Source organism: Ochrovirga pacifica (genome assembly GCF_000220525.1).
Classification (GTDB): Bacteria; Bacteroidota; Bacteroidia; order Flavobacteriales; family Flavobacteriaceae; genus Ochrovirga; species Ochrovirga pacifica.
Window position 1 is genome coordinate 1 of the sequence record NZ_AFPK01000070.1, and the last position, 57,671, is coordinate 57,671.

The following is a 57,671-nucleotide window of genomic DNA, read 5'->3' on the forward strand; positions in this document are numbered from 1 at the left end:
AATCCAGATGGCTTTTTTTTAGTATATCTTTTCCTAGAAGAATTACTTGCTAGTAACAATTTTTTCTTGTTTGTTAATTGACTCTTGGTGAATAGCTTTATAAACTGTTTTAATAAACTCTTCGCTCAATCCAGCTTCTGCACCAATCTTAGCCATGTTTTCTAAAATCTCTCCCCAACGAGCATCTTGCAATACTGATACATTTTGAGATTTTTTTACAGCTCCAATTTGCTCAGCAACATTCATACGTTCTGCTAAGGTCTGAATTAAGTGATTGTCAATAACATCGATTTCTGCACGCAATCCTTTTAATTGATCTAATGCCTCTCCTTCTGCTTTAGGTTTGCGAACTCTTAAATCTCTCATAATCTCTACCAAACGAGCTGGAGTAATTTGTTGTTTCGCATCAGACCAAGCATTGTCAGGATCAATATGAGTTTCAATCATCAATCCTTCAAAGTTTAAATCTAAAGCAATTTGAGAAATATCTTGAATTCCTTCTCTATTTCCACAAATATGAGATGGGTCGTTAATAATTGGTAAATCTGGGTAACGACGTTTCAACTCGATAGGTAACTGCCATTGTGGTACGTTTCTAAACTTTGTTTTTTTGTAAGAAGAGAAACCTCTGTGAATTACTCCTAGATTTTTAATGTTAGATTTATACAAACGTTCTACACCTCCTAACCACAAAGCTAAGTCTGGGTTAATTGGGTTTTTAATCAATACTATTTTATCTGTTCCTGCCAATGCATCAGCAACTTCTTGCACTGCAAATGGGTTTACTGCAGTTCTTGCTCCTAACCATAACACGTCTACATCTGCTTCTAAAGCTAGTTTTACGTGTGCTACATTAGCAACCTCTACTGCAATTTTTAATCCTGTTTCTTTTCTTACTTTTTGCAACCAAGGCAAAGCCAAAGCACCTACACCTTCAAAACCACCTGGTCTTGTTCTTGGCTTCCAAACTCCTGCTCTAAAAACAGTAACGTCTGTATCTTTTAATTCGTGAGCAATTTTTAATACTTGCTCTTCAGTCTCGGCACTACAAGGTCCTGCAATTACCAATGGATGATCTAATTTCATGTCATCCAACCACGTTCTAAATTCTTTTGTATTTTCCATCTTAGTAATTATATTCTATTTTTTAATTCCGTTTAATACTTCTTTTATATGGTTTGTCGCTTTCATTGTTTGCTTCAAACCTGTGCTATTCTCTTGCTCTATTAATGCTCTAAACTCAATTAAATTGTCTATATATTCATTTAACGAACTTAGAATATTCTCTTTATTTTCTATAAAAATAGGCGACCACATATGGGGTGAACTCTTTGCCAAACGAACAGTAGATTCAAAACCGGAACCTGCCATATCAAAGATATTCTTTTCGTCCTTTTCTATTTCCAATACCGTTTTCCCTAGCATAAATGAACTGATATGAGATAGGTGCGATACATAGGCAATGTGCTTGTCATGTTCTTTGCTATTCATAAAAATGGTTCTCATCTTTAAGGTATTAAATATTTCTACTACTGTTGCTACAGCATACGGACTGCTTCGTTCCTTGTCACAAATGATGTTTACCTTGTCATCAAATAGATGATAGATAGCAGCCTCTGGTCCAGAATATTCAGTACCGGCTATGGGATGAACGGCGACAAAATTAGTCCTTTTTTCGTGATATTCAACAGTTTTACACAGTTTCTCTTTGGTTGAACCCATATCAAACACAATGGCTTCTTCTTTTACCAAATCTAACACTTGTACAGCTAGTTGCGGTAGGTAATTTACGGGTACCGCGAGTACTACCACATCACTTGTAGTAATTTTATCTAGTGTTATTACCGTATCTACAATGCCTAGCTCTAGTGCTTTTTGGGCATGTTGTGGGTTGTTGTCTATACCTTGCACAGTATAATTTAACCTTTTCTTAAGCTCTAGGGCAAAAGACCCCCCTATCAATCCTAATCCTATGACGGTTACTACCATGTTTTTTTACTCCTTATTTCTTCCTGTTTTGATACACTATCCATACTTTATCCATACACTATCTATGCTTTATCTGTATGTGGGTATCGGGATGATTTTATTGTACTCTTGCCAATACTTTTTTTAATTCGGTTTGCGAAACACACAACGATAGTCTGATGTATCCTTCTCCATTGCTTCCAAAAACGGTTCCTGGAGTTACAAATACATTTTTGTTGTACAGCAAATTATCTGTCATTTGTTCCGAGGTTGTGTTTTCTGGAATTTTAGCCCATACAAACATTCCCACGTGTGTTGGATTGTAGCTGCAATTTAAGGCTTCTACAATTTGATAGACCAATGCTCTTCGTTCTTGGTACTCTTTGTTAATGCTATCAAACCAATTGCTAGTAGCTTGTAAGGCTTCTACCGCTCCTTTTTGAATGCCGTAAAACATTCCTGAATCCATATTGCTTTTTACTTTTAAAATTTCTTTTAAATAGGCTTGTCCTCCTACAAACATTCCCACTCTCCATCCTGCCATGTTAAAACTTTTGCTCAACGAATTCAATTCTAAGGCTACTTCTTTTGCCCCCTTGTAATTTAAAATACTTGCTGGCTGATTGTTGAGAATAAAACTGTAAGGATTGTCGTTTACCAACAATATCTGGTGCTTTTTTGCAAATGCAATCAACGCAGGGTATAATGTCTCTGATGCCAAAGCTCCTGTGGGCATGTGCGGGTAATTGATCCACATGATTTTTACTTTGGACATTTCTTGTTTTTCTAACGCTTGTAAATTGGGTAACCAATCGTTGTCTGCAACTAAATCATAGTATTTTGGAACAGCTCCTACCAACTTGGTTACCGATGCATACGTAGGATATCCTGGATTAGGAATCAATACCTCATCACCCGGATTTAAAAAGGCCATGGATACGTGCATGATCCCCTCTTTAGATCCCATTAAAGGCAGAATTTCGGTATGAGGATCTAGGTTTACCTGAAAGTGATTTTGATAAAACTCTCCCATGGCTTTTCTCAGTTCGGGAATTCCCTGATAACCTTTGTAAGCATGAGCCATCGGTTCTTCCATGGCTTGTGTTAGCGTTTGTTTTACCTTTGCCGGAGGGACCAAATCTGGGCTTCCAATTCCCAAACTGATGATTGGTTTTCCTTGTGCTTTTAGGCTGGCTACTTCTCTTAATTTTTTTGAAAAGTAGTATTCTTTTACTTCTGATAACCTATTGGCTGTTGCAACAATCATTACTTTTTATCTTTATATTCTCCTAATATTTTTAAACTCGACACTTTGCTATTTATGTCTTGCAAAGCGTTTTTGTATTCTTGATAATCGTCAAAGACTAAGTCGGCAAAAAATGCATATTCCCAAGGCCTGTCTATAATAGGTAAAGATTGAATTTTGGACAGGTTTACTTGGTGTTTTGCCAATAAGACCAATACTTCACCTAAGGATCCGCTTTGGTGTTTTAACACAAACTTTAACGATGCTTTGGTGGCCGTAAGATTGCTATGACCTTCTTTTTTTTGTACAATTACAAAACGGGTGAAATTCTTCTTAATGGTCTGTATTTCGGTAGCCAATACTTCTAGTTCATAAATTTCTGCTGCCTTTGCACTGGCAATAGCTCCTGTCTTTTTTAGTCCTTGTTCATGTATTCTTTTGGCAACCTCGGCAGTATCTGCATCCTCTATCAGTTTGATGTGTGGGTAATCTTTAAAAAAACTACGACACTGCAATAAGGCCATTGGGTGCGAGTATACTTTTTTAATTTGACTAATGTCTTGCCCTGGCCATGCCATCAAGTTGTGATTGATCCCCAAATAATATTCTCCTACAATTTTTAACTCCGATTCGTCTATCAATGCATAGTTGGGCAATATGGCTCCTGCAATAGAGTTTTCTATGGCCATTACCGCATAGTCTGCCTTGTTTTGCACCACCAACTCTGGCATTTCTGTAAACGTCATGCACTCTATAAGGTCAATTTCTGAGTGGAAATAACTTTCTGCTACTTGATGGTGATAGGATCCTTTGATTCCTTGAATTGCTATCTTCATTTGATTCTGATGCAAAAAAAAAGTCTCGATACAATCGAGACTTTTTTATGCTTTTTTTATTTGGTATTAACACATTAAAAGTCCCTCCTTCTTGCTAAAGAAGAAAAAGAAGAAATAAAATCCAAATGCGTTAATTGTTTTCATATTCTGTGTTCTGGTGACAAATGTATGAAATCTATTTGTTTGTACAAATTTTTTTTTTAGATCGATGGTCGGTTTTCGATGTTCGATTGTCGATGATCGGTGATCGATTGTCGATGTTCGATGTTCGATTGTCGATGTTCGGGGGACGATGTTCGGTGATCGGTAATCGATGATCGGTGATCGATTGTCGATGTTCGATGTTCGATTGTCGATGTTCGGGGGACGATGTTCGGTGATCGGTAATCGATGATCGGTGGTCGATTTTCGGGGGACGATATTCGATGTTCGATTGTCGATGTTCGGGGGACGATATTCGATGTTCGAGATTCGATATTCGATGGTCGATGTTCGGTGATCGATGGTCGATGGGCGGTGATCGATGGTCGGTGATCGATGTTCGATGGTCGATGGTCGGTTTTTGAAGTTTAAGAATATTGAAAATTAAATCTCCTCCATTAACTATCTATACACAGGATACATGTAGGCTTGATCAACGTTATGTGTCTGATACTTTTTTATTGAATCTATAACATAAAAAAACTCCTTGATTTCTCAAGGAGTTTTGAGCCGATAATAGGACTCGAACCTACGACCTGCTGATTACAAATCAGCTGCTCTAGCCAGCTGAGCTATATCGGCATAGCGGGTGCAAATATAGTTTCTTTTTGTAATCTGACAATGTTTTTTTTATTTTTTTATTCGATGTTCGATGTTCGATGTTCGATGGTCGATGGTCGATGGTCGAGGGTCGGTTTTCGGTTTTCGATTTTCGATTTTCAATGTTCGATGTTCGATGGTCGGATGGTCGATGGTCGAGGGTCGGTTTTCGGTTTTCGATGTTCGATTTTCAATGTTCGAGGGTCGATGTTCGGGGGTCGATGGTCGATGGTCGATGGTCGAGGGTCGGTTTTCGGTTTTCGATGTTCGATTTTCAATGTTCGAGGGTCGATGTTCGGGGGTCGATGTTCGGGGGACGGTGATTGTTAAATGTTTTTAAAGGTATACATGGCAAATAAAAAAAGACTGCTTGAAGGCAGTCTTTTTTTATTTAACGCTTTAGGAAGTGATACCACTTTTTCTTCTTCTTTTCGTCGTCAAAGGTGTATCCGTAAGTATATCCGTATTCGTATTTATAACCGTAGCCATATCCATAGCCTTTTCTGGCTTCTACTCCATTTACCACATATCCTACATTGTTTAGTTTTTTCTCATCGATTAGCCTTTTAGAATACTCTACAATATTCTTTTCTGTATGATTAGCTCTCGTTACATAAATCGTAGTATCAGCTAATCTACCAAATATCAAGGTATCACTTACCAACAGCGTTGGTGCTGTGTCGATTACAATATAGTCATAGTGCTTTTTTAAGTAGCTTAGCAACTCTTCAAAGCGCTGATTTGACAACAAACTTGTAGGATTTGGAGGTATAGCCCCCGCGAACAAAATATCTAAATTCGTCCTCTCCTCATCTTGATATATATCTAAATCCGTAAATTCTAATTGAGGCCTGTGCAAATAACTAGACAATCCTGTTTTTACATTTTCAACTCCTTGATTTTTGTGTAGTTGAGGGTTTCTTAAATCAGCTCCAACCAAAATCACTTTGTTGTTATAGTTTGCCAATTCTAATGCTAAATTATAGGACACTAAGGTTTTTCCCTCCCCTTTTATAGAAGAAGTTACCAGTAAGGTTTTGGCTTTTCCTTCTTGTTTGTTAGGCGTGATAAAGTTTAAATTGGTTAATAAGGTTCTAAACGCCTCTCTTAGCATACTTCTATCATCCGTACTTTTCGATTGGTTTTTTTGCAAATCTCGTACATAAGGAATGCTACTTAGAATAGGTACTCCTTTTGAGATTCGTTCTATATCTGACGAACTACTGATTTTAGTATCTAATAAAAATTTAACATATAAAGCTATTATCGGAATTATGATCCCAGCAAAGAAAGCCATCAAATATGTTTTCATTTTATTTGGAGCAATAGGTCCGCTTATGATCGCATAATCAATTACTTTTACTTTTGATACTGTCACCGCAAAATTAATAGCAGATTCTTCACGCTTTTGTAATAATAGCAGATACAAACTTTCTTTTAAATTTTGTTGTCTTTCTATGTTTCTTAATACTTTCTCTTTTTCAGGTATGTTCTGAAAATAATTATTTGCTAACCCTTGAGAATTTTTAGCTCTTACTAAGCGTAATTCTAGCTGCTCTACATAGGCATTAATCGACAGCGTAATATTGTTTCTAATATCCTCTAGGTTTTTTGCCAGTACGTTTAAGTATGGGTTGTTTTCTCCTGCACTTAACTTTAATTTATCGTATTCTAACAAACTTGTGTTGTATTCGTTTATTAGTTGATTTACAGTCTCACTATCTAAGCCTATATTGGAAGGGAGTAGTTGAAACGTTTTTTGGTTTTGTAAAGATTCTTTTAACATCCTTCCCAATTCTAGCTGTGTTTCCAACTGAAATAACTCTTCCTGTTTTACGGCATTTTTTTGCACTGCCAAACCTGCATCCGCCTCAAACATACTTAAACTATTCTCTTGCTTGTAGTCTTTCTTCTCTTTTTCAATCTCTTCCAATTCAGATACCAAATACTTAAAGCGGTCGTCTACAAATTCTATTGTACGTTTGAATACTTTTTGTCTGTCTATGATTCCATCTTTTTCATAAACATCTACTAGGGTATTGATAATTCTTTTTGATTGCTCTCCATTTTGAGTTTGAACACTCAAATTTAACAAGTCACTGTCTTTACCCGCAGGAGCTATGTTTAGTTTGTTGATATAGTTTTTTGTTGCAGCACTTAAGGACTGAACAGATACTGTATAGGTTACATTAGAAAAATCCTTATCCTCTAGAATCTCTTGATTTTTTATAATTATAGGAAAATCAGGATGACTTGCATGGTAATTGTATCCATGAGTTTGATATGTTTTCTCTGAATTCAGCTCTGTTAACAAATATCCTTTGCTATTTATTTCTAAACTGAAACGAATTCCTTTTGTAATACTATCTAGAGGTAAGCTGTGTTTTACATGAAAAGGTGGCTTAAATACTTGACGCGTCACTAAATTCCCCTTTGCATAATAAGATACGTTTAAACTAAGTTTTCTTACCACCTGTTCCACAACACGGTACGACTTGATTACAGCAATTTCATTGTCTAAGTTTACCTTTGACTTTCCTAGCAATCCTTTTAAATCTAGACTAAAACTAGGCGTTTCTTTATTATCCAGTATTTGAATCTTGGATGTTGCTTGGTATAAATTATTTTTTGATTTTAAATATGCAAAAGCCAAAGCCAACGTACATATTACCATTAAAATAAATAATGGCCAATATCTTAGGTACCTATAGACAAGCCCTTTGATGTCTACTTTTTCCTCTTGGAAGTCCATTTCAAAAAAATCCTTTTCTGTCATCTCAATTTTCTTAACGTGTTAACAATACGGCTGTACTAATCAATAAAGAGATCACTCCTACCAAACTCGACACATTTCCTAAATAACCTGCAGATTTCACTTTGGCACTGTTAGGATTTACGACCAACACATCGTTGGGTTGTATGTAATAAGTCTCTTTGTTGATCCAATTGGTTTTTGTTAAATCTATAGCATATACTTTGCGTTCTCCTTGTACTTCACGTATTAGCACTATGTCTTTACGTTTCCCATTAATGGTTAAATCCCCTGCATAACCTAGGGCTTGAGGAATTGATAACGTTTGTTCTGTAAAGGTATAAGTACCTGGTTGACTTACCTCTCCTAATACTGTAAACTTTGCATTTAGTAAACGAATGTCTACCGAGGGCTCTACCAAATGTTTTTCCTCTTCCAAAAGATTGATTAGGTACTTTTCAAGTTCATGTATTGATTTATCTTTTGTTGCTACTTTACCTAAAACAGGCAAACGTATCTCTCCATTATTATCAACTAAATATCCTTGTATTTTTAGTAGCTCTATACTTCCTTGTTGCCCTGTTCCGTTTTGCCCTGGTTTTTGTTTATTGTATGCTATAGCTGACTCTGGCACTAAAGCAGAGATTGTTATTGACAAAATATCATTGGGTTGGATTAGTATCGTTGGGCGTTCAACCTCTTCTTGCTTTAATTTATCTATCTTTTGGAAATATAATATATCTTTTTTATATGTACAGCTTTGTAATAATCCTAAAAAAATCACTATACACACAGATATTTTTTTACCTAACTTTATTAATTTCATATTCTATTTTATTATTCAATGCCTTTTCTTTAATTCAAACCAAATGCCCTTGTACTTAAAACACCTTTTATTTAATCCTTTGTTTTCTTAGATTTTTCTTTCGCTTTCGAATACGCAAGCCCATTTTTAAAAGAACAAATCCAAAAAAGGGTCCATAATAAACGTATCTCCTCCACATACGCTTAGGCTCTTTTACCAAACGAATGAACCACTCTAAACCTAATTTGATCCAAAACGGTGATGGTCTTTCAACAGTTCCCGCATAAAAATCAAACACAGCCCCAATAGCACACACCGTACCTACCTGTAATTCCTTAAAATGCTCTTTGGCCCATTTTTCTTGTTTGGGAGCTGTCATTCCTACAAATAGTACGTAAGGCTTGTGTGTATTTACTGCTGCAATCATTGCCTGATTGTCTTCTTTGCTAAATTCTGGTTTGTACGGAGGTGAATAGGTCGCTACTTTTATATTTGGATATTCTTTTGCTAATCGTTCCCTGATCTTCTTAAGGGTTATTTCGCTTGCCCCCATGTACATACACGTACCATGATCTTTGTTAAGCTGCTCTAACAAATACTGATGAATGTCCGCCCCTGCAATTTTTTGTATGGTTTGTTTTTTTAACAACTTGGCCGCAATCACAATACCTATTCCATCTGGTAACAAAATGTCCGACTTTTGTAACGCTTTTTTAAACTTGTAATCATTGTCTGCAATACAATATGAATATTGATTGATCGTGTTGATCAATTGTTTGTTTCTGTAGTCTATATCTGTTAAGTTACCAGTAAACACTTTATATTCTAACAAGGGAAGCGTTTTGTATTTCTTTTTCGTCATATCCTTAGCTTTAACAGAATTACAAATATCTGTATTAATAAGTTAATCAACACTTTTTTAACATTAACTTATTGTCATTATCTTTTTATATTCACTAACCACTTGGTTAACTTTACATTCCCAAGAAAGTTCTGACTGCCTTTTCTGACAGTTCATAGCCATTTTCTCTAATACACTTCTGTTTTGGTACAATTTTTTAATAATTTCTGAAAATTCAGAAACTGATTTTTCAGGATTAGTCAATGATATTTTTATTCCAACATTATTGTCTACAGAATCTCCATGTCCGCATGTATCAAAGCAAAGGATAGGCAAATTATTCCCAATAGCTTCCAATACAACATGAGGCGTTCCTTCAGCAACACTTGTAAAAAAGAACAAGTCCGAAATTTGCATCATTTTCTGTACCTCTTTGTGAGGTATTAAACCATAAAATTTACATTGTTTTTCGACACCTAATTCTTTAGCCAAACTTTTGTATAGTTGGTCATCTCCTCCTCCAACAATGTGCAATTGTACGTTTTTATTAGCAACCTTTGCAACTGATTGAATCGCCAAAGACAATTGTTTTCTAAAATCTAATTTCCCCACCCACAACAAATCCAGTGTATTTTTAGTTGATTTGTCTAGCAACTCATGCGTTTGTTCATAACAGCCAGTCTCATTTAATAGAGGCGTTTGGATACCAAAATATTTATAAAAGGTACGCTGTGAATTTGAAGAAGCAGCAAGTACTAAGGACGCTTTTTCTACAGCAGTATTCACACGTTTTGAATTTTTCAATTGCCAAACAGTAATCTTATTTTTCAGTTTGATGAAGATTTTGGTTTTTTGAGTAGCTCCATGTAAATAAGCTTCGGGAAAGCTTTCTTTGGCATCCACTGGTCCCCATACAAAGGAAGTATCCTTTAATTTCCATAAAAAACCTGGCTCTCTAAAACCAATCATATTCAACTGATGCACAATCTTAATACCTTCCTTTTTAACAATAGTTTCAGCTAATAGGTATGTTTTGTATTGCCATCTTTTGTAATGCTTGTAAAATCGCCAATCGCCTTGATTCCAGCACATTTTGCGAACTTCTTCAGATAAGGGATTGTAATAGAAGTGCATGTTTTTTCCCTCTGGTAAGGTAGATAAAACCTCCTCTATGTTATCTCTAAATTCTCCTTCTGTAATGATATGAAGCTCACAATGAGTGGCTAAGTTGACACACCAATTCCAAGCCATTCCTGGCTCACTTCCCATTCCAGGCGAACAGGCATAGGCATTGATTAAAACCTTTATCATCTAATTTATCTTTTAGTCTGAAATTAAAAACTATCTTCTTGCCTTTTTTAAAAACATAAGATGTTCATTTTTCATATCTTCATTAAAACGATCCCTAATTTTTTTTGCTGGAACCCCTCCCCATATTTCACATGGTGGTATGTCTTTATTTACTAGTGAACCAGCTGCTACAATAGCCCCTTTACCAATAGTAACTCCCGCTATAATATTACATCCATGACCTATCCAAACATCATCCTCCACAACTGTTATTCCATCTTCACCTCTTTCACCGTCCCAAATATATTTACCCGGAACATCAAACATGTGATCATTTTTACCAACAAAACAAACACGTCCTGCCATTAACACATGATTCCCAAAATGTACATCCGAGGCAATATTACAATACTGACCAAATTGAACTCTATGACCTATTTTTATATCTCTTTTGGCAAAACTTGTCTGCTTCATCACTCGTACAAAGCCACCGTAAGACACCCAGGGATACTTAATATTAAATGTGTACCATGACCTAGCTATATTTAAATAATAAGAAATAGTGAATTTTACTTTACTAGTTCCTTTTGGCATGTTACTATAACCTATCTTAACCATAATATCTAACTGTTATAAACTGAATAAAATACTTTAACATACTGTTCAAAAGAAACTGGCATTAAATTTTCTTTTTTATCCTCATTTTTATCGTGCGAATTGGAATACATGTAATTTAAGGACTCCACAAATTCTTCGCTTTCTAAAGGATCAAATATTTTCCCATTCTGATCTGTAATGAAATCTAGTGCTCCTATATATTTACTTCCTAAAACAGGACATCCAAAAACCAAAGCTTCATTCACAACTGCACCAAAAGGTTCGTATCGACTTGGTAAGACATAAAAGTCTGCTATGTGGTACCAAGCATACAAATCTTTCCCTGAATAAAACCCCGCAAATATTACTTTATCCTTAATATGTAAAGAAGCACATTGATTTTCTAAAGCATCTTTATCATGACCTGTACCGACCAATACTAACTTATAGTTTTCGTTTTCTGATTTGGCAAACGCTTCTAATAAGAGATCCAATCCCTTTATATGCTGTTTCAGTCGCCCCGTGTACAAGACAATTTTTTGATCTTTTAGGTTAAATCTTTCTTTATAACCTTCTACAGTTTCTTGGAATGACCTCTTATAATTTAAAAGACTTTGAGGGCTTTGGATATTAGGACAAATACCTACTTCTAGCTTAGGAAAAGTTTGTTCATAAAATTTTTTCACAGCTTCACTATACACGATGACAGACCCTGCTATACTTAAAACATATCTCCTAAATAGCCCCTTTACACCTTTTACACCTCTTGCTATCGCTAAATTATCAGAAGTTGTTATCACATATTGATAATTCAATAATTTTAATTTCTTAATCATTGCCACAGCAATACTCGTTGGAGAATATTCATGAGAAAACACGATATCGGGTTTTACAGAATTTATAATTTTGTAAAGTCCAAATCGTATTGGGCGCTTCCCAATTTTAAACCCGTTGTTTAGAAAGATATTGGTGATACTATTATCCAATCTTCCTAATAAATCTTCTCGATCGTATTGAAAACCCTCAACCTCAGCATTCGTATAAACAATAGTCAATTGGTAATACTTTGCCATTTCATTAAACACATCTATTCGCCAAGGCGGTAGGTATTGAAAGAAAACTAATGCTTTTGGTTTGTTAACACACATCATATCTATTCTATTGGTATAAAACTGTTTCTAATTAATAAATAGATTACTAATTTCTTTTTTTATATTTATATAATAACTGTTTTTTAGCACCTTGAAATGTTTTAATAATACCAATCATTTTAATTGAAAACAAAACAGGATTATTTTTACGTGTAGTATACTTTTTTAACTTCTTTACATCCATGTTTATGACTACATTTAAAGCAGACTTTAAAAAAGGAATTCCATGGTGTTTCGTATTAAATAATAGTGCATTTAATGTGTTTACCTCACGGACATGATTATACTGTTCTGAATCCCACGTTGATTTTGCAGAACCAAAATAATAAATATCCATTTCTTTATTTATAAATGGTTTTATATCATAATATCTCGATCTTGGTAGACTTCTATATCGAAATACGTAGGGATCTGTTTTACTGTCACTTGAATCTAATAAAGATACTAACTCAAATTGACCATTGAAACTAATTGCTTTTTTAGCACCAATTAAAGATCCATATAACACAGCTGCATATCCTCCAGCAGAACTTCCTAAAGTTATTACTGACAAACCTTGAGTTTGCTCCTTTAAAAAATCCTTTAATTTTTCTGGTGAATTAACCTCTTTGTTTATCCCTGAAAGATACCATTGCTTGTGAACATCTCTTAGTAAAATGTGTTTGTATACGTTTTCAATCCTAGTTCCGTACCACTCAAAAAAATTCTTCTCTACAATTCTTTCAGTAAATACTTCTTTACTATTGGGATAGTAAATATCATTGCTACTAAAATAAATAGCACAGGTAGAACGGTCAGTAGCTTTTTCATTGTATGAAACCAAGAAGTTATCTTTAGCATTGTAAATATTTTTTACTAGTTCAGAATCTACTTGAAATACATAAGGTTCATTGCTTTCTTTTATTTCCATAAATGAGGTATTAGTGCTCTTAGGTTAATTGTAATAAAATGTTTTATCGCCACTCCCAACCCAAAATGTCTTTTTTCGTAAACAAAAAATGGAACAGGCTCAGCATAGCCAAGAGGAGAATATAATAACTTAAATCGTTTTCTTATAGGTGTCTCCTTCAGACACCATTTAGGTAGTGTTGGATTCTTTTCGCAAGTACCTATATAATTTGCAGCCAAATAGTTTTTAAAACCTGCTTTTATCGCTCTCAAGCTGTAATCATGATCACCAATCGCATGAACAAAAGTCCAGTCTAAATTACCTAATTTATCATAAACTTGCTTAGGAACAAGAACACAGTTCCCATTCATAATAGCACACTCTTGTATACTACCATTGGGCTCAAGCAAACCATCATTACCTTTCGATGTAGCACCATAAGTTACTTTACCATCTTTCGAAGAGCAAGTTGGTCCGCAGACAATGGAATTAAAGCAACTTTCTTCAGCTCCACTTATCATGGTGATCAAAGCATTTTTATACAAATTTGTGTCATCATTCAGCCATAAATAAAAATCAAATTTTCGCTTACTAGTGGCTGCTTTCCAGGCCGTATGCATGCCTCTATTCCAAAATAAGGTTCCATCTCCTTTTATTATATTTACTTCAGAAAATTGTCTTTTTACTTCTTCTGAAGTCCCGTCTGTACAACCATCATCTACCAAAAAAACCTCTAAACTATAATCTACAGGGAAATCTGCTACAAATAAAGCTTTTAAACATGCTATTGTTTTTTCTTTTCTGTTAAAACAAGTTAAAAGTACAGCTATAGTTTTCATTATTTGTTTCTTTATATTTGAATTTTATTCGTTTTGGACTTTGATACTTTATATTTTGTAAATCCAGTTTTTGTAAACATTGCATTAATCCATAGTTCAATTTCATAATTATTCATACATCTGATTCTTTTTGACAAACAAATTCCTATTGTTAACCATAATGTATATGTAGTTAAAGTAAAATAATTAATATCTTCTACCCAAGCATAACACCAGCGAAACCCCAAGTATAAACCTAATATTTTACTATAAAAATTATTTGATTGATTAATTGCTATGTTACTAGCCGAATAAAATATCATAAAATAAAGAAAAACTCCTACAGCACCTGTCCACGTAAACACATTCAAGATAGCAACTTCATTTCCTATTCTTTCAGAGCGCCCTGTTATTTCTTCTAAGGAGGCAAAAAGTTCAGTTTCATTTCCTCTCGCAGGGCTTCTACCGAATAACCATGTATTATACTTTTTAGCAGTCATCAATACTTCTACATACAATGGGGATCTAGTATCTGCTGTTAAATCTTCTTCTTTTACCTCGCCTGTTTCTAAATTAACATTGTTTGTTGTAAAATCACCATCAACATATTCACTAATTTTAAAAATATTAAAAAAACCTGTTGTTGCTAAATAAAAAAACAAAAAGGGAATTATAAACAGTATTTTATTTAAAACATTCAACACAGTATTCGTAAAATATTTTCTAAAATAAAATAGCATTGAAAACAACAATGGAATAAAAAACTTAATCACATTACTCCTAGCTGCAAAATTGTAAAAAACAACAAATACACATAATGATAAAACTAAATAGCTATGTGGTTTTCTTATACGTGATAAAAATAAAGCTAATAAACTGATTGGTACTAAAAAAAAGCCTACTGCACCTATTGAAATAAAGGGAAATAAAATTAACAATAAAGGAAGCGTATATCTTAAATAAAATCTAAACAATAAAATCGTAAAATTGGGGTTATTACCAGAAAAAGCAACAATTGGCAAAAGTAATGCAAAACCATTTGATAGTGCAGCCTTATAATCCCAATAAACTTCTGCAACGATTATCCCTCTTACAACATTCATTAAGTTATATATTAAATACACACTTATCAAATAAAAACCTACACTATATTCTTTCCTTTTTATTAAATAAAAACTTATAAAGAAAAAAAACAATAACACCAATACTTCTGCAAGCCAAGTTGTAATTGTATTTCCTAAAGGAAGTGTTGTATAGGGTATTAATGTTATAATTGCTACCACTAAAATAGTGTACGGTGTGTATTTTTGTAATATATACCTATTCATATATCATAATTCTTTTATAAATTTTGCAGGATTCCCAGCCCATATTTGGTTTGCAGGTATACTTTTACTTACTAGTGAACACGCACCTACAACTGAATTCTCTCCTATAGTTACTCCTTTTAAAATTGTGGTATGAGCGCCTAGGAAGGCATTATCTCCTATATTTACTTCAGCTTTTCCAGATGTTTTCTTATCTAAAGTAGGATCTCTTCTAATTTCTGGATCTAAATTGTGAAAATCAGTATCATAAACACAAACTCCACCACCTAGTTTTACATCGTTTCCAATAGTTATTTTATGGTTGCAAATTAGCGCTGTGGAACTCATACCTACATTATCCCCTATTGACAACTCTCCTTCTACCCAAAATATCGTTTTTTGTTGACGTCCTATAACATTAAAATTTTCTCCACTGTTTGCACAAAAATTATCTCCTATAGTAACCTTCCCTCTTCTTGTTACCCTAACTTTCATTACTCCCAAAACTTTTAAGTCTTTACCATAGTTAACATCATTAAGAAAAAAAATCACTTTCGCATATATGTTATAGAAAGGCATGAATAACATTCCCTTAACTTTTCTAAAGGCTTTATAAAGTGTACTTATCATAGTTTCGCTTTTAATACTTCTTCATAAGAATCTAAATACTGTTTCGACACAGACTCTGATGAAAACCGATTGACCACATTTTCGTAACAGCTCAAGGCTAGTTTTTTATATTTAGTTTCGTCTTTAATTAATTCTGTCAACTTGTTTAAAATATCGCTATAGTCCCTAACATTAACTAGTAACTCTTTTTGATTGATTACCCATGGAACTGCTCCAGATTTATCACCTCCAATTGCTGGAATCCCCATAGACATAGATTCAATAAGAACTACTCCAAAGGATTCTTCTAATGCTGGATGTAGAAAGAGATGTGCCATTTTAAGTTGCTCTAAAAGATAGTCTCTCGTTACGGCACCATTAAAGAAAATATTCTCTTCAAGACCTATCTCTTGTGCTTCTTTGAAAGCAACGCCTTCTTTTTCAGAGCCTGAACCAAATAAATGTAAACTAGCATTTGGAAATTGATCCAATAAATTTTTAAATGCTAACAAAGCGCTTTTACCATTTTTTCTCTCATCCCACCCATTATTTATCATAAAAATTCTAGGACTACCAATGGTTGAAATTCTATCATCAATCATTTTTTTTACTTCATCAATGTAATATTCAATCTGGATAGGATTTGGCACAACTTTAACTTGTTTGCACCTTTTATTAGCATAACCTAACATATAGGGAGAAACAGTAGTAGCTTTATCAACCTTTTTTAAGTTCATTTCAGCCATTAACAATCTACCAAACCTGTATAAATTTTTAAAATACTTAAGTATTACAAATGGATTATCGTGTATTGTAACAAGGTAAGGATAACCTGACTTTATTGCTGCTCCTGCAAATTCATAAGACCAATGTGCATGAACTATATCTGGTTTTACATCTTGAATAATAGATTTCATTTTTTCTTTCTCAAAAGCAAAAAGATCAACTATTCGTCCTAACTTATTTCCATTTTTCTTCAGTGAATTTGGCCTGTAAGGAACAACATGCCAAGAGAACTTATCGTTTATAAAACTTTTAACCTCATAATCTCCATCAATAGCCTTCGTAGTTGTTATCGCAACTACCTCATGCCCCATATCTAGAAACTCTTTTAATAAGGTACCTATAAAAGGAGCTCCTGAATATCCGTCTGGTAGAAAATTTAAGTCATCTTTCGGTAAAAAATCTTTAATAAAACTTTTATCAGATGGTGCTAAAAGGGCAATTTTCATATTCTTTATTTTAAAAATTCTTCCTTTACCTTAAACGGCGCTACTTTTAATAGCCCTTGCTGAATCTGGTTTAAATCATGTTGAATGGATGCATATTTTTTATTGTCATCCACTAATTTTATGTGAGCATCAATATTAAAATTATCAACATCTAAAATAAACGGTACATATTCTGGAATTCCCACTGAAGAGAAATAATCTAAAAACTTAACATTATCTTTTTCCAAAGGCTTGTTCTTATACTCAAACCAAAGTGCATCAATCCCATAACTATTGGCTATAATTAACCCATGTAATGAAGTGGAAACAAATCTTTTACAGCTTAAAAACTGCCTAACTACCTCTTCAACATTATGATTGTTTAAATTTATAATCAAAATTCTATCATCTTCAGGAAATGCTGCTTTTACTTTTTCATAATGTGTAAAATGAGGAATAACTCCTATTTCGTGTTTTTTTTCTACTTCAGGGTGATATACCAAAGGAAGTAATAAACCTGGGTCACCTAAAGCAACATTTGTATTATACCCTAATTCACCTAGTCTCTTTTTAGTATATTCTCCTCTTACAGCTAGGAAATTCGAGTTTCTTATACCGTACTTCCTATTAATAATACCAGCACCCCAAACAGTGCATCTTTTAGAGCTATACCAGTTTAAAATACTACCAATAGCAATCATGTACTCTTTTGCAAAGAGGGATTTTATAAAGTAGCTATGAAACTTTAAACTTGTAAAGTTCTTCTTTAGCAATAAAAGATATTGTTTAATTACATCTACCTTAGAGCTTGCAAAATGAATATATGACGTCTTTATTCCTGATAATTTTTCAATTAGATAAGGATTTAAATCATCACCAAAATTGTAATATTCATCATTTAAGGGTCTTGCCCATTTTAAATTAATTCTTTTCTGCATTTTTATATATTTTACCAATAACAGTTATCCTCTACTTGTTTACTTGTTTTCGGTTTTTCACCAGAATTAGGTTTTACCCAATGTTCATTAAACATCGCTGGATAATTTAGATTTAATGCTTTGCCATATTCCTTCGTCTCCCACCTTTTTCCTTTGATACCAAAAAGCAACTGAGTGCTTCCCCCTAAATGAAGAGCTTTTTTACCAATTCTTTTTACGTGTGCTGCCAATGGAAACCCATAAGCACCTGCCCCTATAATACAAATATCAAAATCTGTTTGATCTATTTGATTCTTCATAAAATCTAGAGCTTCAAACCAATCTTCAAAATCCTCATTTACTCCTCCTAAAGACTGCACTGCTTTAATCGTTTTTAACTCAAACTCTGGAAGCAAATTATTATCAAAAAGTAAGTCTCTTTTTTTATATTGTTCCTGTATAGTTTCAGAAAAAGGATGAATCACTAGAACCTTTTTCCCTTCCAAAGCTTTTGTCCATGGTGTTTTGGTCCAAAAAGGTTCTAAATAAACCAAACGAACTTTTTTTGCCTTATGAATCTCGTTTTCAAAATCACTTTCTTGAGGAAGCCATGAACCAAGAATATCCACTGTTTTCATATCCTCAATCATTAACTCACAAAACTTTTCTATTCTATCTTGGGTTGGGGGAAAGAAACCAGACCATTTTTGCATCTGCTCCATGCTTTTTTCTTCCCACCACCAAGGGTATGTTTCTCCTTTAATAAATTTAAATGGCTGCTTCTTTTGTCTGTGAACACCTAAGTAATTTGTTAAACAAAGTAACTCTGTAGAACCAAAACGCGCAACCATACAAGGTTCATCAGCCATCAGTTTTTTGTAAATTAGCTCTGATGCTTTATCTGGGTCTTGCTCACTAACAGGTTTTTCCCTTTTTATTCTACCAAATGTCTTGATATAAATTTTTCGTAAAACTTTATAAACAATCATAATTCTATCAATTTTTAATGATATTCCCGTCATCCCCGACTAAAACCCAACTACTATCTTTAGGATACCCATGCCAAAAGTCTTTAGGTACTACTTTTATCCCTTTATTTAATAATGCAGGTTTGTAAGAAAATGAACTTTTACTAGTAATTAATACATCAGCTTTCGTCATATGTAAAAAAGAATCCATTGCACCCATATCCAAACAAAAAATCAGGTTTGGAAATTTTTTGAATTCTTTAAATTCTTCTTCATCTCCCTGAGAAAACAAATATATGTTTACCTTTTTTGTTGTATTAATAAAATCTAAAGTATTCTTAAGAACCGTCTCAAAATATTCATTTGTCAACCAACGCATGGTGTGATTGTCTATTTTATTTTGACCTGCCACAATATCACCTCTTCTTACATGAATAGCAACATTATATGCATTCTCTTCAAATATTAAACAATCATCTTTTCTCGATGGAGCTTGATAAAATTTTTGTTGAATATCATTTATTACTCCATACTGATCTTTATAAAATTGATCTTGCCCGCAGACAAAAACTACTTTTTTATTTGTATATGCTTTAATAATACTTCTAATGATTTGTAAATCTTCCTTGCTTTTTTCTTTAAAAAGCGGAATTTTAACTTTTCTGTAGCCTTGTTGTATTAATTCTTCAACAGAAGGTTCACCTAATCCAAAACCTAAAAAAGTTTCCCATTTAGAAGAAGAAAAAGGGATGTGAGCAAAACTTAACCCGAACTGTTTGGCCCACCAGTAACCTGCAATCCAGTTTGCCATTTGATGACCTATACCAGCACCAACATTAGGAATAGCCGTAAAATACTGTTTTATTCCTTCATCTTTGACTATAGCATTTTCCCTAAATTTACTCATCCAATAGGATCTGTAAATCTTGGGATACCAGTCATAATTTCTTGAAAAAACTACTATTTTAGACCAAAGTCTCTTTTTTATTTTATAAATAATCACCATCTATTTCAAACTATTGTCGTACTCTTTGGTAACCTTTAAACCTCCATAAAACTTTTGATGCCTTTACTAACATAACAATAGAAAATTTGAATTCTTTACTCCTCTTCAATAAAAATATTTCTATTGGATTGAATTGTTTTATAATTTTGTTGTCTAGAGTTTTCAAAAAATACGTATTGGTTTTAAATTCTTGTTTCAGTGTATTAATCATAAAAACATGTCTTAACTCGTACTTCATAAATACAAGAAATGACTTGTTTTTCTTTTCTAAACTATCGTATAATTTATATACCATATTATATCTTTCAATCGTATCGTCTAACAGCTTTTTACTCTCATAAATACTGGTTGCTGTTGCTTGCCCTTCTACATTACTGACATAAACACTTAAAGGAAAACCAGAGTAAATTGGTTGTGTGATTAGAGCAGCTTTGTATAAAAAAGCAAAATCTTCATTCCTTTTCATTCCTAAAGGAAAGCCCCCAGCCTTTTTAAAAAGCTTTTTTGTTACAACAACAGCTCCTACATGGAGAAATACATGAGGATTTTCAAAAAAATCAAACTCTACAATCTGCTTCTTATACTTATTTATTTGTCTTGGTCTGTATTCTCCTTTTGCATTTTTCCCCATACCTGCACTACAATACATTTCTTTATTAGGAAACGTATCAATAGCTTCTTTCATTTTTTCTAAATAGGTAGGAAACCACTCATCATCACCATCCAAAAAAGCTATATAATTAAACTGTGCATTTTCAACCCCAGTATTTCTAGCTCCACTAACCCCTTGGTTTTCTTGATTTATAATTTTAATACGACTATCAGATGTATAATTTTGTACAGCCTGTACACTATTGTCTGTTGAGCCATCATTAACAACAACAACCTCATATCCTTTAAAAGTTTGATTTAAAACCGTTTGAAGGGTTTTTACAATTGTGTGTTCTTTATTATATAGTGGAATAACTACTGAAATCATGCATGATGTTTTTTAAAGCATATTTAAATATTCTTCAGAAACTGTTTTATTTTCTTTAAGAATCCTATTAACAATTTTCCAGTCTATTGTTGCATTCATAACTTCAACTGTTAAATCATCACTATTTAGAATTAGCCTATCTTCGAGTTTAAATAGTTTAAGCAAAGAAGTAAATCTTGTCAATCCTCTTTCTTTATTACCAAAAGCTATAAAAGGTTTGTTAAAAATAATCGCAAAAACACAACCATGGAAAGAATCCACAATTGCAAATTTTGCATCTACAAAACCACGAATCCAACTTGTAACAGTAGGAAATATTCTATCTTCTATTGAATCGCTACTTTTTTTACTTTTTACATTTACGCTAAACACATCTCCTCCTATTTCTCCTTCATCAAAACCTAAAAAAACATTCCAATTACTATTTGTAAAAGGTGAATAGGCATATTTTAATTTGAATTGTTGTGAGAACCAAACTCCTGCAATCCAATTTGCCATTTGATGACCAAAACCTGCATCAGGGTTGGGAATTGCTGTATAATAAGCCTGCCCCTCATTCTTACTATTCTTGACACTGAACTTATAGTGCCAATAAGATTTGTACAACCAGTGATCTAATTGTGTATTTCGTAACCTGCCAACACATGCAATCCATAATTTCCTTTTTATCGTATCTAACAACGGACTCATTCTATTTTATAAATTTTAGTTTTATCTTTAGTTTAGATATTATTTTTAAAATCATATCCTTTTCATTTCTTTGCAATCCTATTGTCCAAACCAATAATGCAAACAAAATCAAACTCAACAATCCAGTAATCATTATTCTTAACACTCCCGATTTTAAAAAAAATGAAGGAATGGAAGCTAATAAATAATTAAAAACAAAAACTAATACACATGGTAGAAGTACATTATTAAAAAACGTAAGTATCTTTAGTTTACATTTTATATTAGCAAAATATAAGACTATGCAACCGTTTATAAATGCATGAGCGATAAATACCCAATACATCATTTGAGGAGGATAACTTAATTTAAATAAAATATAAGATATAATCAGTGGTAAAAAATTAATCACAGATGAAATTATCTGGAAGCTTTTGATATCTCCAACGGCAGCTATGCTTGAATTAATCGTCACAAACAACTGATTAACTAAATTCCTAACTAACAGTAGCTTACAGAAGACTATTGCATATTCCGGCACTTCTTCTAACCATAGTTCAAAAACATAAGGCATTTCAATTAACATTGGCACAAAGAAAACAACAAGTAAATAAAATGAAAACTTGCTACCTATCATAGAAGCCTTCAATAATAATTCTCTATTACCAGCTCCCTCACTCTTTGCCAATACTGGATTTAGAGCTCGTAGCATAATATTTGCAAAAGATCCCAATTGCCCACTAACTTGATTAGACACACCTTGAGCTGCGTTCACCCGTGTACCGAAAAACATATTTACTACAATATTTTGTCCATAATTCGTAATCATTCCTGTAGTAGATCCTAAAAATGACCAACCTGCAAAACTGAACATTTCTTTAAAAAGTGCTTTTTCTTTGTACTTTTTAAAATCTACACAGACTTCTTCATAAAACTTCGTCGTGTATATAAATTTGATTGCCAATAATACAATTGGAACTATAGCCATTAATATTCCATAGAGAATTAATTTATCTAATGCTGAGTAAGTGATGAAAAGAGCTATACTAAACTTCAATAAAATTTCTACAATTCTTACAATAGCAAAAAAAAGCATATTTTCACGAGCATTGATCACGGCATCATAAGGCACCATTATAATTGTAAAAAAAGTACTTAGTACTAGACATTGATATACAACTTTAGCTGCCTCCAATCTTTCTACATCAATATTCAGCACATAATCAAATAAAAACAACCCCAATATTTCAAATAAGAAAACCATTATAGCAGCTATCGTTAAATGCATTTTTAAACTAGTATTAAAAATTTGTTTTTGCTTAACCATGTCCCCTTGGCCTGATGAAAAAGACATAAAACGTTGTGATGCCGCTGTCATGGCAGCACTTAAAAACATTAGCATTGCAATAGCTCCTCCTACTACATTAAAAACACCAAAGTCCTTTGTTCCTAAAGCAGCCAATACGAGACGTGTGGTATACAATGAAAGCACCATTGTCAAAATCATCTGACCGTACAGAATCATCGAATTTTTTGCTACCCTATTTGCTTGATTCATTTTTTAAAATAAGCTTTATTTATGACTTTTTATAGTTTTTCTCATTGCTCTTAGTTTTTTTTGCAAACCGTTCTTATAAGCATAACGAGATAACTTATTTACAATACTACCAATTATGTATGCTTTTTTCTTTTCATATCCATTTTGCAAATCAAATGTGTTTGGCAAGACTCTCAGAACCAGTTGTTTTGTACTTTCTTTTTGTTGTGTCCAATAAAGAATCGCTTCTTCCTGAACTTTTTCTCTGTCATACTGCTTCGTCATTATCTCAAGTAGACTACCCTCTGTATAATCTGTTTCAATTACACCAGGTATATCTGTATATATCCCTGGTTCTGAAAGCAATAAACAACCGTTTAGTGGCGCATGCCAAAATCTCCCTGAAAAAGTAGTATCTCTTTGAAATGGATACATAAACCCTAAGGCAAATTTGCTTTTTGCATATACAGAAGACACCTCATAAAAGTCAGCCTGTCCGTGATACTTCTGTCCTTCTATTACATCCTCCCATCCATTCCCCCAGACATGCGCTTTTAAATGATGAATAGCTTGGTCAAAGACATTTTTATACTTATCCTTAGGATCGACAGGCTTAAAATTCCCTATATGAACCGTGTTATATTTTATCTCTTTAATTTTCTCTTTCCACAAAGGAATATGTACTGGAGGGAAAGCAATATTAAATTGACTTTCGGGAAATCCTAAATCTTGTACAACATGTTCTTTTATTTTTTCTGATGTAGAAAAAATATAAGTGATATCTAAATCAATTACAGCTTTAACAAACTCATCGTAATACCATCCTCCATAATCATAGACGTGCACTTGTGTAAATTCATATTTCTTGATGTCTTTGACCTCATCATTTGCTCTTAACACGACCAACAAATCCGCACAGCATAATTTATCAGAATAAAAAGTTTTAAACCCTAATTCCTTATAAAATTCTACAACATTAAAAGCCACATCATTATCTAGTCCTCCATATCCAAATACCAAACATGTTTTCATTTTATGCGTTAATTTTAGTTGACTGAATAAAAGCTCTAGCTACATCAAGTGCTTCATTAATCACATGATGCATGTCCATATACCTGTAAGTAGCCAAACGACCAACAAAAGTATATTTTTTTAACTTTTCGGCTTCGTTTTGATATTTTTCTAATACATTTAAATCCTTAGGTAATCGTTTTGGATAGTATGGTACATCGTCTGGCTCAGTTTCTTTACTATATTCTGTAAAATACGTAGTTTTTTTATGAGATTCCCATGGTGTAAAATGTTTATGTTCATGAACTCGAGTAAATGGCACTGAATCATCTGTATAATTAATAACCGCATTTCCTTGGTAATCTCCCTCTGCTACTCCTTTTTCAAAATACACGGTTCTATAACTCAACCTACCAAATTTATATTCAAAAAAAGCATCTATTGGCCCAGAATAAAACACATGATCATATTCATTTGTTGAATAAGATGCATCATATTTGGTATTTAATTGTACATTAATATTTTCATGCTCTAATAATTTATCAAAAATAGCTGTATATCCATCACGAGGAATCCCTTGATATGGATTTGCATAATAATTATCATCGTAATTGAAGCGAATAGGCAACCTCTTAAGTATTGATGCGGGCAATTCTGATGGTTCACATCCCCATTGTTTTTTTGTATATGAATAGAAAAAAGCCTTATACAAATCTTTCCCTATAAATTTCAATGCCTGCTCTTCAAAGTTTTTAGGCTGTACTATAGAACGGTCTCCAATAGTCTTAATAAACTCTCTCGCTTCTTCTGGGGTAAATGCTTTATCATAAAATTGATTGATTGTGTGCAAATTAATTGGTAAAGAATAGATTTTATCATTTGATTTTGCCTTTACGCGATTTACATAAGGTATCATTTCACAATATTTCTGGATATAATCCCACACCTCTTTATTATCAGTATTAAAAATATGAGGGCCATACTTATGCACCATCACGTCAGTTTCTGCATCTCTCTCTGTATAACAATTACCACCAATATGTGATCGTTCATCTATTAAATCGATCTCATATCCTTGTTCTGATAGCTGTTGAGCTATTACAGCTCCAGAAAAACCTGCACCTACAATCAAAATTTTTTTTGCCATTTTTATATTTTTTTTGTGAAAATTTGCAACAAATATTTTTTTTAAAATGAATAACTTCTCAACTGATACAATAATACAGATGTATTTTTTAACACAATAACAAATGATTTTCACCAAATCGTTAATTATCCATCACCCCATACTTACAACACACTTCCGTATTTCTACTGAAAAGCACTTAGCGGCTACAAAGTTAAGATTAACAAATGTAAAACACCTAGCCTTTCTCACCCTTTTCTGTGTTATTTTTATGTAAAGTGCTTACAACACCTGCTAACATAAGGTTTACCAACAACTTAACAGCTGTTATACAGCACAGCACATGCATTTTAAAAAACATACGTTTAGCTTTGTCAATAGTACAACAAACAAAAAATATAACAACTGTTAGAACGCAGTTCTACAATTGTCATTTGACTTTATTGACCTATGACCTTCCTTTCACAACTCTTTCTTGGTGATTTTTGCAGTATCCTTATAAGATTTTTTTACTCTTACTTAAAGTGTTGCTTTTACTGATTTTTTTTCTCGGTTAGCTGTTATTCGGTTGTCGATTTTCGATGGTCGATGGTCGATTTTCGGTGATCGATTTTCGATTTTCGGTGATCGGTTGTCGATTTTCGGTGGTCTATGATCGATGGTCGGTGTTCGATGATCGATTTTCGATGGTCGATTTTCGATTCTCGGTGGTCGAGGTTCGGTGTTCGATGATCGATTCTCGGTGTGCGATGTGCGATGATCGATTTTCGGTTCTCGGTGGTCGATTTTCGGTGATTTTTTTGTGTATAAATTACTGCTACTTCTATTTTCTGAATATCTTTTTGAACCAGTTTTGATGATCATTTTCTTTTGGATATCCGTAGCCACCGTATCCGTATCCGTATCCTCGGGTATAATCTAATGCATTGAGTAGCATTGCCATGTTAGGCAAACGTTTTTCTTCGTACATTCTTTGCGGCACCTCTAAGAAACGTTTGTCTAAATATCCTGCCCTAGCAGTATACAATACCATGTCTGCAAAATGGCTAATCATTAAGGTATCTGTAACCAAATTCACTGGGGCTGTGTCTACTACAATGTAATCAAACTGTTCTTGTAATTTTTGAAACATTTCTCCTGTTCTTTCACTCAACAACAATTCTGCTGGGTTGGGTGGTACGACTCCGGAACTTAAGATATATAAATTTTGAAATCCTTCTAAAGGGTGAATCAACTCTTCTATTTCTATCGTTTTATCTACCAAATAGTTGGTGACTCCATTTCGGTTTGGCAAGCCCAAATACTGTGTTACTTTTGGTGCCCTTAAGTCCATCCCTACAATCACCACTTTTTTATTTGTTAATGCAATGGCTGCTGCTGTATTTACTGCGACAAAGGTTTTTCCTTCTCCTGAGATGGTTGACGTCACAAAAATACTTTTACACGGCTTCTGAACCTGAGTCATCATAAAATCTAAATTGGTTCTTAGCAACCTAAAAGCTTCTGCAACACTGGTTCTACTCCCTTTTTGAATTACAATTTTCTCACCTGTTTTGTCTAAGGGAATATCTCCTACATAAGGAGCATTGATCACTTGTTCTAATTCTTTTTTTGTTTTTAGTTTGGTATCTAATAGATCTTTTCCGTAGATAACGCCAATAGGAATAGCCAAACCTATTAACAATCCTGCGAACAAAATAACTTTCTTTTTTGGAGCAACAGGCAAATTAACCGTATAAGCTCTATCTATTACTTTAGAGTTAGACACTGTTACAGCCATCGATATCTCATTCTCTTCTTTCTTTTGTAACAAATATGAGTATAGCTCTGCAATAATCTCCTGCTTTCTTAAAATACCTCTGTACTCTCTCTCTTGTTTTGGTAAATTGGATATTCTGCTTTTATAATTCTCCTCTACTCCCTCTAAAGAATTCAGTGCTATTTTTAATTGTTTTTTAGTATTTACTAATGATTGTTTGATGTTTAAGATTGCATTTTTAAGCTCTTGGTCTAGGTTTAAAACTACGGGGTTGGATGCTGAAGAAGCCCTAAGAATACGATTACGTTCCACTAACATCTGATTGTAATTTTGTACTGCAACACTTAATTGAGGGGCCTCAGAAATCCCTATGCTAGCAGGTAATAGTTGAAAATCTAAATCGTTAGTCTCAATATCTTCAACCATAAACTCTATCAAACGTAACTCTGTTTTTTTCTTAAAAATTTCTTGCTCATTGTTGGATTTTGTATCTACGAAAAGTTTTGACTGCATAGAAATGTCGGCAATTTCTTTGTCTTTTTTAAACATTTCTTCTAAACGATCTACCTCATCTAACTCGGATTTTACTACCTCTAATCGTTTGGTTATAAACTGATCCGTTTTATTCCCTACTATATTTTGATCGTCTATAGAAATTTGATTGTATAAATCTATCAATGTATTTAGAACATCTTGTGCTTTGGCTTTTACAGGATGCTCTAGTTCTAGCAAAATAATATTTGAATATTTGTCTGCATAGTTTAACGAAACTTGGTTTTTGTACTGCTCTGCCACAGACACTATATTCCTAAACTTAATTTGATACTCTTGCCCTTTAGGCATGTCCGTTGGGGTTGATTTTGGAGTAATTAACAATTCATGTTTTCCTAACATGATTTTTTCTCCAAATTTTGCGTTATAAACTTTATCTACATCTTCTACTTGATACTGATAAGAAAATTCATCAAGCCAAGTAAAATTAACAATTGTATCTAGTTGATAGAAAGCTTCTTTATCAGATAGTACTTGAATATGCATTGGAGCTTTATCATACAACTCTTTTACTTGTAGTGCTTGTTTTTGATACACCTCAATGTTAAGTTCATTTTTTTTTGCACAGGCTAATGCCAAATAACGTGATCTTAATATTTCTATCTCATCAAAAATATTACTTGTTGCACCTACTCCAAGCGCAGATAAATCTTGAAACGCTTTTAGATCAGTACTTGCACCACCATCTTCCTTAATTAACAAAGAGGCTTTGGTTACGTATATATTTGGAGTTGATTTGATAAATAAAACACTTGCAGACAACAACACAACTACAGAAAATAAAATCCATTTCCAATGGATAAGGTATTTCTCTACTTCTGTTCTTATGTTGATTGATTCACTGTTTACACTATTTGTGGACATATGTCTTGTTTCGTTCATGTTACCTTGTTAAAAGAGAGATGACTGTAATAATTAAACCCGTTGCAGAAATGATGTACGAGGCTGTAGGTGAACTTGCTGATGCATTTACTTTAGGCTTGTTAGGCGTTACATATAAAACATCATTTTGTTTTAAGTAGTAGTAGGGGGAATTAAAAATATCTTTGCTTCGAATATCTAACTCATAATATGTTAAATTTCCATCCTCTTCTCTAATTAACTTGATTTCATTTCTTTTTCCATATATGGTTAGGTCTCCTGCTAAGCCTAATGCTTGTAATACATTTATTTTTTCTCTATTGATGATAAACTCTCCAGGCTTTTGCACTTCTCCTAAAACAGAAATTCTAAAATTCACTAACTGTACCGTTACTTTTGCATCGGGTAAAAAAGGTTTTAATTTTTTTTCGATAAAAGCTTCTAGTTCAATGCGAGATTTACCAGCAACTTTTAATTTTCCTAATTGTGGGAAACTAATTTCACCATTGCTGTCTATTAAATAAGACTGCATTTGTTGCTGCCCATTGGTTGTAGCACTTCCTAGATTGAATGCGGTGGCAAATAAATTGTATGGGCTTGCGGCTTCTGGGTTGATAGATGAAACCGTGATTGTTAAACGATCATCAACTTTGTATTTTAACATTTCAAATACATTTTCTTGACTAATCGTATCCATTTGTTCATTCCCCTGAAGGTATATAATGTCTTTTCTTGAAGCACAAGAGCATACAAACACAGCTATTATTACTAAAACACTTTTTTTAACCCTTCTTCTACTAAACTTCATTCGTTTTTGTTTTGTTTGTTTAAAAAGCATTTTCGTCTTGTTTAAAGAACATAGACCATGCTGTGATAAAAATAATTTTTAAATCTAAGATAAAACTCCAGTTTTCAATGTACCAAATATCTGCTTCTGCACGATTGGCCATGTCTCTTACAAATTTGGTTTCTCCTCGGAATCCGTTGATTTGTGCCCAACCCGTTACCCCAGGCTTTGCAAAGTGACGTACCATAAATTTGTCTACCAACACACGGTATTCTTCAGTGTGTTTTAGCATATGAGGTCTTGGCCCTACCAAAGACATGTGGTTCATCAATACATTTAAAATTTGTGGCAATTCATCTATGCTGGTTTTACGCATAATAGCACCAAATTTGGTTATACGTTTGTCGTTTCTAGTAGCTTGTTTGGAGTCGCTATCATTGTTGACCGTCATGCTTCTAAACTTTAAGCATTTGAACGATTTTCCATCTTGCCCTGTACGCTCTTGTGCAAAAAACACAGGTCCTTTGCTCGTCAGTTTGATGATTATCGCGATGATTGGAAACAACCATGAGAAGATGAAAAGCACAATGAATGAAGAAAATACGATATCAAAAATTCTTTTGATGGCTCTGTTAGACAAACTCTGCAAAGGCTCTTTTCGTAATTTCATAACTGGCACATTGCGGACATAATCTATGGTAAAGGCTTGTGACAAGTATTCCGAGAATTCAGGAATGATACGTACTCTGACCAACGAATTGTCTGCATATTCAAACAAATCGTTGATGAGCTTGCTTTGTGTATAAGGTAAAGAAATAATGATTTCGTCAGCTTTATTTTGTTCTAAATATGCGATGATTTCATTTAATTTTCCTTTGTAATATTTCTGAATCACTTCAGAATTGATTGTAGCATCCGTAAACAAGCCTAAAATCTGAAATCCATAATTTGGATTTACATACACCTCCCTGATTAACTTTTCGATGTTGGCATTCATTCCTATCAACACAATACGACTTTGCTTATTTCCTCTTCTACGAATGTACTTTAGCCAAGAAACAAATAGGGTTCTAGAAAGTAACACTAATAGAGTAAAAATTAACACCGTTATTAGCACAAAGGCTCTGGAAAACTTGTAGTCTGTTCCAATAAAAATAAGACCTGCACTTATAAAAGCAAAAAAACCAATAGCTATTAAATTTTTAGACAGCACTTTGTGTAATTGTACAATTCTAGGAACATCGTACAAACCTCTTTTAAGACCGATTATAGACCATAAAATTACCCAACCTAAAATAAGGCTATTGTACAATACTTTGTCTGGAATCTCCCAATCGAATACAGTTTCTTTCGCAGTAAAAAATGCTATTAACAACAACAAAATGTCAACCGACAAATTGGTGATAGAGATGGCTTTGTTTTTATTTTGGAACATTTTGTTTCTCTTTTTTGTAAACAAACATATTGAATTTTCTTTATTCAAATGTTAATTTTTCTCAAATTCTCTAACCTCTTTTATAATTTATACTTTTTAAATTTGGGTTTGATATACTGTGGAATCTTTCTTACTATTTTACACAGCAATGTGATGCTGCCCCATAATTTGTGTTTTCTAATAATCTCTAAATCTTCGGTAGATTTTTTCTTTTGCAATTTTGCTGTGGTACTCTTACCTCCTAAACGCATTAATACCATAATGTGAGGTATGTGTACTTTCTTTAAACTTTTGTCTTTAAACCAACGAAGACAACAATCGTAATCTCCTGCAATATGATAGGATTCATCATACAGACCATGTTTTTGATACACTTCTTTTTTCACAAAAATAGTGGTATGTAAAGGCATCCAACCCAAATTTAAATTGGAATTTAGATACTCTTTACCCTTATAAACCCTTTTTACTTTTTTTACGTTGTCTCTTTCTACATACATTCCATCTGCATAAACAACATCGGCTTGCTCTTCTACAAAGGTTTTGGCATATCTTTCTATGGTATCATTTGCGTAAAACAAATCATCCGAATGCAATACTCCTATCACTTCTCCTGTTGCCATTTTTATTCCTTTATTTAAGGCACTATACAAACCATTATCTGGCTCAGAAATGTAGGTCGTTATTTTATCTTTATTCTCTTCTATAATTTCTTGAGTTCCATCTACGGATCCCCCATCAATTACCAAATACTCTATATTTTTATAGGTTTGGTTGTGTACAGAATCTATACAACTTTGTATTGATTCTTTGTTGTTATACACAATGGTAATAATTGACACCTTCATTTGCTCTTTTATTTTATTTGGAACTCTTTTTTAATATGCTCCTTTATTTTGTCTTGATTCCCTTGGTATTTCAACTTCAATTCATAGATTTTAGCATCGACTAAAAAACGATACCAAAAGCCTTGCAATACATGCCATACAAACCCCGAGGTACCATCTAAGAACCCCATCCTAATTATATATCTGTATAGAAAATTCATTATCGGTCGCAAAAATAGTGGAAAATTGATATAGGCCAACTTTAAAAATCGTTTTCTCTCAGCTTCTGTACCCCAAAACTTTGGACTTACACTTTCTTTTTTTGTCTGTTCCCAAAAAAAATCAGCAACTTCTCGCTCTGCATATTTATTATGCTTATCTATCCACCATTTTAGAGAGTTTAAATTTTTATCAACTAAAACAATATCTGACTCCACAACATTACCCATAACTATAATGTGTTCATCCATCCATCTTTCTTCACATCTTCCATTTCCATTTCTAAAAATTCTTAAATTAAACTTTGGAAACCATCCTCCATGCAATAATTCTTTTTCTAAAAAAACTATCTTCCTTTTAATTAATATTCCGTCAGTTTCAGACGCTAATTTTGATAAAAATGATTTTATTGATTTTTGTGACTCTAAATACTCATCTGCATCAATTCTTAAAATCCATTCTGATTTAATCTCACAATGATCCAATGCCCAATTGAATTGTATTGCTTGATTTACAAAAGGATTTTGATAGATTAATGCGCCATTTTCCTCTGCAATAGCAACGGTTTTATCCTTACTAAAAGAATCTACTACGATGATTGTATCCACATCTTTTTTTAACGAATCTATACAACGTTTGATGTGTATCTCTTCATTGTAAGTAAGGATAATGGCCGTGATGGTTGGTGTGTTCATACTGCTATTTTAATTCTCTCTTTTTTATAAATTTAGCTGGATTTCCTCCAACCACAGTCCAAGCAGCCACGTCTTTAAAAACGGCTGCTCGAGCTCCTACTACAGCACCTTCTCCAACAGTTACCCCTGGTCCGATAAATGCATCTGCTGCTATCCAAGACTTTTCTTGTATTACAATAGGCTGAACTAATAACTCGTGGTTTTTACTTGTAAAATCATGTGTTGAAGCACACAAATAACTTTTTTGGGAAACGGTGACATTCTTCCCAATGGTGATAAAACCTTGATTGTAACAATCCACCCCGGGTCCTAAACATGCATAGTCTCCCATTTTTAGATTCCACGGTGCCCATATTTTTACTGAAGAGTTCACCATAGCTTTCCAGCTAACATCCGCTCCAAACACACGCAATACAAAAACTCTCCATTTTTTAAAAAATCTCAACTTAAATGGTCTAAATAGAAAAGTACAAACAAGCAACCACAAAATCCGTTTCAGCTTATTCTTTGCTGAAAATTTATGTCTCGTCGAGGAATTGTTAATCTTAGTCATTGCATTATGGGTTTAGTTTGAAATCGCATTTGTTAAAAAATTTATCGATTTAGCCCTTTCTTCTTCCAACTTATTATTAGCATATGTAAAATCAATAGTTAAATCTGACTTTAAAAACTTATCATTTTCTTTTATCAACCTATGTTCTAATTTCATCATTCGCAATAAATTTTCTTGTCTAGCATTATTAGATTTCTTAGCTGGAGCTATGGTATAAAAAGGAACGTTGAAGAGTAAAGAAAATACTGAGCCATGAAATGAGTTTGTCAAAACAAAAGAGGCACTTTCGTACAAACCTAGAAATTCAGCTGGTCCGGCATCAACAATATTCAGAATACTTTTATCTTTTTCAACATTGATGTTATTAAAACATAGCCTTATAATTTTATAACCTGTTTGTTTTTGAATTTCTAATGCTAAATTTGTGATGTAAGGTGAATATGTTAATATATACATTAAAATATACGGCTCTTCAGAGTGATACGGCACCATTTTTTGCGCCCATTCTTCTTTAGTCAACAACATGGTAGGATCCACTACTTGAGTTGCCTCTCTACCTGTTATCTCTTTTATCAAATTCACACCAGAAGCTTCTCTACACGAAATGATGTCTAGATTTGAAAAGCATTTTTTATAGATGGGATAGAAAGAAGGATTAAGACTTCCTACTCCAAAACTGGAAGCAAAAGATATTCTTTTTTTATCCTCAGGAGCAAAAGCTAAAAAATAAGGTTCTATAGAGGTGCGTGTATTTGGATTCCACACCTGATCACTACCTACCACATACACATCATAATCTAATTTTGCATTGTACAAGGCTGAAATACTTTTATATGGTTTTGAAATTTTTGTGTGGTCTGCATGAAATTTTTCAAACCTTTGTTTTCTAATTTTGGTATTCTTAGGGTGGGTAAAACGGTTGTATGTATCTATCCACTTGAGAATGATTCCTTTTAAATTTGTTATAAAATCTATTTCAACAATAGGCTTTGATTTTTGCTCAGGTACATAGTCTTTGTGCTTAAAATATAAGTAATTGATAATCTCACTGTCATAACCTAACGATCTTAATTTCATATCTAAAGCAGATGCTTGAAGTTCAGCACCGTAATTATTTACATTTAAAATGGTTATAATTCCTATTTTCATAATCGTTTTATTTTTATAAGAACGTACTTATTTCTTCTACTTTTTTTCTCGGTGATGAAGCTATTTTGAAAGAATCAGGAGTATCTCCTATACTAATTAGCATAATTAAAGATTCTGAGTCTTTAATATCACCATATTTCCTCAATAGTTTGTCTTTTTTAAATGAATTACTGCAATTAAGAGGGCATGCAGCTATTTTGTAATAATGTAGTGCATACAATAAATTCATTGCCCAAATCCCACCATCTACAAACGCTTGATTTCTTTCAAATAAAGCATGCATAGCACCAAGTTCAGCAGTAACAACAATTACTTTGTTTGCTAAGTGACCAAACCCTCTATTCCCTGCTTGTGTTTTTAACAACTTTTGAACCACTTCCTTGTCTGAATATACATACACCCTAACAGATTGTCTGTTACAAACAGATGGTGCATTTCTGGCTAATTCTATTGCGCTGTATATTTTCTCCATTGGAACTTCTTTGTTAGAATAATTTCGAATACTTCTTCTTGAATTAGAAAACTCTTTAAAATTTTCAAAAGAACTATTAAAATACTCATCTCTGGTAAGTACTTTTTGATGACTGGATGGAATATTTTCAAACTTATTTGACAAGACATCAATTTTTTCCAGTAAATCTCTGTCTAGAGCATACCCGTGCTCTTCATGGAATTGCTTATACTCAAAAATAGTAGAGATTGCATGACCAACTTGATCATCACAACACCCATAAGTATCTATAAAATCATAACAATACGCTATTAAATTAAACAACTTGGACTTACCAAAACCCAACCTTGTCTCTGGCATTGTAAGGCCTTTTTCAATAACATGATAGTCTGCAACAATACGACCAAGCATTTTTTCTTTACTATTTAATCCCGTCACACCCGAGTAAGAAACATAACGCCACCAATCATTTAGATATACCGGTATTAATAGCAAATACATCACTTTTGGAAAATATTTGGGAATAATTACTTTTAAATTTATCATTTCATTTTTATTTTAAATTCACAAAATCAGGTAATTCCTTACCACTCATCAAGCAGCTGTAGAGTGTTTCCAGTTTTTTTGCTGATTGCTCCCATGTAAAATGAGCTTCAACTAAGGTACGCCCCTTCTTCCCCATTTGTTCTAGGGTTGTTTGGTCTAAGGTAAAAAAAGTGACTAACTCCTTTATCAGAACCTCTTCTACTGTATGTATTTCTATGGCTGCATCATGAGCAAAGCCCTCAGGTATATTGCATTCTTTTGTCATTAAAACAGGCAAATCCCAAGACCAGGCCTCTAACACGGTCATAGGCAGACCTTCACCGTGAGATGGTAAGATATAAGCATGGGCTTTTGCATACATTTTCTCCTTTTCTTTGTCAAACTTCGGCCCATGAAACACTACTACTGACTCTAATTGTTGTTGCACAACAATTTCCTGCAAACGTTCTTCAAAATTCTCTTGAGACCAACCTACAATATCAAGCACCCAATTTTCGAGTACTTGTGGTTCTTGCTTTTGGATGATACCCAAGGCGTTCAAAAGAATATCTATTCCCTTTTTAGGATGCAATCTTCCTAAAAACAACAAATGCTTTTTAGAATCCTTTTTGATCCTTTTCTTTAAACTCATATCCTTTGGTAAATTTATTCCATTTGGAATTAATGCAATAGGCTGCTGTATACCATAAGCTCTTATTGCATTATGTTCTGCTACAGACAAAGCTATGTAACAGTCTATTTGGTTGAATTTTTTTAGTGGAAAAAGAAAAGCACTAACAATCCTTTTAAAAAAACCTTGATTCTCTATAATATAAGGATCCAACATCCCATGTGGACTAATAACACTGATTCTTTTTGTGTAACTTTTCCATCGGTTGATCAACACATGATGAAACCTCCACAAACCATGAATATGAAGTAGTTGGTTTTCAGAAGAAAGAACACGTGATTGCATTTCTTTGGAATACAAAAAGTTATTTTCTTTCTGAAACAGTTCTATGGGCAAAGGATTCCAAGAAGGTGCATCGTTTTCTGTTTCCGCATCTTTGTATGAATAAACAGTAATGTTGTATTTTTTTGTATCAAACGCTTTGTATAAATCTCGAACTGCATCCAACAATCCTCCTGATTTTTTTGAAACGGAACAAGTTACTACTCCTACATGCATATTTCTTTCCATATTATATTGTATTTGGTTTGGTTTTAGCCTTTAATTTTAAAAAAATAAAGCACAAGATTATAGAGATAAAAAAATAACGAAAATTACTTCTTAATGGATATTGCTGATAGGCAATAAAAAACAAATATGCTGGTAGTGCCATAAGATAACCTATAAACCTATTTTCTTTAATTGTCTTATTCAAAAGAGACAAACCTATTAGCAGAATCAAAAAATACAATAGAATATATCCACCGCCAAAATGATACACCTCTACATTGGCACTGTAAGGCTCAAATACACTAATCCTATTTTGATACTTTAAATAAGAACTAAAGTTATCTATCGAACTAGGAAATGGGGAAAAAGATAAAACTTTATATTTTTCAGGGTAATCACCATTCATGTCTTTCGCTTCTGAAAACACCCAAGCGCCACCAAAAATATTTCGCGCATAAAACTTAATTTCATCCATACCTGTAGATTGAATCAAACTTATATTTCTTGGAATTTGGCTAATCCCTTGTTGGTATTTTTGACGTCCTTGAAGGGCTGACATATACGACATGGCAATAAGACAAACAATCATAAACATTTTTGCCTTTTGCCACTTGCTAGGTGTTGTGAATAAAAAAATTGCTCCTAACAAGCCCACCCAAATAAGGCCAGAGGTACGGGAATTGTTTCCTAACAAATAAATCCAAAAGAAAACACCTATGAAAAAATAAATCCACTTAAAATAAGCAACATGCTTAAGCTTTAATGTTGATAAAAAACCAAAAAAGAAAAAACACAGGATTGCATTGATGATAACTGTTTTTTTATACAATACAAGAATTGGATAAGAGGATATCCCTATTTTTTCAGGGTCCACCATATCCAAATAACTAAAATTTAATAACAAGACTTTAAAATCAACAGCTAACAAAAAAAATAACAAGAGTAGTAAATTGACAACAGCTCCAAAACAGATAATACGTACAGACTTTGGACTCTTGAGAAAAGCTAGTTTGTCTCGAAAATTTAAAGTTTCTTTTTCATTAGGTACATGAACCATACTCACCAAGGAACACAGGTACAAGCCTAGATAAAACAATTCTGTCTCCATAGTATTCTTTACATGTTGAAATTCTTCCACCCAGTAGTTACACACAAAAATAGAAGCGACGTTAATGAGTAAAAAATGCACAGACGGTTGTATCCACACTTTTCTTTTTTTCCCTAAAAAAAACAGGAACAGCAACAACAAAAAGTTAATAACTATGAAATAGGTATTCATCGTATCCTAATTGGTGATTAGTATTTTTAGCAATTTAAGTCTATTTTTTATAGAAATGGAACGCTCAAACATTGTCTTAAATAACTGACTTTTTTTAACCATATTGTGGGAATTGATTAACAAAGAAACCTTAAAATTATTGAACCATAATGTTTTTTTTGCCAAGTTATGTTTATCTATCCATTGAAAAACAGTATCTAGAGGCGAATTGTAGGGATCTTTCCAAGGTAATTGTACACCAATCTTGGCCAATTCCTTTTCTATAATTTGAACTCTAATTTGATTGGCATAACTTGTCTGCTTTGCAAGATGTTGATTGGTTATTTGTTGATTGCTTTTTCTATACCAAAGCAACACCTCCTTACAATTATGCACCTTTCCTACTTCTAACAAATCTACGATGAGTTGATAATCTTGTGCAAAACGTAATTTCTCATTGTAGGCAACACCGAGTGTTTTAAAAGCTTCCGTTTTAATTAATAATGTTGGATGAATAATTGGATTGTGTATCAATAAATCGCTCACAATATCTTTGTACGAAACTGGATAATATTTCTTTTGTAGTTTTTGTTCTTGCTCATCTATTACATGAACACGCGAACCGCAAGCGATATAATCTTCGTTCTCTAGTAAAAAAGTCACTTGTTTGCTCAACCTATCAGGCAAAGAAATATCATCCGCATCCATGCGGGCAATGTATTTTCCTTTGGCTACTTTTATTCCTTTGTTTAGAGATTTGGTCAAGCCTATGTTTTCGGTATTTTCCACAACAACAATACGTGTATCCTCTGCTGCAAAACGAGACAATACCTTACGGTTTTCTTTTCTTTCAGGATTGTCATTCACAATAATGAATTCGAAATCCGAAAAAGTTTGTGTCAGAATAGAATTAATAGCTTTTTCTAACCAATCTAGAGGTTCTGCATACACGGACATGAGTACTGATACTAACATCTATTGTAATTTTAATTTAGCTCCGATTTTTAAATCCCACTCATTTGGTTCAATAGGCTGAAAACCAGAATCATGATGAAATGTTATTTCACCAAAATACAATTTAGATTCTACTTCGTACCAATCTACTCTAGCATATTTAAAAGAACTAGAGATTTTCTCAGATAGTAAAACCATCTCATCCAAACAATTAGGTTTTTCAATATCAATATCTGATTGAACAGTTTTGACTCCATCCAATATACTTGCCCAATCAAATGGCAATCTTTGCCAATTGATATCGTACCAGTTCCTGCGATGCTCTTTTGTTCCTCTGTGTAAATCAACAGAAATCATTTCTACCTTTCCATGAATACAATGGACTTTGTAATCATAAGGAATGCTTCCACCTTTTTGCATTAAAAGTTTTTCTACTACTACTCTAGGTTTTATATTTTTATACTGCCATTCCTTGGTATGATAGTAATAATTTTTTTTCATAGCTGCTCTCATCTTATTTCGAACAGCATTTAAATCAAACTGTTTTTTATCACGTACAATTACATAGTTCCCACTATCGTGGTTTGTTTTTATTATCACTGGGTAATCGGGCAACTTATCCATAGTAAGTTGACTCACATCTTCTGTGTGAAAAACCAAAGGGATTAAATATTGCTCTCCTACTTTTTGAGCAACGTAGTCTCTAACCATATACTTATCAGCACACTGCGTGTGCAAGGGTGTCCTGTCATTTAGCTTCAACCATTGAATCTTTTCATTGAATGTTTTTGGATTTTCTAAATTTAATTGGTAACCTTGGAATTTATAAAAGTTGTTATATATAACCCTTTTTTCATCAACAATCCTAAAACGATAAAAGTCAAATATTTTCTTAGGGAATTTAAACAGAATTTTAAACCACTTATGTTCGTTATATATTTTCTTTACAAAAGGCCTAATCATATTTCCATCAATTATATTTTTTTATTACCCTAGCAGGGCTACCTACCACCACACAATTACTTGGAATGTCTTTGGTAACCACACTCCCTGCTCCTATCATTACGTTATCGCCCACAGTAACTCCCTGTAAAACAATGGTTCCAGCTCCAACTTGCACATTGTCACCAATCCTAATGCTCTCTCCATAATGTCTATCATGATTGTTTGATTTTGTTAAATCTAGCGAAATTGTAATCAGTTTAACGCCATCAGAAAGAGCTACATCATCACCTATAGTAATGGGATACGTTGCATTTATGTATACATTATTATTTAGTGCTACATTATTCCCTATTTTCAAATTTTCACCATGTACCACATTGATATTTGTCCCATACAAAGTTGGAAAGTTCTCAGAATTTGACAACTGAGTTTTTAAGTAACTTTTCAGTAAGTAAAAATGTAGCTTTTTAATTATTTTATAAAATTCCCCCATAGTCAACAATATTAGTAAATCAATTTTTTCTTAAAGGCAACCCAAAACAAACAGCTAAATATAAACACTTCTACAAGCACTGATGTAACGGAAACTGAGTAAATGGTGATACTTTCAGTAAATTTTAGTACCAAAAAGCAAAACCCAAAGAATAAAGTTCCACTAAATGCAATCATGGAAAATATTTTTTTATATCCAAACACAACCAACCTACCAGAGCCAAAAAACTGATTCAAACAAGTAAACAACGCTGCAAACACTAAAATTTGAACAATTTCTTTAGCAGCAACCATATCGTTTCCTCCTATTAATACGACCAATTGCTCACTGAAAACAAAACAGGCTAAGACTAGAACTGCTGTTATCACAAACGAGAGACCTAAAAACTTATTTATCTTACTTAAGCTTTTATTTCTTGAAATATTTGGAAAAATTGCCTGAAAGAAAATAAGCACTGGGGTTTTGATAAAGTTTAAAATTTTCTCACCCAAATCATACATTGCTACTTCTGTCATACCTAAAAAACTACCAACAACTACTTTATTAGCACTTGCATATATAGTTGTAGAGACATTGGAAATAAAGAAAGGCAAACTCTCTTTAAAATAATAGATTAATTTTCTTGTTGGTTGTACCGATAAATTTACCTTTTCACCTTTAAACATAATCATAAACCCAACAAAAGCACCGATAGCAACACCTCCTACCTGTAAAATTTGTGCTAAAAGATAATCATCATTTCTTTTAATCACAAAAAATACTAAAACAGTAAAAAGAAGCTTAACCCCTACATTAATGTAAGTTATATATTTCATTTTTTCAACGCCTTGAAAATACCATTGTGGGAATAATAACTCATTTACACTCATAAAAAAAGCAACCAGATAAACTTTATAGTTGAGCCTAAGCGAATCTACCGAAAAAACAATAGTAACATACACAACCAAACATAATACCCACAATATTATTTTATTCAAATATACTGACGAAACTATTTCATTTATATGTTCTTTAGTTTTAGCTGTAGATATCAATTGTGTTGCAGAAATGTGAAAACCAAAATTGACAAACAAAGAAAAATAAATTACCAAGGCTTGAGAGAACATCATCAATCCATAATTCTCGCTTCCCAAGGTTCTAATTAAATAAGGATAGGAAACAAATGGCAATAGAATTCTTGCAATCTGCAACAAAGTCAAGTATGAAAAATTCTCAAAAACTTTCTTATTACCTTTATAAAAATTTAAAATTCTCCCCATTAACTTCTGATTAATTGATGGCAATCTTAGATGGCATACCTAAATAAAAAACAGCATGTAATAAGATTTTATCATACTTTAAAACCACAACCAAAGATAACTTTAATCATGGATTAACAAAGTTTTTTAAAAGACTTTCATATATTTTTTTCTTGGATGTATGACATATAAAAATCCATAACCAATATATATTTTGATTATGGATTTTTTATCTATTCTGTTAGCAAGTCTCTTTATTATGACTACTCCACTTGCTTTAAGATTTCGTGACCTGCTTTTAACATGTCTACGTCTTTTTTCATCAATTTTACATCCGACTCCATCATGTCTTTTACCAATCCTGCCAAGTCGTATTCTGGTATCCAACCTAATTTTTCTTTTGCTTTGGTTGGGTCTCCAATTAACAAATCTACCTCTGTAGGGCGGAAATAAGAAGGATCTACTGATAAGATTTCTTTTCCTATTTCTACTTGGTACTCTTTGTTATTACAAGCCTTTACATATGCTTTTTCATCCACTCCTTCTCCTTTGAATTCTAATTCAATTCCAACTTCTTCAAAAGCCATGCGTACAAAATCACGTACTGTTGTGGTTACTCCTGTTGCAATTACCCAATCTTCTGCTTTGTCTGCCTGTAAAATCATCCACATCATACGTACATAATCTTTGGCGTGTCCCCAGTCACGTTTTGCTTCTAAATTCCCTAAATACAATTTATCTTGCAATCCTAAGGCTATTTTAGCCACAGCTCTAGTAATTTTTCTCGTTACAAACGTCTCACCTCTTCTTGGTGATTCGTGGTTGAATAACAATCCATTACATGCAAACATATCGTATGCTTCACGGTAATTCTTGGTAATCCAGAATCCGTAAATTTTTGCTACTCCATATGGTGAACGCGGGTATAATGGTGTGTTTTCATCATAAAAACCTCTTTCGTTTTTATTCTCTGCCAATCCTCCAAACAACTCTGAAGTAGAAGCTTGGTAAATTCTTGTTTTGTCAGTCAACCCTAACAACCTTACTGCTTCTAATATTCTTAACGTCCCTAATCCGTCAACATTTCCTACGTATTCCGGACAATCAAAAGATACTTTAACGTGAGACATTGCCCCTAAGTTGTAAATCTCGTCTGGTTGACATTCTTGGATGATACGCGTTAAGTTCATAGAGTCTGTTAGATCTCCATAGTGTAACTTTAATCTTTGGTTTGGATCGTGTGGATCTTGATACAAATGGTCGATTCTGTCTGTGTTGAACAAAGAAGATCTTCTTTTGATACCGTGTACCTCATATCCTTTTTCTAATAATAATTCTGCTAGGTAAGACCCATCCTGTCCTGTGATTCCTGTGATTAATGCTACTTTCATATTCTTTATAGTTTAATTTTTTGTTTGTATTCGATAATCGGTGACCAATGTTCGGTGTTCGATGTTCGGTGTTCGATGATCGATTGATTATTTTTATCTCTGCTACCTGTTGTCTATGCTAATTTCTTTTTCGCTTTGTAAAATCAATTAGAACAAACAATTCAGAACTGTTATAGTTTCACTTCTTTAAAATTCTCTATATTTTCTAAAAACCATTGATAGGTTTTTTCAATTCCTTCTTGCAACTCAACCTGATGTTTCCATCCCAAAGCATGCATTTTACTGATATCCATTAATTTTCTTGGAGTACCGTCAGGTTTACTACTATCCCAAATAATTTCTCCAGTATGCCCTACTGCTTTCTGAATGGTTTCTGCCAACTCTTTTATGGTTAAATCAACACCTGTTCCTACATTGTATAAGTATTCTGGCAATACATTTTCTAAGGCAAAAATAACCGATCTTGCCATGTCGTCTACAAACAAAAATTCTCTCATCGGTGTTCCACTTCCCCATAAAGTTACAGGTGTATGTCCATTTTCTTTCGCTTCGTGAAACTTACGAATCATTGCTGGCAGCACGTGAGATGTTTTTAAATCAAAATTGTCATGTGTTCCATACAAGTTCGTAGGCATTAAACTTACAAAATCTTTTCCATATTGCTTTCTAATTGCCTGACATGCTTTCACTCCCGTTATTTTTGCAATGGCATACCACTCATTTGTTGGCTCTAAAGAATCTGTTAACAAATGTTCTTCTTTTAAAGGTTGTGGAGCAAATTTTGGATAAATACACGAACTACCTAAGAAGATAAATTTTTGCACATCGTATTTATTGGCTGCATCTATCAAATTGTTTTGAATCTGCATGTTTTCCATGATGAATTGGTAAGGATAGTCGTTGTTTGCCAAAATCCCTCCTACTCTTGCTGCAGCATCAATGACTACTTCTGGCTTTTCTTCTTTAAAAAAAGCTTCTACGTCTTGTTGAGAACGTAAGTCTAATTCTGCACTTCTTTTTCCAATTAAATTGGTGTATCCTTCTTGCTCTAGGATTCTCCAAACTGCACCTCCTACCATTCCTCGGTGCCCTGCGATGTATATTTTAGCTTCTTTGTTCATGTCTTTTTTATTTAATATAAACCTCTAATAATTCTGCTTCTTTGGCTTTGATCGCTACTTGCTTTTGATTCGCTGGAATCAAAATAGTTTCCCCTTTTTTTATGTTTTCAGAAATTTGCCCTGTAGACACCTCTGCTTCTCCTTCTACACACATATAAATTACAAAAGAATCTATTTCCTTGTATTCTTTATTTACCTGACCTTCTACTTTGACATAGTTGGTGGTAAAATATTGACATGAGGCAATATTAGAACTTTTGTTAGTTATTTTGTCGTATTTGCACTTAAAATCTTTGTTAAATTTATAGTCAATTGCATCCAAAGCTAACTCTGTGTGCAGTTCTCTAGAGTTTCCTTCGCTGTCTACACGATCCCAATCATAAATACGATAGGTAATGTCCGAAGTTTGTTGAATCTCTGCAATCAAACAACCTGCACCAATAGCATGTACCAACCCTTCCTTGATAAAAAAACTATCCCCTTTGCTTACTTCTTCAAAGTTTAAGATGTCTAAAATTTTTCCTGAATTCAAAGCTTCTAAGTAAGACTCTTTGTCTAAATCTTTGGTAAAACCAACATTCAACTTAGAATCTGCATCCGCATCCATTACATACCACATTTCTGTTTTCCCAAAAGAATTGTGTCGTTCTTTAGCTAACTGATCATTTGGATGCAATTGAATGGATAGATTTTCCTTTGCATCAATAAATTTGATTAACAATGGAAATTTTTCTCCAAATTCTTGGTAAATTTTCTCTCCTACCAAATCTCCTTTGTGTTCTTTGATAATTTCTGTCAAGCTTTTTCCAGCCATTGTTCCATTGGCAACAATCGATATGTCTCCTGGAACATTAGATATCTCCCAGCTTTCTCCTGTAGTTTCACTTTCTGCTTGTTTGTTGAATAAGTTTTTCAACTTGGTTCCTCCCCAGATTTTATCTTTTAAGATGGGAGCAAATTTGATTGGATAATTGATCATTTTGGTTCTTTGTTTTTCGATGGTCGGTTTTCGGTTTTCGATTCTCGGTGTTCGATGGTCGATGTTCGGTGTTCGATGTTCGATGTTCGATGTTCGATGTTCGATGTTCGATGTTCGGTTTTCGGTTTTCGATTCTCGGTGTTCGATGGTCGATGGTCGATGGTCGGTTTTCGGTTTTCGGTTTTCGGTTTTATTTTAATGATTTAATCAATTTATGTAACATCATTTTTATTCTTATACAAACCTCGTACAATTCTTCGTATTCAGAAATTGAAATATATTTTAAATCTTTAGCCAAAAACAAATGGTAATTGGTTTCTTCTAATGAACCTTTGGCAATGTACAAAAACTGTATGTACTCTTTTTTATATTGTCGTTCTTGACCTTCCAAAATATTTGTTGGCACACTACTCGCACTTCTTCTTATTTGACTTATCAAACCATAGGTTTCTGTATTGGGAAATGTAGACGAAACCTGATAAACTTTCAACGTTAATTGATGTGCCAGCTTCCACACTTCTAATTTAGATTCCATTGTCCTTTGTCAGTTTTCAATGTTCGATTCTCGGTGTTCGATGGTCGATGGTCGATTCTCGGTGTTCGATGGTCGATGGTCGATTCTCGGTGTTCGTTGTTCGATGGTTGATGGTCGGTATTCGATTCTCGGTGTTCGATTCTCGGTGTTCGATGGTCGATGGTCGATGGTCGATTCTCGGTGTTCGATGGTCGATGGTCGATTCTCGGTGTTCGATGATCGATTCTCGATGTTCGGTTGTCGGTTTTCGATGATTGTATACCTGATACTTTATAAAAAATTATGCTTTTCCTATTTGGAAGTATTCAAAACCTTCTTCTTCTATATCAAATACATTGTACTGGTTTCTTCCATCAAAAATAATTGGGTTCTTTAATAACGATTTGATTTCCATAAAATCTGGTGATCTAAACTCCTTCCACTCAGTCAATAAAATCATTGCATCGGTATCTTCTAATGCTTTGTACTTGCTAGATACGTATTCTATTCCTTCTACTCCTTTTAAATAACACTCTTGTGCTTCGTGCATGGCTTTTGGATCGTAAGCTTTTACTTTTGCTCCTCTCTTTACCAATTCTTTTACTACATAAATTGCCGGTGCTTCACGCATGTCATCCGTTCCTGGTTTGAAAGCTAAGCCCCATAATCCAAATGTAAACCCTGTTAAATCTTCTCCGAATTTTGCTACTATTTTGTTAGCTATTACAAACTTTTGATCGTCGTTTACATTCTCTACAGATTTGATCAATCTTGCATCGTAGTTGTTCTCTTCTGCAATTTTCTTTAATGCTTTTACATCTTTTGGAAAACACGAACCTCCGTATCCTGCACCCGGATAAATAAAACTATAACCTATACGGTTGTCAGACCCAATTCCGATACGTACTTTGTTGGCATCAGCTCCTACACGCTCACAAATGTTTGCAATTTCGTTCATAAAAGAGATCTTGGTTGCTAACATTGCATTGGCTGCATATTTGGTCATTTCCGCAGAACGCACATCCATTTCAATCAATCGATCGTGATTGTGCGTAAATGTAGCATATAGTTTTCTCATCACCTTAAACGCTCTTTCTGTTTCTGCTCCTACCACTACCCTGTCTGGTTTCATAAAATCATTCACAGCAGCACCTTCTTTTAAGAATTCAGGATTAGAAACTACGTGGAACTCAATTTCCACTCCTCTTTTGTCTAATTCTTCTTGGATTGCTGCTTTTACTTTGTCTGCAGTTCCAATAGGTACTGTTGATTTATCAATTACCACCAACTTTTTTGTCATTACCTGACCGATTTGTCTTGCTACCGCCAATACATACTGTAAATCTGCAGAACCATCATCTCCCATAGGCGTACCTACAGCAATAAAAGCCACTTCTGAATTTTCTAGACCATCTTTGATATCGGTGCTAAAATGCAAGTTTCCTAATTCCACATTTTTCTTCACCAAAGGCTCTAATCCTGGTTCATAGATTGGAATAATTCCGTTTTTTAAAGCTTCTACTTTTTTTTGGTCAATATCTATACATGTTACATAGTTCCCCATTTCTGAAAAACATGTTCCTGTAACCAAACCTACGTATCCTGTTCCAACTACTGTAATATTCATCTTATGTTATAATTTACCGTTTACTTTTTCTTTGTCTAATACTCCTTTTACATCATAGATTATTCCATTGGGCTGACACCATTTTTGGATTTCTATTGCGATCAATTCTTTGTGTGGCACTGCTAAAACGACTGCCTGATATTTTTTTGTTGCCAACTTCGGCACCATTTCTATTTGATATTCTTTTTTAACCTCTTCTGTATTTACCAAAGGATCGTATACATCTACATGCATTCCATAATCCTGCAACTCCCATACAACATCCACCACTTTGGTGTTTCTAACGTCAGGACAGTTTTCTTTGAACGTAATTCCCAATACCAACACCTCAGCTCCTTTAATCACCCCTCCTTTTTGTATCATCAGCTTGGTTACTTGCGAGGCCACATATGCCCCCATGCTATCGTTCATTCTTCTACCTGCCAAAATAATTTCTGGATGATAACCATATTCTTGTGCTTTTTGAGCCAAGTAATAAGGGTCTACTCCGATACAATGTCCTCCTACCAAACCTGGTTTAAAAGGCAAAAAATTCCATTTGGTTCCTGCTGCTTTTAACACCTCTGCAGTATCAATCCCCATCAAATTAAAGATCTTAGACAATTCATTCACAAAAGCAATGTTGATATCTCTTTGTGAATTTTCTATCACTTTGGCTGCTTCTGCCACTTTAATGGTAGGTGCCAAATGTGTACCTGCTGTAATTATGGAACTATAAACCTCATCAATCTTTTTTCCTATTTCAGGCGTAGAACCCGCTGTAACTTTTAATATTTTATCTACTGTATGCAGCTTATCTCCTGGATTGATTCTTTCGGGAGAGTAGCCCACATAAAAATCTTTATTGAATGTTAACCCCGAGACTCTTTCCAATACCGGCACACAGTCTTCTTCGGTAGCCCCAGGATAAACGGTAGATTCGTATACAACTATATCTCCTTTTTTTAGCACCGCACCTACTGTTTCACTTGCTTTGATTAAAGGAGTTAACACAGGACGATTGTTTTTATCTACAGGGGTTGGCACTGTGATTACATAAAAATTACATGTAGCCAATTCTTCTGAGCTATCTGTACATAGCAAGCCCTTTGATGCGGTCTCTAAATTTTCCTGTAATACAGACTTTAGCAATTCCTCTTCAATCTCTTTGGTTTTATCTTTTCCTTCATTTAATTCAGCTACGCGCTGTTTGTCTATATCAAATCCTACTGTTTTGTACTGGGTAGCAAACAACCTTGCCAACGGCAATCCCACATACCCCAATCCTATAACCCCAATTTTCATACTCCTTAATTATCAAGACACAAATATATATTAATCCTTCTAAACCTATGTTAAACTAATTTTGTTTTTACGTAAACGGATGTTTGCTTTTAGACTTGTAAAATAACGCGTGTACTTTTTCCTCTTTTGGTTCAGAAAACTCCGCATTTCGAATTTCATGTACCATCTGGATGGAATTTCGCGCATCATTTAATCCAAAACCTTTTCCTTCAAGTATTGCTTTGTAACTTTCGGTATGCAATTCCGTAAAACCTCCACTAAACTCAATTTCCTCACCGTCCACCGTAATAGAGCGATATGTTCTTTGCTCCTTGGCTTTAATTTCTTCTGGAATTAAATCGTAATTAATGGACAAAAACCATTTTACCTTGGCTTTTTCAAACAAAAAGTAACCACACGCTCGGTCGTGTGTGTGCTCAAACACCAAGTTCTCTTTTAACTCCCCAAACACCCAAGATAACATATCAAAAAAATGCACTCCGATGTTGGAAGCAATTCCTCCTGACTTTGTTTTTTCTCCTTTCCATGAAGCATAGTACCACTTTCCTCTAGAAGTTAAATAAGTCAAGTCTACATCAAACACTTTTCCTTTAGGAGCTTGTGCTACTTTTTCTTTTAAATCTAAAATAGCTTGATGATGTCGTAGTTGAAGAATGGTGTAAATTTTTTTACCTGTTTCCTTTTCAATGGCTTGTAAGGCATCTATATTCCAAGGATTCAGCACCAAAGGTTTTTCACAAATTGCATGAGCCCCTGATCGCAAAGCCATACGAATATGAGCATCGTGCAAGTAGTTGGGTGTACAAATGCTTACGTAATCTAGCTTAATTCCTTTTTCACGCTTTAACTTTTCAATATGCCTGTCAAATCTTTCAAACTCTACAAAAAAAGAAGCCTCAGGAAAGTAAGAATCCATGATTCCCACACTGTCATTTTTATCTAAGGCTGCCAACAACAAGTTGCCTGTTTCTTTGATTGCTTTTAAATGCCTTGGAGCTATATAGCCCGCAGCCCCTATCAACGCAAAATTCTTAATGTCCTTCATGTATTCGACAACTGAAAAGTTATACAGGTCAAATATAGAAAAATCATACTGACAAAATGAAGCAATCAGAAATAAAAAAACCTGTCATATGACAGGTTTTTAATTTTAGTGGGCGATGAGGGATTCGAACCCCCGACCCCCTCGGTGTAAACGAGGTGCTCTGAACCAACTGAGCTAATCGCCCTTACGGGTTTTATTTTTGGTGGGCAATGAGGGATTCGAACCCCCGACCCCCTCGGTGTAAACGAGGTGCTCTGAACCAACTGAGCTAATTGCCCTTAGCGGGTGCAAATATAACACTTAATTTGATATCTACACCCGTTTTTTAAAAAAAATTACAATAAATTTTTATCGTACTTTCCAGCGTATTCTCGTATCTGTTTAACTTCTTCACTTTTATCTTTGGATATCAACAAAATACAATCATCTGCTTCAATAACAACTACGTGATCTATTCCTCTAGTTGCAAATACAGGTTTTGAAGCTAATGCATAAGAATTCACTACATTTTCCCCTTTAACCATATGAAACAGATCATCATCTCCAAAATCTTTGGCATAAGAAATCAGTGAGTCAAAAGAACCTAAATCCGACCAAATAAAATGAGACTTTACCATTTTTAAGATTTTAGACTTTTCTAAAACCGCAAAATCAATACTGTCTTCTGGAATTTTTTCCATGTCCTCTTTTTTAATCGCTCCGTCTTCACAATTGCTGTAAGCTGCTACACAAGCTTCATACATTTCAGGTTGGTATGTTTTTAATTCGTTTAAAAACACCGAAGCTTTGAAACAAAACATTCCTGAGTTCCAGCAAAAATTCCCTGAACGAATGTAACGAATTGCCAAATCTTTGTTTGGTTTTTCTCTAAATCCTTTTACATCCTCTCCATCGTACTCGATGTATCCATAGCCTGTTTCAGGTTTTAACGGTTGTATTCCAAAGGTTACAATATTCCCTTCTTTTGCCAATCTGATGGTATTTTGCACCGCCAATTTATATTCTTTCATATCCCCAATCATATGATCTGATGGCGTAATGAACATGATATCTTCTGGGTCTAATGCCAAAGCAGCCAAAGCGATTGCTGGTGCTGTATTTCTTCCTACAGGTTCTACAATTTTTTTATCAATCGAGAATCCCAAATCTTTGGCTTGAGCTTCGGCCATTACCAACTGTGTTTTGTTAGTAACCAACATAAAATCATCTACCAAAGCCTCGTTTCTTAATACTGTGTACTGAAACAAAGATCTTTCTTTTCCTTCAAAAATTTTTAAAAATTGTTTAGGATCTGTTTTTCTTGAAATAGGCCACAATCTAGAACCTACACCTCCACTAAGCACTACATTTACAATCTTTCCCATAAATATTGATTATTTTAAATTATTATATATTTTGTACCAATCGATGAATTTTTTCACCCCTTCTTCTACAGTCGTGTTAGGACTATACCCATAATCCTCTATCAATTCCGTTACATCTGCCCATGTTTTGGCCACATCTCCTGGTTGCATATCCATCATATTTTTCTGTGCTTTTTTTCCCAGATTTTTTTCGATGTTCTCTATGTAATCGCTTAGTTTTACTGAATTGTTGTTTCCTATATTGTACACTTTGTACAATTCATTTTTCTCTTTTCTAGTTGCTACCTCCCCTTCTATAATTCTCATCACCCCCTGAACTATGTCTCCTACATAGGTAAAGTCGCGCTCCATTTTTCCATGATTGAATACTTTTATAGGTTCTTCTTTTCTAATGCCTTCTGCAAATAAATACGCTGCCATATCTGGTCTTCCCCAAGGCCCATAAACTGTAAAGAAACGCAAACCTGTAGTTGCAAAACCAAACAAGTGTGAATACGTATGTGCCATCAATTCATTGCTTTTTTTAGAAGCAGCGTATAAACTAATAGGCGTGTCTACCGTGTCTTTGGTAGAAAATGGAATCTTAGAATTTAACCCATACACACTAGAACTACTTGCATAAACCAAGTGTTCTACCTTTGTATGCCTACAGGCTTCTAATAGATTTACATACCCTACAATATTGCTATCTACATAAGCATGTGGATTTTCAATACTATACCTCACTCCCGCTTGTGCTGCTAAATTGCAGACTACTTGAAATTGCTCTTGTTGAAACAATTGATTGATGGCTTCTCTATCCTCTAAGTTGATTCGGATAAATTTGAAGTTTTTTGATTGTGAAGTTGTTTCCTGTCCAAAAACGGCAGCTGTCTCCTTGTCAACCCCTAGTTGATTTAAACGAGCATACTTTAAATTTACATCGTAATAATCATTGATATTGTCAATTCCCACCACCTGGTGATCTCTGCTTAACAGTAATTCTGACAAATGGTATCCAATAAACCCTGCAGCTCCTGTAACTAAAATCTTCATTTGTTAACCTATTTTAGTTGACAAATATATTATTTTAATCCATGCTAGGCTTTATTTCAATTTTAAGTTTTGTTAAATAATCTGCAACAACAAAGGTACTCCCCCCAATATAGACCAAATCTTTATCTTTAGCCATTAGTAAAGCTTGTTCTACTCCTGCTGCTACTGTCGGATAACTTTCTCCCATCAACCCTAACTCATTCGCTTTGGATTTTAGCAATAGCTCAGACATTCCACGTTGTATTGCGGGTTTTACAAAGTAGTAGTTTGCCTTTTTAGGCAACAAAGGCAACACACCCTCTAAGTCTTTATCCTCTACCACCCCAAACACTATATGCAATTCCTGATAGTCTTCTTTAAGCAATTGCTCAACTACCAAAGCAATACCCTCTTTATTGTGTCCTGTATCGCATATTATTTTTGGAGCAGCTTGTATCTGCTGGTATCGACCTAACAAACCTGTGTTTTTTATCGTGTTCTTTAAACCGTTTTCTAGAGCTTTTTCTGAAATCTTAATCCCTAGTTCTTGTAAAACTCTACAGGTTTGCACTGCAGTTTTTAGATTTTTTTGTTGGTACACTCCTTTTAAATCACAATCCCAAGCTATTTTTGACAATTCAAAAGCCTTGTACAATGTTGCTTTTTTCTTTGTTGCAATGGATTGAAACACAGGAAAAGTCTCCGAATGATACTCCCCAATTACTACAGGACGTTCTGTTTTGATAATTCCTGCTTTTTCTGCAGCAATCTCTGGTAAGGTAGTTCCTAAAAATTGAACGTGATCTAAACCAATGTTGGTAATGACCGACACCAAAGGATGCAACACATTGGTAGAATCTAACCTTCCTCCTAAACCTGTTTCTAAAACCACAAACTGAACCTTAGCTTCTCTAAAATACTCAAAGGCCAATCCTACAGTCATTTCAAAAAAAGACAGAGAATTTTGTTCAAAAAAACTTTGATGCTTTTGAACAAAATCAACTATGTACGCTTCTGAAATTTCCAAACCATTGATCTTGATGCGCTCTCTGAAATCTATCAAATGTGGAGATGTATATAAGCCTACTTTGTACCCTTGCTCCTGCAATACGGAGGCTATCATATGGCTAGTAGACCCCTTTCCATTGGTTCCTGCAACATGAACTGCTTGAATGTGCTGTTCCGGATGCTTTAAATACTCCATTAACAACCAAGTGTTAGACAAATCTTTTTTGTACGCACTCGCTCCTTGACGTTGGTACATCGGCAGTTGACGAAACAACCAATCTAAAGTTTCTTGATACTTCATTTACTCTGACAAGACAAATTTATAACGAATAAAGCCTACTTGTTTTTGAGGAGCGTTTCCATCAGGATTCCACTTTGTTGCCAAGGCCGCTTTTTTAGCAGGCTCTAACAAACACGGACTATTGTTGGTTGTTCCTTTTATTCCCGGAGTTGCCTTGATTACTTTTCCATTATTGTCTACCTCTATCCTAACCACCACTGTTCCTTCTTCATTACAGCTTGGCTTTCTTACTGGCTTAGACAAAGCTCTCCTTCCCTTTAACAAATAGTTTCCATCGCCTCCAAAACCATCGTTTCCGTAGTACTTGTTGCTATTAGGATCTCCTTGCTGGCTGCCTTTAGCTCCTGACTGTGCATCGTCTCCCTCTCCTTGGGCTTCCTCTCCCTGAGAAGGATTGCCAAACAGGTTGTTTAGTGCATTTTGTGCTTCTTTATTGGGTGTTGGCTTTTTAGGTTTCGGTACTTCTTTTTCCTCAGGCTGTGCTTTTTCGGTTGTTTTTTTCTCTACTTTTTTTACAATTTCTTTTTTTTCCTCTTGTTTTTTTTCTTCTACAACAGGAGCTTGTTCTGTGTTTTGTGTCAACACTTTTTCTTGAGTAGCAGGTTTGGGTTCTGAGGGTATCGGCTCTGGTGCTGCTTTTTGCGTATTTTTTGGTGCAGATTGAATGGTTTTGTTCACTTTGGGAGTTCCCGAACCTACATCCGAAGTTCCAAAATTGATTGCAACACCGTATTCTTCCGGAGGATCTTGGTATCTAAGTCCTGAAAAAAACAACAAAAAAATCACCAATGTTGTAAAAACAATGGTATACGCTGCTGATTTTTTTTGGTACGGTGTTTCTAACATTTCTTAATTTCCTTTGACTGCTAAAATCATTTTGATTTTGTTCCTGTTGGCAATGTCAATTACCTGCATGATGTTTTTATATGCCGACTCTTGATCTCCTCGAATCACCAACGTTCCTTCTTTTTCGGAAGTTAATCTTTGCAACAAGGTATTTTCTAGCTGATTGAATTCTACTTTTTCTGTATCTACATAAAAATTTCCATCGCTGGTTACTGAAACAGAAATCACCCCTTTGTTTTCCGTTTTTCCACCTGCTTTAGGCAACAAAACATCTATAGCGTTAACGGTTACCAAAGTAGAAGTCAACATAAAAAAAATCAACAACAAAAACACAATGTCTGTCATAGACGACATGCTAAATTCAGCACTTATTTTGTTCCTTCCTTTTATCATGTCTTACATCGGTTCGTTTAACAAATCCAGAAACTCTACACTTTTAGCCTCCATTTGATACACTACTTTGTCTGTTTTTACTACCAAATGATTGTAAGCCACATACGATAAAATCCCCACAATCAATCCTCCAACGGTTGTGGTCATAGCCGTATACAATCCATCAGACAACATTTTTATATCTATTTGCCCACCTGAATTGGCAATTTCGTGGATAGAAACAATCATTCCGATAACTGTTCCTAAAAAACCAATCATAGGAGCAGCTCCAGAAATGGTAGCCAACACACTAATATTTTTTTCTAACTTATATACTTCTAGCTTTCCTGCGTTCTCGATTGCTGTATTGATATCCTCTAAAGGTTTTCCTATTCTAGACACTCCTTTTTCAATTAAATTTGCTACGGGAGCATCATTTTTTTGGCTCAGCGACTTGGCTCCATCAATATTCCCCATACTGATTTGCTCTTTGATCTGATTCATAAAATCTTTGTCTATTTTACTAGCCGATTTGATGGCCAAAAAACGTTCGATGTAGATGTAAAAAGCCACAATTAACAAAACAAACAAAATCCCCATAATAATTTGTCCCCCTACACCTCCATCTAAAATAAGCTGCATGATGGATAATGTCTTTTCTTGCGTTGCCTCTGAAGCCATTGCTTCTACTTGATTTTCTTCCATAATAGAACCCCGTTTATTTACAAAACGAAAATACAATTAATTATTGCATCTTTTACAACAAAAAAGGACTAATCATAAGGTTCCTTTTTATTCTTTTTTGTATGCTTTTATTTACAAAATCATACGGACCATTATATACCCTACTCCTCCTAAAACAATTGTGTAAGGCAAAGCCATTTTTACCATTGTTCCGTAAGACAAGTTGATTAGTGGAGCCAATGCAGAAGTCAGCAAAAATAAAAATGCTGCTTGACCATTGGGTGTTGCTACACTTGGTAAGTTAGTTCCTGTATTGATTGCAACCGCTAAGTGCTCAAAATGCTCTCTATCTATCGTTCCAGCTTTAAAAGCTTGCTGTACTTCTCCTATATATACTGTTGCTACAAACACGTTGTCACTAATTGCAGACAATACTCCGTTTGCTATGTAAAACAACCCTGGCTGTGCAGATGGATCTTGCTCCAAAGCCCAATGAATAATTGGCGAGAACAAATGCTGATCGTGAATCATGGCTACTACTACAAAAAACACCACCAATAATCCTGTAAACGGTAAAGCTTCTTCAAAAGCATGTCCTAAATGATGCTCTTCTGTAATCCCGATAAAAGCTGTTTGGAAAATGATCAAGGCCAGTCCAATAAACCCTACAGGAGCAATATGTAAAGCCAATCCTGCTATTAACAAAATAGCAGCCAATCCTTGTACTTTTAACGCATATTTTTCTTTGTCTGTTCTTTTAGCATCCTCTTCTTGTGCATACCCTTGTAAAATCTGATTGACTACTTTTGGTAATTTTGCTCCAAAACCAAAAGCACCTGTTAACTCTAATACTACTGTGGTTAACAACCCACAAACCAACACCGGCATCGTTATCGGTGCCATTTTTACGAAGAACTCCACAAAATGCCAGCCTAATCGCTCTCCAATTAATAAGTTTTGAGGCTCTCCCACCAACGTACACACTCCACCCAAAGCAGTACCTACCACTCCGTGCATTATTAAACTTCTTAAAAAGCTTCTGAATTGCTCTAAGGTCTCCCCACTTAACTCGTCCTTGTCTAAAATTCCATCACCATTATAATCCTCCAAACCAGAGTGTATTTTATGGTAAATTCCGTAAAATCCAACCGCTACACTAATCAATACTGCTGTTACTGTTAATGCATCTAAGAAAGCAGACAATACCGCAGCCATAAAAACAAACAACAAAGACAACACTACTTTTGATTTTATTTTGGTGAAGATTTTACTGAAGATAAACATTAACAAAGGCTTCATAAAATAGATTCCCGCTACCATAAACACCAACAACAAAATCACTTCTAAGTTGTGATCTACCTCTTCATATGCCTTGTGAGGAGTTGTTAAACCCAACGCTAAAATTTCAATAGCTAATAAACCTCCAGATTGCAAAGGATAACATTTTAGTGCCATAGCCAAGGTAAAGATAAACTCCGCTATAAACAACCATGCACCCTGGTGCGGAAAATATATAGAAATAGGAATGTTTATTAACAAAAAGAAAATCATGACCCACTTGAACCACATTGGACTAGATCCTAAGAAATATTTCATTGTATTATTTTTTAAAATTTGGAAGCTAAAATAAAATAAATCCACACATCCTACATGAGCATTGTGTTAATTTTTAGGAATCAAACAAAATACTTGTATTTTGTTAAGAAAGCCTCTCTCTCTATTTTTTGGCATCTTAGTTGAACAACCCTGCTATTTTTCCTGAAGAATGATCTTTGAAAGCCCCTGTTACACTCTTTAGACAATTTACTTTTTGCTCGTATCTTAATTTCCCCAACAAAGCAAAAATCAATGCTTCTTTGTAATCAATCAACTTCTTATCTGGCAACACCCAACAAACCTCTATTCTTTTAGCCCTAAGCAATTCCATTAAAAACTGATGGTATGCTCCGCCACCCGTAACCAAAACAGCACCTTGATGAACTACACTAGCCAACTGCACTGCTATATGTTCAGTAAATGTCCTTAGCACATCCTTTACCTCTAGCTCTCTTTTTTCTATTAATGGAATCACCTGTGCATTCACAAACTCTATTCCCAAAGATTTTGGAGCTTTTTGTTGATAATACTCCAAACTGTTTAATTTCTCTAACAGCTCTACATCTACACTTCCCGATTTTGCCACTTCTCCTTTATCATCATAAGACATTCCCAATTTATTGGCATACTTGTTTAGCACCGTATTTACAGGACAGCAATCAAAAGCCACTCTTTTCCCATGTTGACGATACGAAATATTAGAAAAGCCTCCTAAGTTTAAACAATAGTCATATTCCGAAAATAGCAACTCATCCCCAATAGGTACCAAGGGAGCTCCTTGCCCTCCTAACACAACATCTTGTGTTCTAAAATCGTACACTACAGGAATTTTAACTTGTTGATATATTTCTTGGCCAGCCCCTATCTGAAGCGTATATCCTTTTTCTGGTTGATGATGCACTGTATGCCCGTGTGATGCCACCAACGACACTTTTTTAATTCCATAAGATTTGATAAAGTCTGCCACCATCCTCCCATATTCTTGACCCAAAGCTATATCCCACTTTTGCAATAAAGGATCTGCTTTGGGTAGTTCAGCACATTTTTTTAATCTAGACAACCATTCTGTACTGTATGAAAACGTTTCAGCTTCCAAAATTTGAAATCGATTGTTTTCTAAAAAAGAAACGTATACCAAATCTACTCCATCCAAAGAAGTTCCTGACATCAATCCTATACTATAATTTGCTTGCATGCTGCCTGTTGTTATTCGTTAATTTATAGTAATGAATATATATAAATTCTAGTGATTTACAGGTGCTATTTGAAATCATGACCAAAAGTAAAGTTTAAAGCAACAAAAAAGCCTCAAC

General features: G+C 34.1%; 52 protein-coding genes and 3 tRNA genes. All 55 read right to left on the bottom strand.

Annotation, left to right across the window (positions count from 1 at the left end):
• Positions 1 to 42: 42 nt before the first annotated feature.
• Positions 43 to 1,125 carry a bifunctional 3-deoxy-7-phosphoheptulonate synthase/chorismate mutase type II gene (locus FS85_RS0113240; RefSeq protein ID WP_010136833.1) on the bottom strand — a complete coding sequence of 361 codons (1,083 nt, stop codon included), beginning with the start codon at positions 1,123 to 1,125 and terminating at the stop codon, positions 43 to 45.
• A gap of 15 nt (positions 1,126 to 1,140) precedes the next feature.
• The gene (locus FS85_RS0113245) at positions 1,141 to 1,989 is read right to left on the bottom strand and encodes a prephenate dehydrogenase (RefSeq protein ID WP_010136834.1); all 849 of its coding nucleotides are present in this window, start codon (positions 1,987 to 1,989) and stop codon (positions 1,141 to 1,143) included.
• Positions 1,990 to 2,086: 97 nt separating this feature from the next.
• Positions 2,087 to 3,235 carry a pyridoxal phosphate-dependent aminotransferase gene (locus FS85_RS0113250; RefSeq protein ID WP_010136836.1) on the bottom strand — a complete coding sequence of 383 codons (1,149 nt, stop codon included), beginning with the start codon at positions 3,233 to 3,235 and terminating at the stop codon, positions 2,087 to 2,089.
• Entirely contained in the window at positions 3,235 to 4,050 is an 816-nt protein-coding gene (locus tag FS85_RS0113255) for a prephenate dehydratase (protein ID WP_010136837.1), read from the bottom strand. Before FS85_RS0113255 ends, FS85_RS0113250 begins: the two co-directional genes overlap by 1 nt.
• 709 nt (positions 4,051 to 4,759) lie before the next feature.
• Positions 4,760 to 4,833: transfer RNA gene (locus FS85_RS0113260), tRNA-Thr, on the bottom strand.
• A gap of 409 nt (positions 4,834 to 5,242) precedes the next feature.
• Positions 5,243 to 7,627, bottom strand: coding sequence for a GumC family protein (locus tag FS85_RS15765; protein WP_010136838.1), 2,385 nt, complete (start codon positions 7,625 to 7,627; stop codon positions 5,243 to 5,245).
• Positions 7,628 to 7,637: 10 nt separating this feature from the next.
• A complete protein-coding gene (locus FS85_RS0113270) occupies positions 7,638 to 8,429 on the bottom strand; it encodes a polysaccharide biosynthesis/export family protein (RefSeq protein WP_010136839.1) in 792 nt (263 codons plus the stop codon).
• Between the two features lie 67 nt (positions 8,430 to 8,496).
• Complete coding sequence (locus tag FS85_RS0113275; protein ID WP_010136840.1) at positions 8,497 to 9,270, bottom strand: WecB/TagA/CpsF family glycosyltransferase; 774 nt, start codon at positions 9,268 to 9,270, stop codon at positions 8,497 to 8,499.
• A 63-nt stretch (positions 9,271 to 9,333) separates the two neighbouring features.
• Positions 9,334 to 10,560, bottom strand: coding sequence for a glycosyltransferase (locus FS85_RS0113280; RefSeq protein ID WP_010136841.1), 1,227 nt, complete (start codon positions 10,558 to 10,560; stop codon positions 9,334 to 9,336).
• A 30-nt stretch (positions 10,561 to 10,590) separates the two neighbouring features.
• On the bottom strand, positions 10,591 to 11,157 hold the full coding sequence (locus tag FS85_RS16990) for an acyltransferase (protein WP_010136842.1): 567 nt from the start codon (positions 11,155 to 11,157) through the stop codon (positions 10,591 to 10,593).
• A 5-nt stretch (positions 11,158 to 11,162) separates the two neighbouring features.
• Positions 11,163 to 12,287: a glycosyltransferase gene (locus FS85_RS0113290; protein ID WP_010136844.1), complete on the bottom strand. Its 1,125-nt coding sequence runs from the start codon at positions 12,285 to 12,287 to the stop codon at positions 11,163 to 11,165.
• Positions 12,288 to 12,333: 46 nt separating this feature from the next.
• Positions 12,334 to 13,197 carry a hypothetical protein gene (locus FS85_RS0113295; protein ID WP_010136846.1) on the bottom strand — a complete coding sequence of 288 codons (864 nt, stop codon included), beginning with the start codon at positions 13,195 to 13,197 and terminating at the stop codon, positions 12,334 to 12,336.
• Positions 13,188 to 14,015: a glycosyltransferase family 2 protein gene (locus FS85_RS0113300; RefSeq protein WP_010136848.1), complete on the bottom strand. Its 828-nt coding sequence runs from the start codon at positions 14,013 to 14,015 to the stop codon at positions 13,188 to 13,190. Before FS85_RS0113300 ends, FS85_RS0113295 begins: the two co-directional genes overlap by 10 nt.
• A gap of 11 nt (positions 14,016 to 14,026) precedes the next feature.
• Positions 14,027 to 15,322 carry a hypothetical protein gene (locus FS85_RS0113305; protein ID WP_010136849.1) on the bottom strand — a complete coding sequence of 432 codons (1,296 nt, stop codon included), beginning with the start codon at positions 15,320 to 15,322 and terminating at the stop codon, positions 14,027 to 14,029.
• A gap of 3 nt (positions 15,323 to 15,325) precedes the next feature.
• Positions 15,326 to 15,931: an acyltransferase gene (locus FS85_RS16995; protein WP_010136850.1), complete on the bottom strand. Its 606-nt coding sequence runs from the start codon at positions 15,929 to 15,931 to the stop codon at positions 15,326 to 15,328.
• Complete coding sequence (locus FS85_RS0113315) at positions 15,928 to 17,142, bottom strand: glycosyltransferase family 4 protein (RefSeq protein WP_010136851.1); 1,215 nt, start codon at positions 17,140 to 17,142, stop codon at positions 15,928 to 15,930. The genes FS85_RS16995 and FS85_RS0113315 overlap by 4 nt, the downstream gene beginning before the upstream one ends.
• A gap of 5 nt (positions 17,143 to 17,147) precedes the next feature.
• Positions 17,148 to 18,059, bottom strand: coding sequence for a polysaccharide pyruvyl transferase family protein (locus tag FS85_RS15770; RefSeq protein ID WP_010136852.1), 912 nt, complete (start codon positions 18,057 to 18,059; stop codon positions 17,148 to 17,150).
• 11 nt (positions 18,060 to 18,070) lie between these two features.
• Positions 18,071 to 19,027: a GT-D fold domain-containing protein gene (locus FS85_RS0113325; RefSeq protein ID WP_202797935.1), complete on the bottom strand. Its 957-nt coding sequence runs from the start codon at positions 19,025 to 19,027 to the stop codon at positions 18,071 to 18,073.
• A gap of 7 nt (positions 19,028 to 19,034) precedes the next feature.
• On the bottom strand, positions 19,035 to 19,913 hold the full coding sequence (locus tag FS85_RS0113330) for an O-fucosyltransferase family protein (protein WP_010136854.1): 879 nt from the start codon (positions 19,911 to 19,913) through the stop codon (positions 19,035 to 19,037).
• Positions 19,914 to 20,022: 109 nt separating this feature from the next.
• Complete coding sequence (locus tag FS85_RS16245; protein ID WP_010136855.1) at positions 20,023 to 20,991, bottom strand: glycosyltransferase family 2 protein; 969 nt, start codon at positions 20,989 to 20,991, stop codon at positions 20,023 to 20,025.
• Positions 20,992 to 21,003: 12 nt separating this feature from the next.
• Positions 21,004 to 21,681 carry a polysaccharide pyruvyl transferase family protein gene (locus FS85_RS16250; protein WP_010136856.1) on the bottom strand — a complete coding sequence of 226 codons (678 nt, stop codon included), beginning with the start codon at positions 21,679 to 21,681 and terminating at the stop codon, positions 21,004 to 21,006.
• Between the two features lies 1 nt (position 21,682).
• Positions 21,683 to 23,218, bottom strand: a complete 1,536-nt coding sequence (locus tag FS85_RS0113345; protein WP_010136857.1) for an MATE family efflux transporter — start codon at positions 23,216 to 23,218, stop codon at positions 21,683 to 21,685.
• A gap of 15 nt (positions 23,219 to 23,233) precedes the next feature.
• Positions 23,234 to 24,229 (bottom strand): glycosyltransferase family protein, encoded by a 996-nt coding sequence (locus tag FS85_RS0113350; RefSeq protein WP_010136858.1) that lies wholly within the window; start codon positions 24,227 to 24,229, stop codon positions 23,234 to 23,236.
• Between the two features lies 1 nt (position 24,230).
• Positions 24,231 to 25,355: a UDP-galactopyranose mutase gene (gene glf / locus FS85_RS0113355; RefSeq protein WP_010136859.1), complete on the bottom strand. Its 1,125-nt coding sequence runs from the start codon at positions 25,353 to 25,355 to the stop codon at positions 24,231 to 24,233.
• Between the two features lie 802 nt (positions 25,356 to 26,157).
• Positions 26,158 to 28,527, bottom strand: coding sequence for a GumC family protein (locus FS85_RS0113365; RefSeq protein ID WP_010136860.1), 2,370 nt, complete (start codon positions 28,525 to 28,527; stop codon positions 26,158 to 26,160).
• A gap of 1 nt (position 28,528) precedes the next feature.
• Positions 28,529 to 29,314 carry a polysaccharide biosynthesis/export family protein gene (locus tag FS85_RS0113370; RefSeq protein ID WP_029489489.1) on the bottom strand — a complete coding sequence of 262 codons (786 nt, stop codon included), beginning with the start codon at positions 29,312 to 29,314 and terminating at the stop codon, positions 28,529 to 28,531.
• 19 nt (positions 29,315 to 29,333) lie between these two features.
• The gene (locus tag FS85_RS0113375; RefSeq protein ID WP_010136862.1) at positions 29,334 to 30,728 is read right to left on the bottom strand and encodes an undecaprenyl-phosphate glucose phosphotransferase; all 1,395 of its coding nucleotides are present in this window, start codon (positions 30,726 to 30,728) and stop codon (positions 29,334 to 29,336) included.
• Between the two features lie 80 nt (positions 30,729 to 30,808).
• Positions 30,809 to 31,573: a glycosyltransferase family 2 protein gene (locus tag FS85_RS0113380; protein WP_010136863.1), complete on the bottom strand. Its 765-nt coding sequence runs from the start codon at positions 31,571 to 31,573 to the stop codon at positions 30,809 to 30,811.
• Between the two features lie 8 nt (positions 31,574 to 31,581).
• The gene (locus tag FS85_RS0113385) at positions 31,582 to 32,466 is read right to left on the bottom strand and encodes a glycosyltransferase family 2 protein (RefSeq protein ID WP_010136864.1); all 885 of its coding nucleotides are present in this window, start codon (positions 32,464 to 32,466) and stop codon (positions 31,582 to 31,584) included.
• A 4-nt stretch (positions 32,467 to 32,470) separates the two neighbouring features.
• On the bottom strand, positions 32,471 to 32,911 hold the full coding sequence (locus tag FS85_RS0113390; RefSeq protein WP_237706969.1) for a putative colanic acid biosynthesis acetyltransferase: 441 nt from the start codon (positions 32,909 to 32,911) through the stop codon (positions 32,471 to 32,473).
• Between the two features lie 120 nt (positions 32,912 to 33,031).
• On the bottom strand, positions 33,032 to 34,168 hold the full coding sequence (locus FS85_RS0113395) for a polysaccharide pyruvyl transferase family protein (RefSeq protein WP_010136867.1): 1,137 nt from the start codon (positions 34,166 to 34,168) through the stop codon (positions 33,032 to 33,034).
• A 13-nt stretch (positions 34,169 to 34,181) separates the two neighbouring features.
• Positions 34,182 to 35,165 carry a nitroreductase family protein gene (locus FS85_RS16255; protein ID WP_010136869.1) on the bottom strand — a complete coding sequence of 328 codons (984 nt, stop codon included), beginning with the start codon at positions 35,163 to 35,165 and terminating at the stop codon, positions 34,182 to 34,184.
• Positions 35,166 to 35,172: 7 nt separating this feature from the next.
• Positions 35,173 to 36,345, bottom strand: coding sequence for a glycosyltransferase (locus FS85_RS0113405; protein WP_010136870.1), 1,173 nt, complete (start codon positions 36,343 to 36,345; stop codon positions 35,173 to 35,175).
• 1 nt (position 36,346) lies between these two features.
• Complete coding sequence (locus FS85_RS0113410; protein WP_139062224.1) at positions 36,347 to 37,432, bottom strand: hypothetical protein; 1,086 nt, start codon at positions 37,430 to 37,432, stop codon at positions 36,347 to 36,349.
• Positions 37,433 to 37,609: 177 nt separating this feature from the next.
• Complete coding sequence (locus FS85_RS16260; protein WP_010136872.1) at positions 37,610 to 38,557, bottom strand: glycosyltransferase; 948 nt, start codon at positions 38,555 to 38,557, stop codon at positions 37,610 to 37,612.
• Positions 38,558 to 39,499: an ATP-grasp fold amidoligase family protein gene (locus tag FS85_RS0113420; RefSeq protein WP_010136873.1), complete on the bottom strand. Its 942-nt coding sequence runs from the start codon at positions 39,497 to 39,499 to the stop codon at positions 38,558 to 38,560.
• Positions 39,500 to 39,506: 7 nt separating this feature from the next.
• On the bottom strand, positions 39,507 to 39,839 hold the full coding sequence (locus tag FS85_RS15795; RefSeq protein WP_202797936.1) for an acyltransferase: 333 nt from the start codon (positions 39,837 to 39,839) through the stop codon (positions 39,507 to 39,509).
• Positions 39,840 to 39,985: 146 nt separating this feature from the next.
• Complete coding sequence (locus FS85_RS0113430; RefSeq protein ID WP_010136875.1) at positions 39,986 to 41,233, bottom strand: oligosaccharide flippase family protein; 1,248 nt, start codon at positions 41,231 to 41,233, stop codon at positions 39,986 to 39,988.
• A gap of 242 nt (positions 41,234 to 41,475) precedes the next feature.
• Positions 41,476 to 42,603 carry a GDP-mannose 4,6-dehydratase gene (gene gmd / locus FS85_RS0113435; protein WP_010136876.1) on the bottom strand — a complete coding sequence of 376 codons (1,128 nt, stop codon included), beginning with the start codon at positions 42,601 to 42,603 and terminating at the stop codon, positions 41,476 to 41,478.
• A gap of 170 nt (positions 42,604 to 42,773) precedes the next feature.
• Positions 42,774 to 43,724: a GDP-L-fucose synthase family protein gene (locus FS85_RS0113440; protein ID WP_010136878.1), complete on the bottom strand. Its 951-nt coding sequence runs from the start codon at positions 43,722 to 43,724 to the stop codon at positions 42,774 to 42,776.
• Positions 43,725 to 43,731: 7 nt separating this feature from the next.
• Positions 43,732 to 44,703 (bottom strand): type I phosphomannose isomerase catalytic subunit, encoded by a 972-nt coding sequence (locus FS85_RS0113445; protein ID WP_010136879.1) that lies wholly within the window; start codon positions 44,701 to 44,703, stop codon positions 43,732 to 43,734.
• Between the two features lie 190 nt (positions 44,704 to 44,893).
• The gene (locus tag FS85_RS0113450; protein WP_010136880.1) at positions 44,894 to 45,238 is read right to left on the bottom strand and encodes a four helix bundle protein; all 345 of its coding nucleotides are present in this window, start codon (positions 45,236 to 45,238) and stop codon (positions 44,894 to 44,896) included.
• A gap of 280 nt (positions 45,239 to 45,518) precedes the next feature.
• Positions 45,519 to 46,844: a UDP-glucose dehydrogenase family protein gene (locus FS85_RS0113455; RefSeq protein WP_010136881.1), complete on the bottom strand. Its 1,326-nt coding sequence runs from the start codon at positions 46,842 to 46,844 to the stop codon at positions 45,519 to 45,521.
• Between the two features lie 6 nt (positions 46,845 to 46,850).
• Positions 46,851 to 48,128, bottom strand: coding sequence for a nucleotide sugar dehydrogenase (locus FS85_RS0113460; RefSeq protein ID WP_010136882.1), 1,278 nt, complete (start codon positions 48,126 to 48,128; stop codon positions 46,851 to 46,853).
• 67 nt (positions 48,129 to 48,195) lie between these two features.
• The gene (locus tag FS85_RS0113465) at positions 48,196 to 49,164 is read right to left on the bottom strand and encodes a Gfo/Idh/MocA family oxidoreductase (protein WP_029489493.1); all 969 of its coding nucleotides are present in this window, start codon (positions 49,162 to 49,164) and stop codon (positions 48,196 to 48,198) included.
• A gap of 118 nt (positions 49,165 to 49,282) precedes the next feature.
• Positions 49,283 to 49,357: transfer RNA gene (locus FS85_RS0113470), tRNA-Val, on the bottom strand.
• A gap of 16 nt (positions 49,358 to 49,373) precedes the next feature.
• Positions 49,374 to 49,451 (bottom strand) — tRNA-Val (locus FS85_RS0113475).
• Between the two features lie 57 nt (positions 49,452 to 49,508).
• Complete coding sequence (locus tag FS85_RS0113480) at positions 49,509 to 50,537, bottom strand: mannose-1-phosphate guanylyltransferase (protein ID WP_010136884.1); 1,029 nt, start codon at positions 50,535 to 50,537, stop codon at positions 49,509 to 49,511.
• A 9-nt stretch (positions 50,538 to 50,546) separates the two neighbouring features.
• Positions 50,547 to 51,572, bottom strand: coding sequence for an NAD-dependent epimerase (locus tag FS85_RS0113485; protein WP_010136885.1), 1,026 nt, complete (start codon positions 51,570 to 51,572; stop codon positions 50,547 to 50,549).
• 34 nt (positions 51,573 to 51,606) lie between these two features.
• Positions 51,607 to 52,860 (bottom strand): bifunctional folylpolyglutamate synthase/dihydrofolate synthase, encoded by a 1,254-nt coding sequence (locus FS85_RS0113490; RefSeq protein WP_010136886.1) that lies wholly within the window; start codon positions 52,858 to 52,860, stop codon positions 51,607 to 51,609.
• Positions 52,861 to 53,706: a hypothetical protein gene (locus FS85_RS0113495; RefSeq protein WP_010136887.1), complete on the bottom strand. Its 846-nt coding sequence runs from the start codon at positions 53,704 to 53,706 to the stop codon at positions 52,861 to 52,863. It abuts the gene before it with no gap.
• A 3-nt stretch (positions 53,707 to 53,709) separates the two neighbouring features.
• A complete protein-coding gene (locus FS85_RS0113500; RefSeq protein ID WP_010136888.1) occupies positions 53,710 to 54,099 on the bottom strand; it encodes an ExbD/TolR family protein in 390 nt (129 codons plus the stop codon).
• 3 nt (positions 54,100 to 54,102) lie between these two features.
• On the bottom strand, positions 54,103 to 54,783 hold the full coding sequence (locus FS85_RS0113505; protein ID WP_010136889.1) for a MotA/TolQ/ExbB proton channel family protein: 681 nt from the start codon (positions 54,781 to 54,783) through the stop codon (positions 54,103 to 54,105).
• Positions 54,784 to 54,894: 111 nt separating this feature from the next.
• Positions 54,895 to 56,358: a sodium/proton antiporter NhaB gene (nhaB, locus tag FS85_RS0113510; protein WP_010136890.1), complete on the bottom strand. Its 1,464-nt coding sequence runs from the start codon at positions 56,356 to 56,358 to the stop codon at positions 54,895 to 54,897.
• A 136-nt stretch (positions 56,359 to 56,494) separates the two neighbouring features.
• Positions 56,495 to 57,553, bottom strand: coding sequence for an anhydro-N-acetylmuramic acid kinase (locus FS85_RS0113515; protein ID WP_010136891.1), 1,059 nt, complete (start codon positions 57,551 to 57,553; stop codon positions 56,495 to 56,497).
• Positions 57,554 to 57,671 lie beyond the last annotated feature (118 nt).

Bases quoted from the DNA above. Each gene is read 5' to 3' on its own strand.
- FS85_RS0113240 (WP_010136833.1), bottom strand. From the start codon at position 1,125: ATGGAAAATACAAAAGAATTTAGAACGTGGTTGGATGACATGAAATTA.
- FS85_RS0113245 (WP_010136834.1), bottom strand. From the start codon at position 1,989: ATGGTAGTAACCGTCATAGGATTAGGATTGATAGGGGGGTCTTTTGCC.
- FS85_RS0113250 (WP_010136836.1), bottom strand. From the start codon at position 3,235: ATGATTGTTGCAACAGCCAATAGGTTATCAGAAGTAAAAGAATACTAC.
- FS85_RS0113255 (WP_010136837.1), bottom strand. From the start codon at position 4,050: ATGAAGATAGCAATTCAAGGAATCAAAGGATCCTATCACCATCAAGTA.
- FS85_RS15765 (WP_010136838.1), bottom strand. From the start codon at position 7,627: ATGACAGAAAAGGATTTTTTTGAAATGGACTTCCAAGAGGAAAAAGTA.
- FS85_RS0113270 (WP_010136839.1), bottom strand. From the start codon at position 8,429: ATGAAATTAATAAAGTTAGGTAAAAAAATATCTGTGTGTATAGTGATT.
- FS85_RS0113275 (WP_010136840.1), bottom strand. From the start codon at position 9,270: ATGACGAAAAAGAAATACAAAACGCTTCCCTTGTTAGAATATAAAGTG.
- FS85_RS0113280 (WP_010136841.1), bottom strand. From the start codon at position 10,560: ATGATAAAGGTTTTAATCAATGCCTATGCCTGTTCGCCTGGAATGGGA.
- FS85_RS16990 (WP_010136842.1), bottom strand. From the start codon at position 11,157: ATGGTTAAGATAGGTTATAGTAACATGCCAAAAGGAACTAGTAAAGTA.
- FS85_RS0113290 (WP_010136844.1), bottom strand. From the start codon at position 12,287: ATGATGTGTGTTAACAAACCAAAAGCATTAGTTTTCTTTCAATACCTA.
- FS85_RS0113295 (WP_010136846.1), bottom strand. From the start codon at position 13,197: ATGGAAATAAAAGAAAGCAATGAACCTTATGTATTTCAAGTAGATTCT.
- FS85_RS0113300 (WP_010136848.1), bottom strand. From the start codon at position 14,015: ATGAAAACTATAGCTGTACTTTTAACTTGTTTTAACAGAAAAGAAAAA.
- FS85_RS0113305 (WP_010136849.1), bottom strand. From the start codon at position 15,322: ATGAATAGGTATATATTACAAAAATACACACCGTACACTATTTTAGTG.
- FS85_RS16995 (WP_010136850.1), bottom strand. From the start codon at position 15,931: ATGATAAGTACACTTTATAAAGCCTTTAGAAAAGTTAAGGGAATGTTA.
- FS85_RS0113315 (WP_010136851.1), bottom strand. From the start codon at position 17,142: ATGAAAATTGCCCTTTTAGCACCATCTGATAAAAGTTTTATTAAAGAT.
- FS85_RS15770 (WP_010136852.1), bottom strand. From the start codon at position 18,059: ATGCAGAAAAGAATTAATTTAAAATGGGCAAGACCCTTAAATGATGAA.
- FS85_RS0113325 (WP_202797935.1), bottom strand. From the start codon at position 19,027: ATGATTGTTTATAAAGTTTTACGAAAAATTTATATCAAGACATTTGGT.
- FS85_RS0113330 (WP_010136854.1), bottom strand. From the start codon at position 19,913: ATGAGTAAATTTAGGGAAAATGCTATAGTCAAAGATGAAGGAATAAAA.
- FS85_RS16245 (WP_010136855.1), bottom strand. From the start codon at position 20,991: ATGATTTCAGTAGTTATTCCACTATATAATAAAGAACACACAATTGTA.
- FS85_RS16250 (WP_010136856.1), bottom strand. From the start codon at position 21,681: ATGAGTCCGTTGTTAGATACGATAAAAAGGAAATTATGGATTGCATGT.
- FS85_RS0113345 (WP_010136857.1), bottom strand. From the start codon at position 23,218: ATGAATCAAGCAAATAGGGTAGCAAAAAATTCGATGATTCTGTACGGT.
- FS85_RS0113350 (WP_010136858.1), bottom strand. From the start codon at position 24,229: ATGAAAACATGTTTGGTATTTGGATATGGAGGACTAGATAATGATGTG.
- glf (WP_010136859.1), bottom strand. From the start codon at position 25,355: ATGGCAAAAAAAATTTTGATTGTAGGTGCAGGTTTTTCTGGAGCTGTA.
- FS85_RS0113365 (WP_010136860.1), bottom strand. From the start codon at position 28,527: ATGAACGAAACAAGACATATGTCCACAAATAGTGTAAACAGTGAATCA.
- FS85_RS0113370 (WP_029489489.1), bottom strand. From the start codon at position 29,314: ATGAAGTTTAGTAGAAGAAGGGTTAAAAAAAGTGTTTTAGTAATAATA.
- FS85_RS0113375 (WP_010136862.1), bottom strand. From the start codon at position 30,728: ATGTTCCAAAATAAAAACAAAGCCATCTCTATCACCAATTTGTCGGTT.
- FS85_RS0113380 (WP_010136863.1), bottom strand. From the start codon at position 31,573: ATGAAGGTGTCAATTATTACCATTGTGTATAACAACAAAGAATCAATA.
- FS85_RS0113385 (WP_010136864.1), bottom strand. From the start codon at position 32,466: ATGAACACACCAACCATCACGGCCATTATCCTTACTTACAATGAAGAG.
- FS85_RS0113395 (WP_010136867.1), bottom strand. From the start codon at position 34,168: ATGAAAATAGGAATTATAACCATTTTAAATGTAAATAATTACGGTGCT.
- FS85_RS16255 (WP_010136869.1), bottom strand. From the start codon at position 35,165: ATGATAAATTTAAAAGTAATTATTCCCAAATATTTTCCAAAAGTGATG.
- FS85_RS0113405 (WP_010136870.1), bottom strand. From the start codon at position 36,345: ATGGAAAGAAATATGCATGTAGGAGTAGTAACTTGTTCCGTTTCAAAA.
- FS85_RS0113410 (WP_139062224.1), bottom strand. From the start codon at position 37,432: ATGGAGACAGAATTGTTTTATCTAGGCTTGTACCTGTGTTCCTTGGTG.
- FS85_RS16260 (WP_010136872.1), bottom strand. From the start codon at position 38,557: ATGTTAGTATCAGTACTCATGTCCGTGTATGCAGAACCTCTAGATTGG.
- FS85_RS0113420 (WP_010136873.1), bottom strand. From the start codon at position 39,499: ATGATTAGGCCTTTTGTAAAGAAAATATATAACGAACATAAGTGGTTT.
- FS85_RS0113430 (WP_010136875.1), bottom strand. From the start codon at position 41,233: ATGGGGAGAATTTTAAATTTTTATAAAGGTAATAAGAAAGTTTTTGAG.
- gmd (WP_010136876.1), bottom strand. From the start codon at position 42,603: ATGAAAGTAGCATTAATCACAGGAATCACAGGACAGGATGGGTCTTAC.
- FS85_RS0113440 (WP_010136878.1), bottom strand. From the start codon at position 43,724: ATGAACAAAGAAGCTAAAATATACATCGCAGGGCACCGAGGAATGGTA.
- FS85_RS0113445 (WP_010136879.1), bottom strand. From the start codon at position 44,703: ATGATCAATTATCCAATCAAATTTGCTCCCATCTTAAAAGATAAAATC.
- FS85_RS0113450 (WP_010136880.1), bottom strand. From the start codon at position 45,238: ATGGAATCTAAATTAGAAGTGTGGAAGCTGGCACATCAATTAACGTTG.
- FS85_RS0113455 (WP_010136881.1), bottom strand. From the start codon at position 46,844: ATGAATATTACAGTAGTTGGAACAGGATACGTAGGTTTGGTTACAGGA.
- FS85_RS0113460 (WP_010136882.1), bottom strand. From the start codon at position 48,128: ATGAAAATTGGGGTTATAGGATTGGGGTATGTGGGATTGCCGTTGGCA.
- FS85_RS0113480 (WP_010136884.1), bottom strand. From the start codon at position 50,537: ATGGGAAAGATTGTAAATGTAGTGCTTAGTGGAGGTGTAGGTTCTAGA.
- FS85_RS0113485 (WP_010136885.1), bottom strand. From the start codon at position 51,572: ATGAAGATTTTAGTTACAGGAGCTGCAGGGTTTATTGGATACCATTTG.
- FS85_RS0113490 (WP_010136886.1), bottom strand. From the start codon at position 52,860: ATGAAGTATCAAGAAACTTTAGATTGGTTGTTTCGTCAACTGCCGATG.
- FS85_RS0113495 (WP_010136887.1), bottom strand. From the start codon at position 53,706: ATGTTAGAAACACCGTACCAAAAAAAATCAGCAGCGTATACCATTGTT.
- FS85_RS0113500 (WP_010136888.1), bottom strand. From the start codon at position 54,099: ATGATAAAAGGAAGGAACAAAATAAGTGCTGAATTTAGCATGTCGTCT.
- FS85_RS0113505 (WP_010136889.1), bottom strand. From the start codon at position 54,783: ATGGAAGAAAATCAAGTAGAAGCAATGGCTTCAGAGGCAACGCAAGAA.
- nhaB (WP_010136890.1), bottom strand. From the start codon at position 56,358: ATGAAATATTTCTTAGGATCTAGTCCAATGTGGTTCAAGTGGGTCATG.
- FS85_RS0113515 (WP_010136891.1), bottom strand. From the start codon at position 57,553: ATGCAAGCAAATTATAGTATAGGATTGATGTCAGGAACTTCTTTGGAT.